The organism is Hymenobacter daeguensis, from assembly GCF_054780555.1.
This window is the reverse complement of sequence record NZ_BAAGWC010000004.1, coordinates 1-56,738: the sequence shown is the minus strand read 5'-3', so window position 1 is coordinate 56,738 and position 56,738 is coordinate 1. Positions and strand designations below refer to the sequence as shown.

General features: G+C 64.2%; 46 protein-coding genes and 1 tRNA gene (1 of these 47 running past the window's edge). 22 read left to right on the top strand and 25 right to left on the bottom strand.

Going from position 1 to position 56,738, the window contains the following annotated elements; all coding sequences use genetic code 11:
- The 5 genes in view from ACYVHT_RS07450 to ACYVHT_RS07430 are tightly spaced (at most 54 nt apart) and all read right to left on the bottom strand, a layout consistent with a single transcriptional unit that may run on beyond the window.
- Positions 1-447, bottom strand: the 5' end (the start) of a protein-coding gene (locus ACYVHT_RS07450) for a phosphoribosylformylglycinamidine synthase subunit PurQ (protein ID WP_460549584.1). The gene continues 489 nt to the left of window position 1, outside the view; 447 of the gene's 936 nt are visible here — the first part of the coding sequence; the start codon lies at positions 445-447; its stop codon lies off the left edge, out of view.
- A gap of 41 nt (positions 448-488) precedes the next feature.
- Entirely contained in the window at positions 489-3,590 is a 3,102-nt protein-coding gene (locus ACYVHT_RS07445) for a phosphoribosylformylglycinamidine synthase subunit PurL (protein ID WP_460549582.1), read from the bottom strand.
- A 54-nt stretch (positions 3,591-3,644) separates the two neighbouring features.
- Positions 3,645-4,271: a type I phosphoribosyltransferase gene (pyrE, locus tag ACYVHT_RS07440; RefSeq protein WP_460549579.1), complete on the bottom strand. Its 627-nt coding sequence runs from the start codon at positions 4,269-4,271 to the stop codon at positions 3,645-3,647.
- A gap of 52 nt (positions 4,272-4,323) precedes the next feature.
- Positions 4,324-5,103, bottom strand: coding sequence for a beta/alpha barrel domain-containing protein (gene pyrF, locus ACYVHT_RS07435; protein ID WP_460549577.1), 780 nt, complete (start codon positions 5,101-5,103; stop codon positions 4,324-4,326).
- Between the two features lie 41 nt (positions 5,104-5,144).
- Complete coding sequence (locus ACYVHT_RS07430; RefSeq protein ID WP_460549575.1) at positions 5,145-5,993, bottom strand: dihydroorotate dehydrogenase; 849 nt, start codon at positions 5,991-5,993, stop codon at positions 5,145-5,147.
- A gap of 331 nt (positions 5,994-6,324) precedes the next feature.
- Between ACYVHT_RS07430 and ACYVHT_RS07425 the strand changes: the two genes are divergently transcribed.
- Entirely contained in the window at positions 6,325-6,558 is a 234-nt protein-coding gene (locus tag ACYVHT_RS07425) for a hypothetical protein (protein ID WP_460549572.1), read from the top strand.
- Between the two features lie 180 nt (positions 6,559-6,738).
- Here the strand turns inward: ACYVHT_RS07425 and ACYVHT_RS07420 are convergent, their stop codons facing one another.
- Complete coding sequence (locus tag ACYVHT_RS07420; RefSeq protein WP_460549569.1) at positions 6,739-7,626, bottom strand: DNA/RNA non-specific endonuclease; 888 nt, start codon at positions 7,624-7,626, stop codon at positions 6,739-6,741.
- Between the two features lie 221 nt (positions 7,627-7,847).
- Positions 7,848-10,058 (bottom strand): T9SS type A sorting domain-containing protein, encoded by a 2,211-nt coding sequence (locus ACYVHT_RS07415; protein ID WP_460549567.1) that lies wholly within the window; start codon positions 10,056-10,058, stop codon positions 7,848-7,850.
- A 371-nt stretch (positions 10,059-10,429) separates the two neighbouring features.
- On the opposite strand from ACYVHT_RS07415, the gene ACYVHT_RS07410 reads away from it, so the two are divergent.
- The 3 genes from ACYVHT_RS07410 (at position 10,430) to ACYVHT_RS07400 (ending at position 15,869) form a co-directional block, all read left to right on the top strand.
- Positions 10,430-11,788, top strand: a complete 1,359-nt coding sequence (locus ACYVHT_RS07410) for a sigma-54-dependent transcriptional regulator (protein WP_460549565.1) — start codon at positions 10,430-10,432, stop codon at positions 11,786-11,788.
- A gap of 78 nt (positions 11,789-11,866) precedes the next feature.
- A complete protein-coding gene (locus tag ACYVHT_RS07405) occupies positions 11,867-14,764 on the top strand; it encodes a PAS domain-containing protein (protein ID WP_460549563.1) in 2,898 nt (965 codons plus the stop codon).
- A gap of 13 nt (positions 14,765-14,777) precedes the next feature.
- Positions 14,778-15,869 carry a flavin-containing monooxygenase gene (locus tag ACYVHT_RS07400; protein ID WP_460549561.1) on the top strand — a complete coding sequence of 364 codons (1,092 nt, stop codon included), beginning with the start codon at positions 14,778-14,780 and terminating at the stop codon, positions 15,867-15,869.
- Between the two features lie 301 nt (positions 15,870-16,170).
- Here ACYVHT_RS07400 and ACYVHT_RS07395 read toward each other — a convergent pair whose 3' ends face one another.
- On the bottom strand, positions 16,171-16,497 hold the full coding sequence (locus ACYVHT_RS07395) for a T9SS type A sorting domain-containing protein (RefSeq protein WP_460549558.1): 327 nt from the start codon (positions 16,495-16,497) through the stop codon (positions 16,171-16,173).
- A 237-nt stretch (positions 16,498-16,734) separates the two neighbouring features.
- Here ACYVHT_RS07395 and ACYVHT_RS07390 point away from each other — a divergent pair, with 237 nt between their 5' ends.
- From ACYVHT_RS07390 to ACYVHT_RS07380, 3 genes are all read left to right on the top strand, one after another.
- Positions 16,735-17,853 (top strand): NAD(P)/FAD-dependent oxidoreductase, encoded by a 1,119-nt coding sequence (locus ACYVHT_RS07390; RefSeq protein WP_460549556.1) that lies wholly within the window; start codon positions 16,735-16,737, stop codon positions 17,851-17,853.
- A 171-nt stretch (positions 17,854-18,024) separates the two neighbouring features.
- Positions 18,025-19,203: a type III polyketide synthase gene (locus tag ACYVHT_RS07385; RefSeq protein ID WP_460549553.1), complete on the top strand. Its 1,179-nt coding sequence runs from the start codon at positions 18,025-18,027 to the stop codon at positions 19,201-19,203.
- Positions 19,204-19,216: 13 nt separating this feature from the next.
- Entirely contained in the window at positions 19,217-19,912 is a 696-nt protein-coding gene (locus tag ACYVHT_RS07380) for a class I SAM-dependent methyltransferase (protein ID WP_460549551.1), read from the top strand.
- A 35-nt stretch (positions 19,913-19,947) separates the two neighbouring features.
- On the opposite strand, the gene ACYVHT_RS07375 is transcribed toward ACYVHT_RS07380, so the two are convergent.
- The 5 genes from ACYVHT_RS07375 to ACYVHT_RS07355 form a co-directional block, all read right to left on the bottom strand.
- Positions 19,948-20,850 carry a histone deacetylase family protein gene (locus tag ACYVHT_RS07375; protein WP_460549549.1) on the bottom strand — a complete coding sequence of 301 codons (903 nt, stop codon included), beginning with the start codon at positions 20,848-20,850 and terminating at the stop codon, positions 19,948-19,950.
- A 124-nt stretch (positions 20,851-20,974) separates the two neighbouring features.
- Positions 20,975-22,042 carry an SDR family oxidoreductase gene (locus ACYVHT_RS07370; RefSeq protein ID WP_460549547.1) on the bottom strand — a complete coding sequence of 356 codons (1,068 nt, stop codon included), beginning with the start codon at positions 22,040-22,042 and terminating at the stop codon, positions 20,975-20,977.
- 42 nt (positions 22,043-22,084) lie between these two features.
- Positions 22,085-22,768, bottom strand: a complete 684-nt coding sequence (locus tag ACYVHT_RS07365; protein WP_460549544.1) for a RibD family protein — start codon at positions 22,766-22,768, stop codon at positions 22,085-22,087.
- 206 nt (positions 22,769-22,974) lie between these two features.
- On the bottom strand, positions 22,975-23,724 hold the full coding sequence (locus ACYVHT_RS07360) for an SDR family NAD(P)-dependent oxidoreductase (RefSeq protein ID WP_460549542.1): 750 nt from the start codon (positions 23,722-23,724) through the stop codon (positions 22,975-22,977).
- Positions 23,725-24,019: 295 nt separating this feature from the next.
- Positions 24,020-24,094 (bottom strand) — tRNA-Val (locus tag ACYVHT_RS07355).
- A 183-nt stretch (positions 24,095-24,277) separates the two neighbouring features.
- Between ACYVHT_RS07355 and ACYVHT_RS07350 the strand changes: the two genes are divergently transcribed.
- The 3 genes from ACYVHT_RS07350 to ACYVHT_RS07340 all read left to right on the top strand — a co-directional run bounded on the left by ACYVHT_RS07350 (position 24,278) and on the right by ACYVHT_RS07340 (position 26,933).
- The gene (locus ACYVHT_RS07350) at positions 24,278-24,922 is read left to right on the top strand and encodes a porin family protein (protein ID WP_460549540.1); all 645 of its coding nucleotides are present in this window, start codon (positions 24,278-24,280) and stop codon (positions 24,920-24,922) included.
- Between the two features lie 90 nt (positions 24,923-25,012).
- Entirely contained in the window at positions 25,013-25,516 is a 504-nt protein-coding gene (locus tag ACYVHT_RS07345) for a DUF6992 family protein (protein WP_460549538.1), read from the top strand.
- A 244-nt stretch (positions 25,517-25,760) separates the two neighbouring features.
- On the top strand, positions 25,761-26,933 hold the full coding sequence (locus ACYVHT_RS07340; protein WP_460549536.1) for an alpha/beta hydrolase: 1,173 nt from the start codon (positions 25,761-25,763) through the stop codon (positions 26,931-26,933).
- Positions 26,934-27,007: 74 nt separating this feature from the next.
- Here ACYVHT_RS07340 and ACYVHT_RS07335 read toward each other — a convergent pair whose 3' ends face one another.
- Positions 27,008-27,586 (bottom strand): type 1 glutamine amidotransferase domain-containing protein, encoded by a 579-nt coding sequence (locus ACYVHT_RS07335; protein ID WP_460549534.1) that lies wholly within the window; start codon positions 27,584-27,586, stop codon positions 27,008-27,010.
- A 273-nt stretch (positions 27,587-27,859) separates the two neighbouring features.
- On the opposite strand from ACYVHT_RS07335, the gene ACYVHT_RS07330 reads away from it, so the two are divergent.
- The gene (locus ACYVHT_RS07330; RefSeq protein ID WP_460549532.1) at positions 27,860-29,191 is read left to right on the top strand and encodes a HupE/UreJ family protein; all 1,332 of its coding nucleotides are present in this window, start codon (positions 27,860-27,862) and stop codon (positions 29,189-29,191) included.
- Between the two features lie 123 nt (positions 29,192-29,314).
- Positions 29,315-30,718, top strand: a complete 1,404-nt coding sequence (locus tag ACYVHT_RS07325; protein WP_460549529.1) for a DUF3500 domain-containing protein — start codon at positions 29,315-29,317, stop codon at positions 30,716-30,718.
- 111 nt (positions 30,719-30,829) lie between these two features.
- On the opposite strand, the gene ACYVHT_RS07320 is transcribed toward ACYVHT_RS07325, so the two are convergent.
- Entirely contained in the window at positions 30,830-31,330 is a 501-nt protein-coding gene (locus ACYVHT_RS07320) for a DUF421 domain-containing protein (protein ID WP_460549527.1), read from the bottom strand.
- Between the two features lie 201 nt (positions 31,331-31,531).
- On the opposite strand from ACYVHT_RS07320, the gene ACYVHT_RS07315 reads away from it, so the two are divergent.
- Complete coding sequence (locus ACYVHT_RS07315) at positions 31,532-32,878, top strand: glycoside hydrolase family 88/105 protein (protein ID WP_460549525.1); 1,347 nt, start codon at positions 31,532-31,534, stop codon at positions 32,876-32,878.
- 29 nt (positions 32,879-32,907) lie between these two features.
- On the opposite strand, the gene ACYVHT_RS07310 is transcribed toward ACYVHT_RS07315, so the two are convergent.
- The gene (locus ACYVHT_RS07310; protein ID WP_460549523.1) at positions 32,908-33,324 is read right to left on the bottom strand and encodes a hypothetical protein; all 417 of its coding nucleotides are present in this window, start codon (positions 33,322-33,324) and stop codon (positions 32,908-32,910) included.
- Positions 33,325-33,386: 62 nt separating this feature from the next.
- Here ACYVHT_RS07310 and ACYVHT_RS07305 point away from each other — a divergent pair, with 62 nt between their 5' ends.
- Positions 33,387-34,070: an SGNH/GDSL hydrolase family protein gene (locus ACYVHT_RS07305; RefSeq protein WP_460549521.1), complete on the top strand. Its 684-nt coding sequence runs from the start codon at positions 33,387-33,389 to the stop codon at positions 34,068-34,070.
- A gap of 161 nt (positions 34,071-34,231) precedes the next feature.
- Here the strand turns inward: ACYVHT_RS07305 and ACYVHT_RS07300 are convergent, their stop codons facing one another.
- From ACYVHT_RS07300 to ACYVHT_RS07280, 5 genes are all read right to left on the bottom strand, one after another.
- Positions 34,232-35,317 carry a PKD domain-containing protein gene (locus ACYVHT_RS07300; protein ID WP_460549520.1) on the bottom strand — a complete coding sequence of 362 codons (1,086 nt, stop codon included), beginning with the start codon at positions 35,315-35,317 and terminating at the stop codon, positions 34,232-34,234.
- A 122-nt stretch (positions 35,318-35,439) separates the two neighbouring features.
- Positions 35,440-36,783 carry a TolB-like translocation protein gene (locus tag ACYVHT_RS07295; protein WP_460549518.1) on the bottom strand — a complete coding sequence of 448 codons (1,344 nt, stop codon included), beginning with the start codon at positions 36,781-36,783 and terminating at the stop codon, positions 35,440-35,442.
- A gap of 157 nt (positions 36,784-36,940) precedes the next feature.
- Complete coding sequence (locus ACYVHT_RS07290) at positions 36,941-38,431, bottom strand: glycoside hydrolase family 28 protein (protein ID WP_460549516.1); 1,491 nt, start codon at positions 38,429-38,431, stop codon at positions 36,941-36,943.
- Between the two features lie 83 nt (positions 38,432-38,514).
- Complete coding sequence (locus ACYVHT_RS07285) at positions 38,515-39,387, bottom strand: hypothetical protein (RefSeq protein ID WP_460549514.1); 873 nt, start codon at positions 39,385-39,387, stop codon at positions 38,515-38,517.
- Between the two features lie 136 nt (positions 39,388-39,523).
- Entirely contained in the window at positions 39,524-41,893 is a 2,370-nt protein-coding gene (locus ACYVHT_RS07280) for a mechanosensitive ion channel family protein (RefSeq protein ID WP_460549512.1), read from the bottom strand.
- A 358-nt stretch (positions 41,894-42,251) separates the two neighbouring features.
- Here ACYVHT_RS07280 and ACYVHT_RS07275 point away from each other — a divergent pair, with 358 nt between their 5' ends.
- Both ACYVHT_RS07275 and ACYVHT_RS07270 read left to right on the top strand, forming a co-directional pair.
- Positions 42,252-44,765: a PAS domain-containing protein gene (locus ACYVHT_RS07275; protein WP_460549510.1), complete on the top strand. Its 2,514-nt coding sequence runs from the start codon at positions 42,252-42,254 to the stop codon at positions 44,763-44,765.
- A 126-nt stretch (positions 44,766-44,891) separates the two neighbouring features.
- The gene (locus ACYVHT_RS07270; RefSeq protein WP_460549507.1) at positions 44,892-46,751 is read left to right on the top strand and encodes a M1 family metallopeptidase; all 1,860 of its coding nucleotides are present in this window, start codon (positions 44,892-44,894) and stop codon (positions 46,749-46,751) included.
- Between the two features lie 233 nt (positions 46,752-46,984).
- Here the strand turns inward: ACYVHT_RS07270 and ACYVHT_RS07265 are convergent, their stop codons facing one another.
- Entirely contained in the window at positions 46,985-47,497 is a 513-nt protein-coding gene (locus tag ACYVHT_RS07265; RefSeq protein WP_460549504.1) for an acyl-CoA thioesterase, read from the bottom strand.
- 216 nt (positions 47,498-47,713) lie between these two features.
- Between ACYVHT_RS07265 and ACYVHT_RS07260 the strand changes: the two genes are divergently transcribed.
- The 3 genes from ACYVHT_RS07260 to ACYVHT_RS07250 all read left to right on the top strand — a co-directional run bounded on the left by ACYVHT_RS07260 (position 47,714) and on the right by ACYVHT_RS07250 (position 50,635).
- Complete coding sequence (locus tag ACYVHT_RS07260) at positions 47,714-49,717, top strand: FAD-dependent oxidoreductase (RefSeq protein WP_460549502.1); 2,004 nt, start codon at positions 47,714-47,716, stop codon at positions 49,715-49,717.
- A 77-nt stretch (positions 49,718-49,794) separates the two neighbouring features.
- Positions 49,795-50,154, top strand: a complete 360-nt coding sequence (locus tag ACYVHT_RS07255; RefSeq protein ID WP_460549500.1) for a hypothetical protein — start codon at positions 49,795-49,797, stop codon at positions 50,152-50,154.
- Positions 50,155-50,215: 61 nt separating this feature from the next.
- A complete protein-coding gene (locus ACYVHT_RS07250) occupies positions 50,216-50,635 on the top strand; it encodes a hypothetical protein (protein ID WP_460549498.1) in 420 nt (139 codons plus the stop codon).
- A gap of 21 nt (positions 50,636-50,656) precedes the next feature.
- Here the strand turns inward: ACYVHT_RS07250 and ACYVHT_RS07245 are convergent, their stop codons facing one another.
- Both ACYVHT_RS07245 and ACYVHT_RS07240 read right to left on the bottom strand, forming a co-directional pair.
- Complete coding sequence (locus ACYVHT_RS07245) at positions 50,657-51,220, bottom strand: hypothetical protein (protein WP_460549497.1); 564 nt, start codon at positions 51,218-51,220, stop codon at positions 50,657-50,659.
- Positions 51,221-51,394: 174 nt separating this feature from the next.
- On the bottom strand, positions 51,395-52,861 hold the full coding sequence (locus ACYVHT_RS07240) for an aldehyde dehydrogenase family protein (RefSeq protein WP_460549495.1): 1,467 nt from the start codon (positions 52,859-52,861) through the stop codon (positions 51,395-51,397).
- 274 nt (positions 52,862-53,135) lie between these two features.
- Between ACYVHT_RS07240 and ACYVHT_RS07235 the strand changes: the two genes are divergently transcribed.
- The gene (locus ACYVHT_RS07235) at positions 53,136-54,326 is read left to right on the top strand and encodes a phosphatase PAP2 family protein (protein ID WP_460549493.1); all 1,191 of its coding nucleotides are present in this window, start codon (positions 53,136-53,138) and stop codon (positions 54,324-54,326) included.
- Positions 54,327-54,344: 18 nt separating this feature from the next.
- Positions 54,345-54,827 carry a DinB family protein gene (locus tag ACYVHT_RS07230; protein ID WP_460549491.1) on the top strand — a complete coding sequence of 161 codons (483 nt, stop codon included), beginning with the start codon at positions 54,345-54,347 and terminating at the stop codon, positions 54,825-54,827.
- 67 nt (positions 54,828-54,894) lie between these two features.
- Here ACYVHT_RS07230 and ACYVHT_RS07225 read toward each other — a convergent pair whose 3' ends face one another.
- Entirely contained in the window at positions 54,895-55,551 is a 657-nt protein-coding gene (locus tag ACYVHT_RS07225; RefSeq protein ID WP_460549489.1) for a hypothetical protein, read from the bottom strand.
- Positions 55,552-55,819: 268 nt separating this feature from the next.
- Between ACYVHT_RS07225 and rluF the strand changes: the two genes are divergently transcribed.
- The coding region (gene rluF / locus ACYVHT_RS07220) for a 23S rRNA pseudouridine(2604) synthase RluF (RefSeq protein WP_460549487.1) at positions 55,820-56,738 on the top strand (919 nt) is incomplete at its 3' end.

Sequence of the window (56,738 nt, the reverse complement as noted above, 5' to 3'; positions counted from 1 at the left end):
TTCGGGCGTCACGTCGCCGCCCAGGTTGGGCAGCAGGCCCAGCTTCACCAGCACCTGGAAGCCGTTGCAGATGCCGAGCACAAACTTGCCGTCGGCAATGAATTGCCGGATGTCGTCGAGCAGCGTGCGGCCGTCGGCGCTGGTCTGGCGGTAGCGCAGCTTGTTGGCCAGCACCACGCCCGAGCCCAAATCGTCGCCGAAGGAGAAGCCGCCGGGGAAGTTCAGGATATCGAAATCGTGGATGCTTACCGCGCCGTGCAGCACCTGGTTGAGGTGCACGATGGTGGCTTCCGCGCCGGCCAGGCGGTAGGCGGCCGCGAATTCTTCCTCGCAGTTAATACCAAAGCCGGTCAGGACCAGCGCCCGCACTGTGCCGGTGGCATTAGCCGCATCGGTTTGTGCCTCCGATTGAACTTTATGTGCTCCTTGAGCCGCGTCTTGTACCATTTCAAAAGTCTTTTGGGCCAACGGAAAAGGGTCTTGTGCTTTTAGAGCGAATTGGAATGGCTGAGGTTATCGTTCGACACCACGCCAAGCAGGTGATTGACAGGCCCGTTGGTCCAGGCGGTGCGCAAAGCAGTGGTATTCGCCGAGATAACCGTTTTGCCCGCGTGGCGCACCGTCAATTCGCCATCCGCCGTCACAATGCCAAGGCGCGTGGCGCGGCTGCCGAGCAGTTGCTCAAACGCCACCACGTCTTCCGGCGCCACCGTGGCCAGGAAGCGCGAGTGCGACTCCGAGAACAGCTGCGTGGCCAGCGGCAGGCCCGTTTCGGGCAGCTCCACCACCGCCCCACAGCCGTAACCAAACGTGGTTTCGGCCAGCGCCACGGCGAGGCCGCCGTCGCTCAGGTCGTGGCAGGATTGAATGAGGCTTTGGTCGTTGGCCTGGCCGATGAGTGTGTAGAGCGCCTTGGCTTTCGCGAAGTCAACTTTCGGCACATTGGCCCCCAGCTGGCCATGCAGGGCATAGAATTCGGAGCCGCCCAGCTCGTCGTGGGTTTCGCCGAGGAGGTACACCACGTCGTCGGCCTGCTTGAAATCGGAGGTGATGGCACGGCGCACGTCTTCCATCTTGGCCGTCATCGAGTAAAGCACAGTGGGCGGCACCGAAATCTTCACGCCGTCGGCCTTGAAGTCGTTTTTCATCGAGTCCTTGCCGCTGGTGAGCGGGATGCAGTAGGCGGCGGTGGCGTCGCGCAGGGCTTCGCACATGCGCACCAGCTTGGCCAGCTTCTGCTTGCCATCGGGGTTGCTGCTGGGGTCGTACACCGAATCGGGCACGCAGAAGTTGTCATTTACCGACCAGAAGATTCCGTCGCCGGGTGTCAGGTTGGGCAGCTTCCCGCCCACCGCAATAATCTGGCGCACCGCCTCATCAAACGAGCCGGCCGACATGTCGTAGGCGTCCAAATCGCCGTAGCGCGGCAGGATGCCGTTGCTCACGGCCACACCTTCCCAGCTCTCGAAGTTGAAGCGCACCACGGCCGCGTCCTGCGGCGCCTGCCCAGTCGCGCCCATCAGCGGCTTCACAATGGTGCGGCCCTTCACCTCGTGGTCGTACTGCCGAATGACCGATTCGCGCGAGCAGATGTTGAGCGAGCCCAGCAGTTGCGTCAGCGTCTCGGTGTAATCGAATGAAGAATGAGGATTGAGGAATGAGGAATTGACCGCCGCCAGGGCTAATTCCTCATTCTTTATTCTTAATTCCTCATTCATTCCGGTCCACTCGGCTTCCAGGATTTTGCGCGGCACGCCCTCATGCAGAAACTCCATGTTCAGCCGCGCCACCGGCGCGCCATCGAAGCGCACGTCCAGGAAACCGTCGGCGGTGAAGTAGCCAATATCGGTCAGCTCCACTTCCATTTCCTGGCCCAGCGCCGTGATTTCGGCCATCTTGCCGGGCTCCACCACCAGCGTAAACCGCTCCTGTGATTCGCTCACGAAAATCTCCCAGGGCCGCAGGCCGGGGTACTTCAGCGGCACGCGCTCCAGTTCCACCACCGCGCCGCCCGAGATGCCGGCCAGCTCGCCCACGGACGATGAGAGGCCGCCCGCGCCGTTGTCGGTGCTGCATTTCAGCAGGCCGCGGCGGGCCGCCAGCAGCAGAAAATCCATCGCCAGCTTTTGAGTGATGGGCGAGCCTATTTGCACGGCCGTGGCGGGCGCGGTTTCATCGAGCTCAATGCTCGAAAACGTCGCGCCGTGGATGCCGTCCTTGCCCACCCGGCCCCCGGCCATGATGATGCGGTCGCCGGCATCAATCTTCTTTTCCCAGGAGTCGAGTCCGGCAAATTGCATGGGCATCACCGCGCCGGTGCCGCAGTACACCAGCGGCTTGCCGGCGTACCGGTCGTCGAACACAATCGCGCCGTTCACCGTGGGCACGCCCGACTTATTACCGCCGTCCTCGATGCCCTTGCGCACGCCTTCCAGAATGCGGCGCGGGTGCAGCTGACCAGTCAGCAGTTGCCCGTCAAATTCCGGGTTGCCGAAGCACAGCACGTTGGTGTTGAACAGCAGCCGCGCGCCCCCGATGCCGGTGGCCAGCGGGTCGCGGTTGTTGCCCAGAATGCCCGTGATGGCCCCGCCGTAGGGGTCGATGGCCGAGGGCGAGTTGTGCGTTTCCACCTTCCACACGAACAGCGAGTCGGGATTGATGCGCACCGCGCCGGCGTTGTCCGAAAACACCTTAATCAGCCAGTCGTTGCCGTTGGCGCGCAGCTGGCGGTCTACTTCCGACGTGGCGTTTTTGATGTAGGTTTTGAACAGCGAGTCAATCTGCTTTTCCTCGCCCGTCTCGGTGTCTTTGTAATTGATAACGGCCGCAAATTCCTTGTGCTTGCAGTGCTCCGACCAGGTCTGGGCAATGATTTCCAGCTCGCAATCCGTCGGGTCGGCAGGCAGGCCAGCGGCTTTCCGCTCAGCCTGCGTCTCAGCGGCGGCGAAGTAGTCGCGCACGGCCCGCATTTCCTCCAGGTTCAGCGCGTAGATATTGTCTTTCGACAGTTGCAGCAGCGCGGCGTCACTCAAACCAGTCAGCGAAACGACTTCGGTAATGGCTTCGGCGCCGCCACCGGGGCGCGGCGTGTAGTCGCGGATGCCGTCGGCCACGCGGCCCACTTCCAGCCAGTTGATGAGCTTGTTGCCGAGCAACTCCTCCGCGATGCGGCGCAGGTCGTCGGCCGGCAGGTCGTTTTCGAGCAGGTAGAGCTTCTTGCTGAAAATGTGCTGGGTGTGCACGTCCAGCGGCTCGTTCAGGATATCGGCCAGCGCATTCTGGGCCGAGGTGCCTTCGTCGTCGGTCACGCCGGGGCGGCGGGCGACAAGGATATAAGTAGCGTAGCCTTCAGCGCCGGTCAGCTCGTTCAGGCGCACGTCGTGCAGCACCGGGTCGGCAAGGCAGCGGGTGGCGAAGTCGCTCAGCTGGGTTTCGCTCAGCGGGTAGCGCACTGTGTAAAGGGCGGCGCTGCGCACGCGGCCAGTGGTCAGGCCGAGGTGACGGGCGGCGGCCTCGGCCACGCGCTGGCCGTCGCCGTCGTGCTGGCCGGGTTTCAGCGTGAGCTGGATGGTGTGGGTGGTGTTTTCCAATTCTGCCAAAATCTAGGTTCCTCCTTTGTCCTCCGTAAATCTCTCCTCGTGCTCCTAAAACGCTTTTTCAGGCCGGCTGCCGGGCTTCACCACCGGCACGCCGGCGGCGCACAGGGGGCAGCTCTCGGGGGCAAAGGTCGCTGCTGCCACCGGAAGGAGCGCAAAATGCGGAAAATCTAATCCCCCTTTTCCGCCGGTCCGGTCAATCAGCGAGGCCACGGCCAGCACTTCGGCGCCCATCGCGCGCAGCACTTTCGCCACTTCCAATGAGCTTTTACCAGTCGTTACCACGTCTTCGGCGATGACAACTTTTTCGCCGGGCTCGATGGTGAAGCCGCGCCGCAGGGTCATCTGCCCGTCGGCGTCGCGTTCGGTGAAGATGCCCGGCACGCGCAGCTGGCGGGCCAGCTCGTAGCCAATCACCACGCCGCCCATGGCGGGGCCCACCACCACGTCCGGCTTCAGGCCCGCCGCTTCAATCTGCACGGCCAGGGCGGCCGCGGCGGGCGCGGCCAAATCGGGCCGGCGCAGGAAGCGGGCGCACTGCACATACGTATCGGAATGCAGGCCCGACGACAGGCGGAAATGGCCACTCAGCAGCGCCTCTTCCTGGCGCAGCAGGTGCTCCAGCGTGGCAGCATCGAAGGCGGCAACTTTAGAGATATCGAATTGATTGGTCATCTTTTGCAGAAAATCTAAGATGCAAAAAGCCGCGGTGAAGCGGCTTTTAAGTTCAGGTGTGGACCGGGCTCGTCACGGCCCGGAATTGGTTGATTTGCGCCATCAGCTCCCGCGCGGCGGCGCCTGCATCGTCGGCTTGCCAGATGCTGCGCGAGGCGTTTATCAGCACGCCACTGCCATCCGCTCGCAGGCCGGCGCGGAGCGTGGCCTCCAGGTCGCCGCCCTGCGCGCCGATGCCCGGCACCAGGAACCATTGCGCCGGGCACGCCGCCCGCACCTTGGCCATGCTGGCGGGCTCGGTAGCGCCCACCACCAGGCCGATGGTCGATTCGGTCAGCTCCTCATCGAGCTGCCGGGCAATCTGCGCGGCACGGTCGCTGAGGGCACCGCCGGTGGTCAGGGTTTCGTCCTGCAAGCCGTATTGCGGCTTGTTGGAGGTTTTCGCCAGCGAAAACACCAGCTTGCCGGGCCGGGCGAAGGGCCGGACGGCGTCGTCGCCCATGTAGGGGTTCACGGTCACCGAATCGGCCCCGATGACGTCGTAGGCGAAGCGGGCGTAGTGCTCGGCGGTGTTGGCGATGTCGCCGAATTTGCCATCCAGAATGACGGGGATGTCGGCCGGGATGCGTTGCACTGTTTGCCGGAGCAGGGCCACTCCGTTTTCACGGCTCAGAAAGAACGCTAGGTTGGGTTTGAAAGCAGCCGCGTAGGCGGCCGTTGCGGCAATTACTTCGTGCAGCCGCTGGGTGGCGGCGGCATCGTCGCCCGTGGGGTCCAGTCCCACGCAAAGCAGGGAGTTGGCCTTTTGAACGCGGGTGAGCAGCTTTTGCATTCGGTACGCTTGGGGGTGGTGAAGAGGGGAAACGACGCTACTTATCGAGATACCGAAGCATTGTGCGCCACTTCCGACGCCAGCCGCGCCGAGAGGCCCGGCGACAGCCATTCGCCGCTGGCCACCTGCACGGCTTGGGCACCTACTTTCAGGTAATCCTCCACATCGCGCAGCGTGAAAATGCCGCCGGTGCCGAAGATGGGCAGCGTCAATTTTTCGTCATTGGCCAGCTCCCACACGCAGCGCAGCGACAGAGGCCGCAGCGCTTCGCCCGAGAGCCCGCCTACTAATGGAGCGGCGTTGGGGTCGGCGGGCAGGTGCAATACTTTGAGGGTATTGGTGGCGGCCAGCGCCGTGGCGCCGCCTTCCTGCGCGCCCAGGGCCAGGCCCCGGATGTGGTCGGGCCACGGCGGCAGCTTCACCACTACGGCCAGGTCGTCGCGCAGCTCATTGCGCACGGCCTCAGTGCCTTCGCGCACGTAGCGGGCCGTCACATCGGAGCCGGAGCCGCCGTGCGGCACCGTGATGTAGACTTCTACCCCGGCAATCTGGTCGCCGGCTTCGCGCTGCAGGTAGCGCGCAATTTTGCGGAAGCCCGGCACGCCGGGCGCGGTGATGCTCACAAATACCGGCACGCCAAAGCGGCGCAGGCGCGGCAGGTGTTCCTGCACCAGCAGCTCCGCGCCTTCGGTGCGGAGGTCGGTGCGGTTGAGCAGGGTTTGGTCGGCCACCTGCAGGATGCCTTCGTCGCCGGGCAGGCCGGCGCGGGGCTCCATGGTCACGGTTTTGGTGAAAATCGCGCCGAGCTGCTCGTAACCTTTGTCGGCAAGGTCCCACGGAGCCGTGGCCAGGCAAACGGAATTCTGTAACGTAATGGCGCCGAGTTTCATAGCTTTTTAACGTGTTTTGGTACTCGGGATAGGGTCTTCAGTGAGTTCGTCAGAATGGGATGACGAGCCAACTGCTTCATGCTTAAACTGAATAAGCACCTCCATTGAGCGGGTGCGAAGTGAGGGTAGCGCAGGCGTTAATAGGCATTACCTGCTGAGGCAATGAGGATTGTTGGTAAAAAGTCAGCGGAAATGGGCCCGAACGGACCGCGCACAAAAAAACCGTTTCGAATTCCGAAACGGTAGCGGGCCAAAAACCAGGAAAACCAAACGAGAAATCGGCAAAACCGATGGGTGCCAAGGCCTTCCGGTCTCGCTGCGGCACGTTCTGATGAACCGTTCCGCACTTCATCAATTGGTTATTGGGCTGAAGCACGATGCAAAATTACGGAATGTTTATGCCAGGCAAATCACTGGTCACATTAAGTTTTTTCTGCGTGTTTTTTTAAGACGTTTTTTCACCGGCGCTTTTGGCCCTAACTCCCTAATCAGCGCACGTTTTGGGGCAGATATCTGGGCTCAAAAAAATCCGGCGTTTTCTAACGCATTGCTCTGCAAGCACTAGCCACCGTAACTTTAACCCTTTATTCCGGTGCTGAAAGCACTTCCCGTGTTTTCAAACCAACAAAAAGCCCCCGAAATACCAGCGTATTTCAGGGGCTTTTTTTAATGAACCCACAGCTTATCCGAAACCAGTATCAGCGGCTTCCCTCAAACGCTGTCAAATTCATAATCTCGGTCAACCTCAGCTTGTGGGGCCGGTATCTACTTTCGACTCGATGGCCGCCTGCACAGTAGTGGAAACGGCCGAGAGGATGTTGTAGCCTGTGGCTTGCTCAATGGCATCCACCGTGGTGCGGTAGCTGCCCCAGCTTGAGCTGATGGACGTGCTGTTGGGCGTGTCGATGGCGATGACACGGGTGCTGCTCGTGACGCGGCTGGCATCGGAGCTGCCCTCGGGCAGTACCACGACGACTTTCCAGCAGCGGGCCGGCACCGTGATTTTACCGCTGGCAATGGTGGTGGCGTAGCCGTTTACACCGGTGCCGCCCGTGCCGTAGCTCCCGCAGATGACGTACAGCTCGTAGCCCTGGCCTACGAGGGTACGCTCGTAGTTTTCCAGGTTGGCCCAGGTTTGCTGGTTGTTGTTGGCGGCCTGGGGCATCATGTTGGTCATGAGGAAGGTGGCCGAGTTGTCGGCCACTGAGCCGGTGCGGTCGGCGCTGGGGCAGTTGTGGCCGCGGTCGAAGCCCGAGCCGGTGTAGCTGCTGCTCGTGGCGTGGAACCACGACGACGGCAGCGTGGCGTCGGACGCGAAATTGTCCTGGCGGGCAGTGCTACCCAGCCAGGCGCTGCTCAGGTGCCAGCTCACCCAGTTCGGCTTGCCCTTGTCGCGGCTGTACGAGAGACTGTACTGGGTTTTGGTCATCAGGTAGTTGTTGGGCGAGTTCGTGGCATCGGTAATGGCCCCGCTGGGGTTGCCCATGGCGAGGTTGTTGTCGCGGGTGGCATCTTGGTTTACCACGGCGGCCGTGGGGTCAGCGGCAGGAGTCACTTGCTCGGTGCGCGAGCAGGAGGCGGCCAGGGCCAGCAGCAGCGCGGCGCTGCTAAGACGGGTAATCGTTCGCTTCATAAATAACGAGAGGGGTGAAAAGATGAATGCGGCCGCAAAATTCCAGAATCGGCATGATGCCAGCACTGCTGCAAGGTTACGCAATTGTTATCAATCCCTTACACTACAGCGCAATAACATTTTGGCTTTGGCTTTATCTCCTCTCGTTCTTATAGCCCTGATACGTAAGCGCCCCTTCTGGCACAGCCAGAAGGGGCGCTTACGTATCAGTTCAGCGCGGCTTATCTACCACTCACCACCAGGCGCTGCGTAGCCAGACGCTGCCCGGCGGCATCGCGCAGCACCACGTGGTAGAGGCCGGGGGCCAGCGTAGGCAGTTGCAGACGGGTAGCGGCAGTGGCCGGCACCGCACTCACCAGCTGGCCCAACTCTGAGTAGGTAAGCACTGTGCTGCCGGCGGCGGGCGGGCTCACATAATTCACCATCACCGTTTGCGCGTCGGCCGTTGGGTTGGGGTACAGCTCCAGCGACGAGGCCAACGTTAGCTTCCCAACCGCCACGGCAACCACCGGCGAAAAGGTTTGCGTGCCGTCCAGGTCCACCTGGCGCAGGCGGTAGTAAAGCGTAGCTGCCCCCTGGGTACCGGCTTCGGCATCGCGCAGCTGGTAGGTGCGGGTGCTGCTACTATTGCCGGCAGCCGTTACCTGGCCCACTGCTTTGTAGGCAGCATCGCCGCCCACCGAGCGTTCTACTACAAAGTGGCTGCTGTTTTTCTCCGAAGCAGTCGCCCAATTCAGTTCGGCTGCCCCGTTCACCCACTTACCGCTGAAGGCGCTGAGCTGCACCGGCAGCGGTGCGATGGTGGTGATGAGGCCGCCGGCCAGGTTGTCGGCGAAGGCCTGATAGACGTTGATATTCACGCCCAGACTCGCCGTGGAGGTGGCGCTGAGCTGCACCGAAGCAAAATTCTGGGTAGTGAGGAAGGCGATTTCCTGCTTGCCGTCCGGCAGCAGGTTCAGCGACAGCACCGATGAGCCGGCGGCGCTTTCGAGCACATTGCCGTCCAGGTCATAGGTAGTCAGGGTCAGGCGGTCGAGCACGCTGGCATCGAGCAGGCCGTTGTTGTTGCTGATAACCATGCCAGCACGGTAGCCAGCCGCACCCGTGCCGTTCAGGTCCACTTTCAGCTCAACGGTGGAAACCGCCCCGAGGGCTACGTTCATCACGGCTTTGGTATTGGGGTCGTTATCAGCGGCCCCCTGGGGAGTGGTCACGCCGCAGCCGCCACAAACCACCCCGCTGGTGTTGGTGGTCGTTTTGGCGGGTGCGGTGGCCGGCGCGAAATCAGAGAGAATGCGCGTAGTGCCCACGAAGGCGCTTGGCTCAACCCCGAAGCCATAATAGATGTTGAGGTTGCTGAGCACGGCCGCCGTATCGAGCTGCTCAATCTGCACCTCATCGAATGGCAGCGTGGTGGCAAAGCTGACCTGGTACTGGCCATTGGGCAGCAGCTTCAGGTCCAGCAAGTTGGCCCCGGTAGCCGACTCCTGCTTGGTCCGCACGCCGTTCACGGTTCGGTACGTCGTGAGCCGAAGCTTGGACAGCACACTCAAATCGAGCAGCCCGGAGCTGCCCAGCATGAAGCCTGCGTAGTAGCCGGCCGGGGCCGTGCGCAGCCCTTCCAGCTTCACGCTCAGCGCTGTGGGGCAATTGACCGAGAGGAAAGTGCCAAAACGGGCATAGTTGGTCAGGTCGGTATCGACGGCATTTTCCGGATTGGTGACATTGGAGTTGGCGCACACGCTGATGAGCGGGTCAATCGGCGTGATGGCCGTGCTGTAGTACGCCGCCAGGTTGCTGCCCGTGAACTTCGACACCAGCCCTCGCACCGGCTGCTGCTGCAGGGCCGATACGCTGTAGGCGTAGTACACATTGAGGGTGTAGCCCAGGGTAGCCGCGCCGGTTATCACCAGCTCCACGGCATTGAACTGCGTAGCGGCCACGAACTCCAGCTGCATGGGCCGGCTGTTGGGCGAGAGCAGCTTCAGGCTCTGCAGCACCGCCGCCGAAACCGGCACGCGCTGCTGCTCCACATTGTCTTTGTAAGTAACCAGCGTATAAGTCCCCAGCGCGCTGATGCCTAACAGGTTTGCTCCCGGGGCTACCACAATGCCGGCGCGGTCGCCAATCTGGCCCGTGGCCGCCAGGCCCAGCTTCAGGCTCAGCGTTGAGCCTAGGCTGAGGCCTTTATATAAGGTGGCGTAATCGGTGAGCGGGCTATTGGCGGCGCGGTCGGCGTTGAGCACACCCTGCCCCGCCGCCAGGCACAAAATAGGATTGCCGCAGGTTGAGCTCGCACCATAAGAATTCGAGGTCGAGTAAGACGTCGTCGGCACGGCGGCGTGGGCGGTGAAGGCCAGCAAAAGCAAAACGGCTGCCAGCCCAATGCGCTGCTTGGCGCTAAATGCAAGGTCGTGTATGGAGGCGTTCATGACAAAGAAGGAAGAATGAGTTAGCTTTTGGAAAGAGGATGTTGCATTTTCTGCAATTCCGTGGCCACTCCGGTTATTTGCCCTTCGTTTGCTAACAATCAGCTACATACACTTTTCCTGCTGTTCTAATTATTTCCCATTCCTGGATTTTATTCCTAAATTGAGAATTAGATGATTTTTCCTCTGCAATCCAACCCGCTTTTTATCTCGTATATCGCCTATTTTACCCTTTTCACTGTCATATAAACAGAATATGTCGTATTTTTGCAATATAATTTTTCCAATAGAAATCCAACAAGTAATTCCTTCCGTTATACTATATTGCCCGTCTTGGGAATTAGAGCTTTCTGCCAGGCTTAACTGTGAACATTATGACTGCTGCGTTACCTTTTAAAATTTTCGTCATTGAGGATAACGAGTGGTATGGGGAACTCCTCATGCACCGGCTAAGTCAGAATCCCAACCACAGTGTTTTTCGATTTACTACCGCCCGTGCCTGCCTGGAGCAGCTGAGCGAGCAGCCCGACTTTATCACCCTTGACTATTCGCTGCCCGATGCCAAGGGCGAAGAAGTACTGCGCCAGATTCGGGAACGGGTGCCGGGCACTGAGGTCATCGTTATTTCGGGGCAGGAAGACGTTCGCACAGCCGTGAATATGCTGCAACAGGGAGCCTACGACTACCTGGTGAAGGACGAAAACACCCTGGACCGCCTCTGGAACATCGTGGGCAAGGTGGAGCAGCAGGCCCGCCTGCGCCGCGAAAACTCGCAGCTGCGCCAGCAGATTGGGGCACGCTACAGTGCCAGCCAGGCCATTCTGGGCGAACACCCGCTCATTCAGGCCGTGCATACGCTCATCGCCAAAGCGGCCCGCACCACCATCACGGTAAGCGTGAGCGGCGAAACCGGCACCGGCAAAGAGCTGGTAGCCAAAGCCATTCATTTTCAATCGACGCGGGCTGCCCTGCCGTTTGTGGCCGTAAACATGGCGGCTATTCCGCGCGAGCTGGTTGAAAGCGAGCTGTTCGGGCACGAGAAGGGGGCCTTCACCGGGGCCGTGGCCCGGCGCGTGGGCCGCCTGGAAGAGGCCAACGGCGGCACCCTGTTTCTGGATGAGATTGCCGACCTCGACCTGAGCCTGCAGGCCAAGCTGCTGCGCGTGCTGCAGGAGCGCGAAGTAACCCGCGTGGGTGGCACCCAGGCCCTGCCGTTTGATGTGCGCCTGATAGTGGCCACGCACCGCGACCTGCTGGCCGAAGTACAGGCTGGCCGCTTCCGCGAAGACCTGTACTATCGCCTGCTGGGCCTGCCCGTGGCACTGCCCCCGCTGCGCCAGCGCGGCACCGATGTGCTGCTGCTGGCCGAAGCCTTCGTGCGCGATTTCTGCAACCTCAACAACATTCCGCTGCGCCAGCTCACCGAAGGGGCGCGGGAGCGACTGCGCGCTCACCCCTTCCCCGGCAATGTGCGCGAGCTCAAAGCCGTGGTCGAGCTGGCCACGGTGCTGGCCGATGGCGAGCAGATTATGGCCGAAGACCTGCCCCTGCGCTCGGCCAGGGCCACGGTGGGGCCGGGCAGCCAGCTGTCGTTGCGCGACCAGACGACGGCCATCGTGCAGAACTGCCTCGACGAAATGAATGGGGATGTGCTGGCCGTGGCGGCGCGGCTCCGCATCGGTAAGTCCACTATCTACCGGATGATACAACAACAGGAGTTGCATATAGGTTAAGTACAACAGGAGCCTGCCCGCGTAGCATCCGCTTTTCGTATCTTCCCTGTCTGTCTCACCGCCTACCTACCCGATTGCATGCGCCGCCCCCGTTTTCCCCGCCTTGCCCGTCGGGCGGCCGTGCCCGCTGTCCGGCGGGTACAGCACCGGGAGCCCCTTGCCGCGCCAGCGCCGGGAAATGGCTACGCTGCCACGACCAGTGGCTTTTCAGCCGTCCCGCAGTTTGGGGTAAACCTCGCCGATAAGGTACCGCTTATCCTGTTTAGCTACGATTTGCAACAGCAGCGGCTGCTGCATTGCAATCAGCATTGCCAAACCGTGCTGGGCTATAGCGGCGAAAGCCTGCTGGCCATGGGGGCGGCACTGGTTCCTACCATGCTGCATCCCGACTCGCTGCACCAGATGCGGCGGGCCGATATGCTGGCCAAACCGAAGAAAAACCAGAGCTGGGACTGTCAAATCCGGCACCGCGAGGGGGGGTGGCGCTGGCTGCGCATCCGCATTCGGCCCAGCGCTTTTGATGCTGACGGCCAGCCCCGTGAAATTATGGGCAGCGCCGAGGACGTGACGCGCTACCGCGCCGCCGTGACGGAGCTGCGCCAGAACCGGCACCTGCTGCGGCAGGTGGTGGACCTGGTGCCCAACCTGGTGGCCATCTTCGACCTGCGCCAGCAGCGCCTCGTGTACACCAACCGACGCATCGAAACGCTGCTCGGGTACAGCCCGGAGGAGATTGAGGCCTTGCCGGATGGCCAGGTGCTGAGCCGTTTTCTGCCCCCTGACTCGCTGGCGCGCTACATGGCCCACCTGGAGGCCGTGGCGCAACTGCCCGATGGGCAGGTATTGACCCTCGAATACGCGGCCCGTCATCGGGATGGCTCCATGCGCTGGCTGCACTGCACGCATACGCCGTTCAACCGGGACGAGCATGGGCAGACTATCAGCGTCATCGGCGTATCGGAAGACATCACGGAGCGGCGTGATGCCGATGAACGCAACCAGGCCGCCACGGCCCTGCTCACGGAGCAGCACCGCCTGTTCCGGCAGGTTATCGACACGCTGCCCCACCCCATTTACCTGAAGGATGGCAACGGCAACTACCTGCTGGCCAACCAGGCCGTGGCCGACCTCTTCGGCCTGACTCCCGATGAGCTGGTGCGCAACGGCGAGGCCAGTTCCCCGGTTATCAGCACCCTGGACACGGCGCGCTACCAGGCACAGGACCGGCAGGTGCTGGCGACGGGCCGCGACCTCACCATTCAGGAGTCGCACACCTCGCCCGAAGGCCAGGTGTCGTGGTTCAGCAGCACCAAGCGGCTGTTTGTGCGGGCCGATGGCACGGCGCAGGTGCTGGGCGTGGACAGCAACATCACCGAGCTCAAGGTGACCCAGCAAGCCCTGGAAGCGGCCGTGAACGAGGCCGAAGTGGACTCGCAGGCCAAGCAGGACTTTCTGGCCAACATGAGCCACGAAATCCGAACTCCGCTGCACGGCATTCTGGGGCTGGCCGGGGTGCTGTCGAAAACCATGCTGAGCCGCAGCCAGCACGACTACCTGCGCCTGCTCGATGAGTCGGCGCAGCACCTGCTCACCGTGCTCAACGACGTGCTGACCACCGCGCGCCTCGGAGCCGGCAAGCTGCGGGCCGAGCGCACGGCCTTCAACCCCGAGCTGCTGCTGCTCGACTGCGCCGCGCTGCTGCGGCCCCGGGCGCGCGAGAAAGGCCTGCGGCTGCGCGTGCAAAAGCCCGATGCGCTGCCCGCCGTGCTCGGCGACCCGCACCGCCTGCGCCAGGTGCTGCTCAACCTGGTGAGCAACGCCATCAAGTTCACGGAGCACGGCCATGTGCAGCTCCAGTGCCAGGCAGTGGCAGGGCCGCCCCATTCCAGCACGGCGCCGGGCACCGTCTGGCTGCAGTTCATGGTAAGCGACACGGGCATTGGCATCAGCCCCGAAACGCTGGACAAGGTATTTGAGCCCTTTTCACAGGCCACCGACAGCACCGACCGCGAGTATGGCGGCTCGGGGCTGGGCCTGAGCATTTCCGAAGGCCTCGTGAAGCTGATGGGCGGCACGCTCCGGGTGAGCAGCGCCGTGCAGCAGGGCAGCACGTTTGCGTTCACGCTGGCCTTCGAGCCGGTGCAGGAAGCCGAAGCGCCCGCGCCGCCGCCAACCGATGCCCATGCCACCGCCCCCAAAGACGGCCGCGTGCTGCTGGTGGAAGACAACCTCGTCAACAGCCTGCTGGCCGAAACCGTGCTGCGCAACTGGGGCTGGCAGGTGACCACGGCCGCCAGTGGCCCGGCCGCTATTCAGCTGTTTGAGCATCGGCTCTTCGACATTGTGCTGATGGATATTCAGATGCCGGGCATGGACGGTGAAACCGCCGCCCGGGCCCTGCGCCAGCACCCCGACCCCGTGCGGGCGGCCACGCCCATCATTGCCCTCACGGCCCGGGCGCAGGCCGGCGAAGCCGAGCGCCTCCAAAACTCCGGCTTCGACGGCTACCTCGCCAAGCCTTACCGCGAAGAACAGCTCCTCGACATCATGCGTACCGTACTAGCTCAGCACGTAGCCCCTACTCTCCCAAGCCCTCACCCTATTTCTGTAAACATGACTACCCCCGCTCCTCTCTACAACCTCCAGAATGTGCGCCAGCTGGTGCACGGCGATGAAGCCATTGTGCGCCGCCTGGCCTGGGCCTTTATCGAAACCACGCCGGCCATTCTCACTGCCCTCGACGAAGCCCTGACTACGCCCGACTGGGTGGCCGTGGGCGATGCCGCGCACCACCTCAAAAGCTCGCTCGATGGCCTGGGGGTGGAAAGCCTGCGCCACATCATCCGGGAAGTAGAGGCCTACGGCGACACCAAGCCCGCCGAGCCAGCGCTGGCCGCGCAGCAGATTGCCCAGGTACGCACCATCACCGAGCAGGTGATGGCGGCCCTGCGGCAGGAGTTTCCGGAGCAGCGCTAGCCTGGCCCGCGCCTTGACTCCACCAAACGCCCCCTCCGCCATCACAGTCGATGCGGTGGTCATTGGAGCGGGCCAGGCCGGCCTGGCCGCCGCGTACTACCTGCGGCAGCGTGGCGTGACCTTCCGGCTGCTGGAAGCCGCGCCTGCCGCCGGAGCCGCCTGGGAAACCCGGTATGATTCGCTGCGCCTGTTCTCGCCGGCCTGGGCCAGCGGGCTGCCCGGCCGGCCCTGGCCGGGGCCGGCGCTACGCTACCCCACCCGCGCCGAAACCGTTGCCTACCTGCGCGACTACGCCGCGCACTTTCAGTTTCCCATCGATGCCGGCCAGCGCGTGACGCGGCTCGTTGCGGCGCCCAGCGGCGCGGGCTATGCGGTGCACACGGCGGCGGGCCGCTGCTACCGGGCCCGGCGCGTCATTGTAGCCACGGGGCCTTACACCGTGCCGCGCTGCCCGGCCTGGGCAACGCAGCTGCCCGCCCACGTTGCCCAGCTCCACAGCGCTGCCTACCAGCGGCCGGCACAATTGCCCGGCACGGGCCCGGTGGCGGTGGTAGGCAGCGGCAATTCGGCGCTTCAGATTGGGGCCGACATTGCCGCCACCGGCCGACCGGTGTGGGCAGCTTTTGATGAACAAACGCCCGCCCGGCCCAATCATCAGCTCATGTGGGCGTTTCTCACCCTCACCGGCCTGCTCCGGATTCCGGGCCACACGGCGCTGGGCCGCTGGATGCGCGCCCAGCCCGAGCCTGTGGTGAGCGGCGACCTTGCCCGCCTACGGCGGTTTGCCAATGTCACGTTCATGGGCCGGGCCGTAGCAGCGCTGCCCGATGGCTGCCTGCAAGGCCAGCGCACCACCAGCCCACCGCTGGCGGCCGTGGTGTGGGCCACCGGCTACCAGCCCGACTACCGCTGGATTGACTTACCCATCATTGGTCCCGACGGCCACCCCCGGCATCAGCGCGGCCTGACGGCAGCACCCGGCGTGGCCTTTCTGGGCCTCGACTGGCTGAACAGCCGCAACTCGGCCTTACTAAACGGGGCCGGCTCCGATGCCCGGCGCGTGGTGCACGCCCTGCTGCGACAGCCCCTGCCAGCCAGCACCTGACATTAAGTTAAAATGCCCGAATGTTGTTGAAACCCGTGCGGTTGTTTCGGGGTTGAACAACTCAGATGCGGCTCTTGGAAAAGAGGCGCTGCTTATTCACTCGTATTCTGTATTGTATCATGTTTATCTCCCTGCTGGGCCTTGTGCTGGCCACTGCTCTCCTCGCGCTCAAAACGGTTTCGGCTCCCAAGGCTACCCTGGTACCCGTGCCCGTCCGGAAAAAATAGCTTTGGCCATAGGCCATAAAAAAAGCAGCCCGAAAGGCTGCTTTTTTTATGGGTTGTGTTATCAGATGTGCCGGTTATCGGATAACGAGCTTGCACATCTGGCTGGTGTTGTCTGACTCCAGCCGCACGTAGTACAGGCCGTTGGCAAATTTGCTGAGGTCGAGCATTTTGGTGTAGCGCTCGTTCATTTCGGTGAGCGTTTCGCGGTACATTACCGAGCCAATAACGTTCAGCACGCTCAGCTCCACTTTCTTGCCTTGCAGGTTATTGATGGTCAGGTGTACGATGCCGGTGCTGGGATTGGGGTACACCAGCAGCGTTTTGTTGTCTTCGCCGGGCTTGGCCTGTTGGCCGGGGCGGTGCAGCGATACGGCCGAAGCGGCGGGAACGGTTCGGAGCAATGGGCCAAAACCCAGGCTCAGGCACACAAATAAGACAAAAGGTATAAGTAGGCGTTGCATCATAGTATAATTTGGTGGGCGGGAATGGAGCGGGAAAGATGAGAGACTTAACGAAAGAGAATGATTTTAGTTGACAAAGATACGGCAGCCAGTATAAAAGGCCTACCCGTATATACAGAAACCTCGATGAATTACGTTGTTTTCGCTTCCATAGTTCTCATTTTGCCGACCAACTAAGTGGATATTCTGGTGATTGGCGGGGGGCTGGCAGGCCTGGCGGCGGCGCTGGACCTGGCCGGGCGCGGCTTTCGGGTGGCGGTGGTGGAGCGCAAGCAGTACCCGTTCCATAAAGTGTGCGGCGAGTACGTGAGCAACGAGGTACTGCCCTACCTGCGCCGCCTCGGGGCCGACCCGGCCGCGCTGGCCCCGGCGGCCATTTCGCAGTTCATGGTGTCGTCGCCGGGCGGGCGCAGCCTTTCCCTGCCGCTCGACCTGGGGGGCTTTGGCGTGAGCCGCTACGCGCTCGATGATTTTCTATATCAGAAAGCCCTGGCGCGGGGCGTTGTTTTTCATTTGAAAAGCACAGTGACCGACGTGGCCTTCGATGACGCTACCGACCAGCACCAGGTGATGCTGGCCGACGGCCGGGCCCTGACGGCCCGCGTGGTGCTGGGTGCCTACGGCAAGCGCGCCAACCTGGACCGGCAGCTGCACCGGCCGTTTTTTGCGCAGCGCTCGCCCTATCTCGGGGTGAAGTACCACCTGCGGCTGCCCGGCTTTCCGCGCGATTTGATTGCGCTGCACAACTTTGCCGACGGCTACGCGGGCATCTCGGCCATTGAGGAGGACAAGCTGTGCTTCTGCTACCTCACCACCCGCGCAAACCTGCGCCGGCACGGTACTATTCCGGCCATGGAGCAGGCCGTGCTGGCCAGGAACCCCTTTTTGCGCCAGATTCTGGACGCTGCCGAAAGGCTGTATCCGCAGCCGGAGGTCATCAATGAGATTTCCTTTGCGCCCAAGCAGCCGGTAGAGCAGCACCTGCTGATGTGCGGCGATGCGGCGGGCCTCATCACGCCGCTTTGTGGCAACGGCATGGCCATGGCGCTGCACGGCGCGGCGCTGGGCGCAGCGGCAGTGCACGATTTCCTGGCCGGGCGCAGCAGCCGCGCCGGCATGGAAGCGGCCTATGCCCAGGCCTGGCAGGCGCAGTTTGGCACCCGGCTGCGGGTGGGCCGGGCGGTGCAGCGCCTGTTTGGGGGGCCGGTGCTGAGCGAGCTGGTGGTGGGAAGCCTGCGCTACTGGCCCGCCGCCGTGCGGGCGCTGATGCGCCGCACGCATGGCCAAAGCTTCTGAGCAGCAAGTGCTTTGGGCGGGCAAAGGGGCTGCAAGGCCAAAATGTTGTTGGTCGGTTTCGGCCAACTGTGGCCCGAAACCGTTTGTTCTGCCGTAAATAGGCACTCCTGCCCTTGCTTGCCGGCCTGCGCTCCGAATGCGCGGCTTCCACCTTCGTAACCTCCCTTCGGCATGCCGAGCTATTTAGGTGCCATCGGCACTGCCAACCCTGTTCATCGAATTGCCCAGCCGCAAATTGCTGACTTCATGGCCCGGGCCCTGGAGTTTGGCGAAGACGATACGCGCAAGCTGCGGGCGCTGTATCGGGTGTCGGGCATCGAGCACCGCTATTCGGTGCTGCCCGACTACGGCCGGCCCAACGGGGAATACACGTTTTTTCCGAACACGCCCACCCTGGAACCCTTCCCGAGCGTGGGCCAGCGCATGGCCGTGTACCGCCGCGAGGCCCTGCCCCTGGCCATTGAGGCCGTGCGCGACTGCCTGCGCCAGCTGCCCGACGTGGCCCCGGGCAGCATCACGCACCTGGTGACGGTGAGCTGCACCGGCATGTACGCGCCGGGGCTGGACATTGAGCTGGTGCAGGCCCTGGGCCTGCGGGCCGACGTGCGCCGCACCTGCGTGAACTTCATGGGTTGCTACGCGGCGGTGAACGCCGTGAAGCTGGCCGACGCTTTCTGCCAGGCCGATGCCAGCGCCCGGGTGCTCATTGTGAGCGTGGAGCTGTGCACGCTGCATTTTCAGAAAAGCCGGGAAGAAGACCACCTCGTGAGCAATGCCTTGTTTGGCGATGGCGCAGCGGCCTGCCTGGTGCAGGCGCCCCCCCTGCCCAACGGGGCGCCCGGCCTGGCGCTGCAGGGCTTTCACTGCGGCCTGGAGCCCGACGGCCACGACGACATGGCTTGGCACATCAACGATTTCGGGTTTGAGATGACGCTGAGCAGCTACGTGCCCCGGCTCATTCAGCGCGGCATCCGCAAGCTCACGGATGGGCTGCTGGCCAGCCTGCCGGTGCAGTTGGACGACATTCGCCATTTCGCCATTCATCCCGGCGGGCGCAAGATTCTCGAAACCATCGAAACCGAGCTGGGCCTGACGCGCCACGACAACCGCCACGCCTACCGGGTGCTGCGCGACTACGGCAATATGTCGTCGGCCACGGTGCTGTTTGTGCTGCGCGAAGTGCTGGCCGCTGCCACGCCCGCCGACCACGGCGCGCCGGTGCTCAGCTTCGCCTTCGGGCCGGGCCTGACCATGGAGGCCATGCTGTTGCAGCTGGCAGTCGGCACCGAGCCGTTGGCGGCGGAATTCCATCAGCAGGAGGCGGCGCAGCTCCTCCCTGTTCACGGTTAGCAGCTTCCTGAGCATGTTTGACAAACGAGCTTCCGGTCCAGAGCTGATGGACGACCTGACGCTGGCCTCGGATGCGCTGCGGCGGAACCTGGACGAGCTGGAAACCATCAATACCTGGCTGGGCGGCTACCAGCCGGTGCTGAATGCCTTGCAGCGGCTGCGCCCCCGGTTTCCGGCCGGCCGCCCCCTGCGCGTGGCCGACCTGGGCAGCGGCGGCGGCGACACCCTGCGCCACGTGGCGCGCTGGGCCCGCCAGCACCGCGTCGCGGTGGAGCTGACCGGCATTGATGCCAACCCGTTTATGCTGGAGTATGCCGCAGCCAAAAGCACAGCGTATCCGGAAATCAGCTACCGGAAATCCGACATCTTCTCGCCGGCATTTGAAGCGCAATCCTATGATGTGCTTACGTGCAGCCTGTTTTGCCACCACTTCGCCGACGAGGAGCTGGTGGCGCTGCTGCGCCAGTGGCGGCGGCAGGCGCAGGTGGCCGTGGTCATCAACGACCTGCACCGGCACTGGCTGGCTTACCACAGCATCAAGTGGCTCACGCGGCTGCTGGGCGGCTCCTACCTGGTGCGGCACGATGCGCCGCTGTCGGTAGCCCGCGCTTTTCGGCGCGCCGACTGGGTGGCGCTGCTGGCCCGGGCCGGCATTGCGCGGTATGAGCTGCGCTGGCGCTGGGCGTTTCGCTGGCAGGTGGTTTTTTAGTGGTGCGTGGCAGGCCGGGCACTGGCCGCCGGACTCTAATAAAGGCCGGCGGCTACCCGGTACGTATTGGCGTGGGCTTCCACAATGTCGATGATGCGCTCGGAGTAGCCGCCGCCCATGCTCACCTGCACCGGCAGCTGGTGGCGGCGGCAGAGGCCCAGCACCAGCTCATCGCGCTGGCGGCAGCCGGCCCGGCTCAGGGCCAGGTGGCCCAGCTTGTCGGTGGCCAGCACGTCGACGCCAGCGAGGTAGAACACGAAATCGGGCTGCACCTCATCGAGCAGGCGGGGCAGGGTTTCGGCCAGCAGCTTCAGGTAGGCGGTATCGTCGGTGCCGTCGGGCAGGGCCAGGTCGAGGTCCGACTGCTCTTTGCGGGCGGGGTAGTTGCGGGCCCCGTGCATCGAGAAGGTGAACACCCGGGGCTCGTGCCGGAAAATTTCGGCCGTGCCGTTGCCCTGGTGCACATCCAGGTCCACGATGAGGACTTTGCGAATGGCCGGTACGCTGGCCAGCAGCCAGGCGGCGGCGGCAGCCTGGTCGTTGAGCAGGCAAAAACCTTCGCCCCGCGCCCGAAACGCATGGTGCGTGCCGCCGGCTATGTTGAACGCCACGCCGTGCGCCAGCGCCCGCCGGGCCCCCTCAAGCGTGCCGCCCAGAATGGTAACCTCCCGCTCAAACAGCGCTTCGGACCACGGAAAGCCGGTGGCCCGCTCCTCCTGCCGCGTGAGTTGGCCGTGGCGCAGCCGCTCGTAATACCCGGCATCGTGCACGCGCAGAATATCCGCGTCGGGCGGCGGCACGGGCACGAAGAAGTCGGCCGCCGTCGCGGTGCCTTCGTGGAGCAGCTGCTCGGGCAGCAGCTCGTATTTCAGCATGGGGAAGCGGTGGCCGGCCGGCAGCGCATGGGCGTAGCAGGGCGCAAAGGCAATGGGCAGCATGGGTCAGCAACAGCCAAAGCCCCGCCGGGTTGCGTGAGCATGGCCGCAGCCCGGGCCAGAATTCCCACAATCCCCTGCGCACGCAGCCGGCCGGGCATTGCGTGAAACGCTAAACCCACGAGCCTCAGGGAATCAGCCGGTCGGCGCGGAGCTGGGCGAAGAGGTCGAAAAACGACTCTTCGGTGGGCTGGTATTCCAGGAAACCCAGCTTCCGGCTTTTCGTCATGTCGGTCATCACCTCCAGCGGCCGGCCCAGGTCGAGGTCGGTGTGCCAGGGCGAGGCCAGGCGGCTCAGCTCGGGCTCGGCCAGGCGGTGCCGGGTGGCCATATCGCGCCACAGGGCGGCATCGCCGTCCAGGGCTGCTTCCAGCGGGCGCACCGTGCCATCGAAGCCGGCCGCTTCGATGCCGAACCAGCCGGCCAGCCGGGGCCACAGCCAGCTCCAGCGGAAATAGTCGCCATTGACGATGTTGAACGCCTGATTGGCGGCGGCTTCGGTGGTTGAAGCCCACACCAGCTGTTTGGCAATGATGCGGGCATCGGTCACGTCAGACAAGCCGTTCCACTGCGCCTCCGAGCCCGGCCACTGAAACGGCCGCCCGGTTTCGCGGCAGATGCTGGCGTACACGGCCAGCGTGGTGCCCATGTTCATGAGGTTGCCCACGGCCTGCCCGATGATGGTGTGCGGCCGGTGAATGCTCCAGGTGAAGCCCTGCTGCGCGGCGGCGGCGTACACTTCGTCTTCCTGGGCGTAGTAGAAGTTCTCGATGTTGAGGCGCGGCTGCTCCTCGCGAAAGGGCGTGGGCAGCGGCACGCCGCCTTTGGCATAGGCTTCGAACGGCCCGAGGTAGTGCTTGAGGCCCGTGACCAGCGCCACGTGCTGCACCGAGTGCCGGGGCGCGAGGGCCGCCAGCACATGGCGCACCAGGGCGCTGTTGACGCGAATGTTCTCGGCCTCCGTGTCGTTGCGCATCCAGCTGGTGATGAATACGTGGGTGGGCGCTACATCGGCCAGGGCCGTGGCCAGGCTGGCGGGGTCGAGCAGGTTGGCGGCCACCGGGCGCAGGCCGGGCAGGTCGTCTTTGGGGGTGCGCGAGAGGCCGTAGGCCGTCCAGCCGGTGGCGAGCAGCTCGCGGGCCAGGTTGCTGCCGATGATGCCACTGGCTCCCACAATAAGGGCTATTCTATTCATGCAAAGGTAAATCGAACGTTGATTTTTACAGGGCCGGCGGCCTCAGGGCTTCACCACGTCGTAGCGCAGCCACACCAGGTCGTCGGGCAGCCGTTCCACGTGTTTCAGCCGCAGCCCGGCGGGCGGGCCGGGCGACGCGCCCTGCTCAAATACCGCCGCCGAGCCGGCCGCGCCATCGATAACCGGGTACTGCAGCAGGCTCAGCTCATCAACCAGGCCAGCCTTGAGCAGCGAGCCGTTGACGTGGCCGCCTCCTTCAAGCAGCACGGTTTTGATGGGAAACAAACGGCCCAGCTTATCGAGCACCAGCCTGAAGTCCAGCTCACTATCGCCACCAAAAATATACGACACCCCTACGCGGCGCAGGTAGGCCAGGTACGCGTCATCGACCTGCCCGGTGAGCACGCTGATGATGTGGTCGTCGTCGATGCGAGCCGATTCCCAGCCCAGCCTGCCGTGCGCGTCGATGGCAATGGCGAAGGACGCGGCGGTTTTATCGGCCACAAAATCGTGGCGGTCGGGCACGGTAGCGCCGGGCTGAAGGTCGGGCTGCAGGCCGTCGGTGAAGTCTTTTTCGAACGTCACGCGGCCGCAGAGCCAAGCTTGCGCATCGAAGGTGGCGGCGGTGGTTTCGTAGGCGCGGGTGTTGGGCTGCCGGCCCCAGCGGCTGGTGATGATGCGCCCGTCGAGCGAGGCCATCATGTGGCAGATGACGTGTGGTTTCATGGATGCAGTAACAGGCAAAAGCGGAAAAAGGCTGTGAGGGAGGGCCTTTTTCCGCTTTTGCCGGCCACAGCAGCAGTGCCGCACGCCAATCGCAGCGCCGCCAGGCAGCAATACCCGGTGGTTTGCCGGCGCTGCATCACGCCGCAGCCCCTGAGCCTCAGCCGCCAAGCAGGGCCCCGAAAAGCGGCGGGCAGCGCCGCCGCTGGCTATTGTGCCAGGTAGCCCCCGTCGATGGGATAATACGAACCCGTGACGAACGAGGCTTTGTCGGAGCTGAGCCAGGCCACCAGCTCGGCAATTTCCTCCGCGCGGCCCAGGCGGCCGATGGGGTGCAGGCCCACCAGGTGCTGCCGCTGCTCGGCCGACAGGCTTTTGAGCACCAGCGGCGTTTCGATAAACCCCGGCCCCACCACGTTAATCCGGATGCCTTTCGGCGCGTATTCCAGGGCGGCCGTTTGCGTAAGGCCCACCACCCCGTGCTTGGCCGCCACGTAGGCCGAGGAATTGGCCGTGCCTACCTGGCCCAGAATCGAGGCCATGTTGATGATGCTGGCCCCGGGCTTCATAACGGCCAGCTCGTATTTCAGCGAGTAAAACACGCTGTTCAGGTTAATGTCAATCACCTTCTTCCAGCCTTCCAGCGAATAGTCGCCCACAGGGTGCAGCTCGCCGCCAATGCCGGCGTTGTTGCAGGCAATGTCGAGCTGGCCAAAGGCGGCCACGGTTTCCTGCACCAGCGCTTCGCACTGAGCCGGGTCGCCCACATCGGTGCGCTGAAACCGGGCCTGGCCGCCGGCCCGGGCAATTTCGGCCACCACCTGCTGTCCTTTTTCAGCATCCAAATCCGACACCATGACATTGGCGCCCAGCTGCGCATAGAGCAGGGCAATTGCTTTACCGATTCCGGAAGCTGCGCCGGTTACCAACGCCGTTTTACCGCTGAGATACTTATCCATAAGAGAAAGTAATGAGGTGAATCCGCCCCGCGAGGCGGGCAGAATAATGTACCTACATTTATTTCACCCGTTTTGTTTCGAAACCAACGCCATTAGCGGGCTTAAACCAGCCCGCGGGCGGGCGCGCCGGACGTTTTCCTGGGTTCCGGCGCAGGCAGGCAGGTGGCCGGCCAAACCTTCTCCTTGTAGCTGAGCACCAGCTGGCGAAGGCAGCGCGTCATCGCCCTATGCCGGCATTGCACCCGGGGGCTATCCAATAAAAAACCCTCACTGCGTGCTGCAATGAGGGTTTCCGTGAGGCGTATTGGGCTCGAACCAACGACCTCCACCGTGTCAGGGTGGCGCTCTGAACCAACTGAGCTAACACCCCGGTATGCCCTGCCAGGCAGCAGAGCGGCCCCAAAGGTAACGGTATCGGGCGCACGGCGCGCACTTTTTTTGCTGCGCATTTTTTGGAGCAGGCAACCTTCTGGGCGCGGAAAAGTATAGTGGCAAGCGGGAATAGTAATTCTCCCGCGCTTATCCGCTTTATTTTCCTCTTCCTCTTTCACCCATGAAAAAGACGCTTCTCATCCTCCTACTGGCCATTGCTTCGGCACCAGCCGTTTTCGCACAGGCAGCTCCCGGCGGCGCTACTTCTTCCAAAGACTATACCGGTGGGGCCACCACCGACTCGCGCAATACTGGCTTCGGCATTAAGGGCGGCTACAACCTGGCCAACTTTTTTGGGTCGGGCAAAGACCTGATTCCCAAGCGCGACAACCTGAACACGTTTCACGCCGGGGCGTACGGCCAGTTTGGCTTCAACAACTTCTCCTCGGTGCAGGTTGAGCTGCTGTATTCGCGCAAGGGTGTGCGCTACGACGATGGTTCCGGCCTCAAAGACCTGCGCCTGGACTACCTGGCCCTGCCCATTCTCTATGTGGGCAACATCACCGATAATTTCAGCTTCCACATCGGCCCCGAGCTGGCGCTGCTGACCAAGGTGAAAGAAGGCGACAACGATGTTGACATCAAGAGCGGCGGCTACAACAGCTTCGACGTGAGCGGGGTAGCCGGCCTGGAATACCGTCTGGGCCCGGCCCGCCTGGGTGCCCGCTACGACCTGGGCCTGGCCCGGCTGGTAAATACCGCCGGGGTCGACCGCATCACCAACCAGGTGCTGCAGCTGTACGTCGGCATCGGCCTCACGCAATAAGTGCCGGGCGTTTTGCCCACGCAGTTTTTCGCTAAAAAAGGAAGCCCGTCGGCTTCCTTTTTTTGTTGTCTCACGTAGCTGCTTCTGCTCATGCCACTCGCTTCCACGTCCGAAATCGCAACCTATTTTCAGGCCCGTGAGCTGCTCCTCGGCCGGGGCCTGGCTGTGCTCGCGGCCTGGGCGCTGCTCAACCTGATTGGCAGCGGCTACCTGCTGCGACGCGCCGACCGCCGCTACGCACCTTATTATTTCCATGGCATGAACGTGGGCTGGGGCGCTGTTAATGCCGCGCTGGCGTGCTGGGGCATTTTGCGTCTGCATTTTCGGGTGCCGGCCGGGCTGGCCGTCGCCGGGTTTTTCCAAACCCAGCTGTTCTACGAAAACCTGTTTTTGCTTAATGCCGGACTGGATGTGGCGTATGTGATGACGGGCTATTATTTGCGGGCGCAGGCCGCCGGCTCCGTGCGACAGCCGCAGCGCCTGCTCGGCTTTGGGCGGGCGCTTTGGGTGCAGGGAGGCTTTCTGCTTGTTTTCGATGTGATGATGTGGACGGCGCTGCACTGGCAGGGCCGGCTGCTTTTCCCGCTGCTCTAGCACAATAGATTGGTAGGCCAGCATAATAAAAAGACGGCCTTAAATCCCTATTTGGGAATCGAGGCCCATTTTGAGAATCAGGCGATTCTGTTCGCAGAGCAAATGCTCCTGTAAGCCGACAAAATAGCCGGGTTGGGCTTATTGCCGGCTGCAATACCGCGTGGGTGAAGGAATTTTGGGCATTCTTCTGAGTTACCGCTTCCGGGCGGCTAGCATCGTTACCTGTCAATTCGCCTTCATCGCCATGCGCTTCTTCCCCTTCATCGTTGCTTCACTGTTCGCCCTGTCTATTTTTGGGACACAAGCTAGGCCGCTTGACCGGGCCGAAGCCGTAGTGCTGACCTCACCGGCCGGCGGGGTGCGCCTGAATGGCCTGCTGCGCCTGCCCAACGGCCCCGGTCCGTTTCCGGCGGCGGTGCTGCTGCCCGAGCGCGGCACCGACGACCGCAACCCCAACTCGGCCGACAACCAGCTGCTGAGCAGCTTGGCCGACTACCTGGTGGGCCAGGGCGTGGTGGTGCTGCGCCTGCACGAGCGCGGCATTGGCGGCTCGGAGGGCTCGCTGGCCACCACCACCGTGGCCGAGCGCTCGGCCGATGCCATTGCGGCCCTCAACTACCTGCGCACCCGGCCCCAGGTCGATGTGACGCGCTTGGGCCTCATCGGGCACGGCGAGGGTGGCAACGTGGCCCTGCTGGCCGGAGCCCAGCCGCTGGCGCCCACGTTTGTGGTGGCGCTGGGCGCGGCCGGGCTGCCCGGACGCGAGCTGCTGGCCAACCAGCCCGTGATGTATGGCAAAGTGCTGGGCCAGGACTCGACCGATGCCCAGCGCCAGCGCAAATACCGCCTCGACCTGGTGGCCGCCGAGCTGGAAGCCGCCAAAATGCGCGCCCAGGGTGCCAACGCCGCTCAGGTGCAAACCTACCTCGACCAGCAGCGCCTGCGCCAGAAAGCCGCCATGCGCCGCGACGAGGAAGCCCTGGTGAAGCACCAGCGGGCCATGCTGGAAATCGTGCGCCAAACCCCCGATAATGCCCAGGCGCAGGCCATTCTCAGCAACATGCTGCGCCAGCGCTACCCCGCCATTGCCCCGGCCGATGTGCAGGCCAGCGTGCAAACCCTGACCACGCCCGCCTACCGCAGCTACCTGGCCTTCGACCCGCAGCCCGCTCTGCCCGAAGTGAAGTGCCCCGTGCTGCTGCTGCAAGGCGACGACGACACCGAAGTAAACGCCGCCGTGAACCTGAGCCTGCTCAAAAAAGGCCTGCGCGGCAATGCCCGCGTGACCGAGCTGCGCGTGCCCGGCCTCAACCACGCCCTGCAACTCACGGCGGCCGAAGCGGCCGGGATGTCGCCCGCCCCGGTTTCGCCCGATGCGCAGGCCAGCATCAAGGCCTGGATTCTGGGGCAGAAGTAGAACGCCCGAGCGGCACAAAAAAGCCCGTCACGCTATGCATGACGGGCTTTTTTGTGCCGCTCGGGTGGGCGAGGCTAGCTGTTGCCGCCGTGCTGGGGCTCCAGCATTTCTTCCACAATTTTCTTGTTGAAGGCCGGAATGTCCTCGGGCTTGCGGCTGGTGATGAGGCCGTGGTCGGTCACGACTTCGGAGTCTTCCCAGTGAGCGCCGGCGTTTTTGAGGTCGGTGTGGACGCTGGGCCAGCTCGTGACGCGCTTGCCGCGCACCACGTCGGCCTCTACCAGCAGCCAGGGGCCGTGGCAGATGGCGGCCAGCACCTTGCCCGAGCCGGCGAATTCCTTCACGAAGGCCACCACGTCTTTGTTGGTGCGCAGGATGTCGGGGTTCATCTGGCCGCCGGGCAGCACGAGGGCGTCGTAGTCGGCGGGCTTCACGTCGGTGATGACTTTATCGACGTCCACTTTGTCGCCCCAGTCCTTGTTGGGGCCGTCCCAGCCCTTGATGGAGCCGCTTTTGAGGGAGATGACGTGGGTTTCGGCGCCCTCGCCTTCGAGGTATTTCTTGGGTTCATCGAGTTCGGCCTGCTCGAAGCCGTCGGTGGCGATGATGGCAATTTTCTTGCCTTTGAGTTTGTCGCTGCTGAAGATGCTCATTGGGATGGTTTGTAGGAAGAGAGTTGGATACGAAAGGAATCCTTCCGGCTTTTTCTGTACGCCGGATGCAGCGTTGGGTTCATATAAAATCCGGGCCTGCATCGGCCAAACCCCGCTTTGCATCGGCCAACGCGCCAAGCTCGTCGGTGCCAAACGATGGTCGGGCCCAGCGGGCCAACGGTCGGCCCGGACGCACCAACCGGCGAGTGCGTTTGGGATGCATTCACTGGCGCTTCACCTTTGATAAACTACTGACAGCTACCCTCCTTTCCGATGACGTCACCTCGTCCTGTCCATCTGTTTGCGCCGCGCTTCTGGCTCGCGGTGCTGCTGGCGCTGCTGGCCGGCGCTTTTCGGGCGCAGGCCCATCCCATGCCCAGCTCGGTGGTGCTGCTCGACCTGCACCCCGGCGGCGTGGGGGCCGAAATTCAATTGCCGCTGCCGGAGCTGCAAGCGGCTTTTGGCCACGACGTGGCGCTGAACACGGAAACGCTGGTGGCCCGCCTCGGCCCCGGGCTGCGCGCCTACATTGCCCGGCACGTGCGCCCGGTGAGCCCCGACGGCCGGCGCTGGGCCGTGGCCGTGCGCGCCCTCAGCGTGCAGGCCGCCGAGCAAACCGCCACCGGCCCTTATCAGGAGCTTGTTGCTACCCTGTGGCTGACGCCGCCCGCCGGCGCCACGGCCCGCACCTTCACCTTCGACTACGACGTGATAGTGCACCAGGTGGTGACGCACGTCGTGCTGGTATCGGTGCGGCGCGACTGGGAGCAGGGCCGCGTGGGCGAGGAAACGCCGACCGAAGTGGGTGTCATTCGGCTCGATGTGCGCAACAACGTTATTCCGGCGCTTTTCATCAGCCAGGCCGGGGGTGGCTGGTGGGCGGGTTTCCGGGGGATGGTGGCGCTGGGCGTGCGCCACATTGCCGAGGGCACCGACCACCTGCTGTTTCTGCTGGTGCTGCTGCTGCCGGCGCCACTGTTGCTCACCAAGGGGCGGCGCTGGGGGCGCTTTGGCGGGGCGCGCTACAGCTTGATTCGATTGCTGAAAGTGGTGACGGCCTTCACCGTGGGGCACTCCATTACGCTGCTGGCGGGGGCGCTGGGGTGGCTGCGGCTGCCGGGCCAGCCGGTCGAAATTCTCATTGCCGTATCCATTCTGGTATCGGCGGCGCATGCGCTGCGGCCCGTATTTCCGGGGCGCGAGGCCGGGGTGGCGGCCGGTTTCGGGCTGGTGCACGGGCTGGCGTTTGCCAGCACCTTGGCCGAGCTGCAGCTGCCCGCCGGACCGATGGCACTCAGCATTCTGGGCTTCAACCTCGGCATTGAGCTGATGCAGCTCTTCGTTATCGCCCTCACAGTGCCGTGGCTGATTTTGCTCAGCTACACGCCCTACTACGCCGCCGTGCGCGTGGGCGGGGCCGCACTGGCCGCCGTGGCCGCGCTGGCCTGGATTGCAGAACGCCTTTCGGCGCAGGCCAACCCGCTTTCCGCCCTAGTGACACGAGCGACACCATTCGCGCCGTGGCTGCTGGCGGGGCTGGCCGCGGTGGCCATCGTCAGCTTCTGGCGGCAGCGCAAAAGTCAGGTGGCGTATCAGCAGGTGTAGCGCGGACTTTTAGTCCGCGAGCCTGACCAGTTATTTCGATGTAGCCGATTCCTGCCCTCGCGGACTAAAAGTCCGCGCTGCACCTGCCCTCATTTCATCGTCCATTTCTCACCCCATTTACTCATGAACAGATTCTTACTGGCAGCGCCCCTGCTCTTTCTGCCCCCGGCTTTCGACACGGTGGCCGACTTCTTCGCCCCCACCGAAGCCGCAGCCCGGCCCGCCGCCGTGCGGATGCCGGCCGTCGCCAAAGCCCTGAAAGCCGCCAAAGGCACCAAAACCACCGCCACCGTAACCGACGTGGTGAACGCCGCCAATGCCTTCATTGCTTCGCTGACCTCGGCGCAGCAAGCTACGCTGCTGCAAGCCTTCAACTCCACCACCGTTACGAAATGGTCGAACCTGCCCGTGAATTCCACCAACCGCATCGGCCTGCGCCTTGACGGGCTGACCGCTGCGCAGCAGGCGCTGGCGCTAGCCGTGGTGCAGGCCGCCACCGGCACCGTGGCCGGCGACGGCTACAACGAAGTGCAGCAGCTGCGCGCCGCCGACGACAACCTGGCGGCCAACGGCGGCGGCTCGGCCTACGGCAGCGGGGTGTATCTGATTGCCTTCCTGGGCACGCCCTCGCTCACGGGCACCTGGATGCTGCAATTCGGCGGGCACCACCTGGCCACCAACATTACCTACACCAACGGTGCGGTGGCCGGCGCTTCGCCCAAATTTGAAGGCTCCGAGCCGCTCAACTTCACCACGGCCAACGCCAACGTGTTTCCGACCGGCACGGCCTGCGCGCCGATGGCCAACGAGGCTTCGTCGATGCTGGCCATGCTCAACGGCCTCACCACGGCCCAGAAAACCACGGCCCGCCTCAGCCAGTCATTCAGCGACGTGGTGCTGGGGCCGAATGGCAACGGGCAGTTTCCGGCCACCAAAGTGGGCCTGCCGGTGAGCACGCTCACGGCGGCCCAGCAGCAACTGGTGATAAATGCCATGCTGCCCTGGGTGCAGGATTCGGACGATGCCACGGCCGCCAGCCTGATGAGCACCTACACCAACGAGCTGTCCACCACCTACATTGCCTACGCCGGCACCGGCAACCTCACCACCAGCGGCGACTACGTGCGCATCGACGGCCGCACCGTTTGGATTGAGTTCATCTGCCAGAACGGCATCGTGTACCAGAGCCAGATTCACTACCACACCGTGTGGCGCGACCACGCCCGCGACTACGGCGGAAACTTCTACACAACGGTGACGGGCACGAAAGCCGCCACGGCGGCGCAGCTATTCTCGGTATTCCCGAACCCCACCACGCCCGGCCTGCCCATGCAGGTGCAACAGGTGAGCCCGGCCGTGAATGCCACCTACACCCTGCGCAACGCCCTGGGCCAGGCCGTGCTCACGGGCTCGTTCCGCGGCAGCACCACGGAAGTGCCCATTGCCAACATGACCGCCGGCATGTACCTGCTCAGCGTGCAGGCCGATGGAGGCGCTGCCGCTACGCAGCGCGTGACGGTGGAGTAGCAAGTCCGGTTTTTTGCCGCTAAAATGGCCCGTCTGGTAATTCCGGGCGGGCCGTTTTTGGTATGTGTTGAAAGGAAATCAGGCCGAATGCAGGCGCAGGGTGGTGCGTACTCAGGCCTTCTTCACCACGCTGATGGTGCCGTCGTGCTCCAGGCGCACGGTTTCGGCCTGGGCCAGGTCGTCGAGGTTGGCGCCCACGCGCAGGCCCGACTGCAGGGCTTCTTCGCTGATGCTGGCGCGCCGCAGCTCGTGGTGGTGAATGGTGGCGCCTTCGGCCAGGATGCTGGCTTCGCCCTTTACCAGCCGGCCCAGGGCGGGGAAGAAATACGTGAGGTAGGCCAGGGCCCGGTGCACCAGCACCAGCGTACCCGCCGCCGCCAGGATGGTGAAAAACGGCGCATCGGCCGCAATGGCGCGGCTCAGCGTGGCGCCGAGCATGAACTTGACAATCATTTCGAGGGCGCTGTTGCTGGCGAAGGTGCGGCGGCCCGATAGCCGCAGCAGCACCAGTGCTATCAGAAACACCACCACTGTGCGGGCCGAAATCTGGCCGGCGCTGATGGTTTGCGCCGTTTCGTGCAGGCCGATGAGGTGGGCGAAGAATTCTTTCATAGCGGAATGGATAGCGGGAATGGCCGTGGGACGCTGTACGCAGGATGTAGGCTGGGCGCCGGTTTTGCCGCCAGTCTAAATAGAACGTCATGCTGAGCGCAGCCGAAGCATGACGTTCTTCCAAGCCCGAAGCAGGACAGCGCAGGAGAATCTGCCTACGCCCGGCCCCTACCTTGGCCGGCCTAACGCCATTCCCGCCCCATGCGCTTCCTCGCCAAAACGCTGCTCCTGCTGCTGGCCGCCACGCCCGCCTTCGCCCAAACCGCGCCGCCCAAAGCCAACGACACTACCACCCCGCTGCACCTGCTCAAGCCCGACTACCCCGTCCCCTACGGCCAGACCAAAGCCGAAGACGTGAAGCAGGTACTCGACCGCGTGTTTGCCTACCTCGACGCCGCCACGCCCGCCGAGCTGGTCGATAAAAAGACCAACGCGCCCATTACCGACCGCCGGAAATTCAATCCCGACGCCATCATCAAGCCCGGCGACTTCCGCCTCACCAGCTACGAGTGGGGCGTGACCTACGCCGGCATGCTGCGCGCCTCCGAAACCACCGGCGACCCCAAATTCGCCGCCTACACCCGCAGTCGCCTCACCTTTCTGGGGGAGCTGGTGCCCTACTTCCGCGCCTACCAAACGGCCCACCCCGAGGCGGCCACGCCCGTGCGCTCCATCGTGCAGCCCCACGCCCTCGATGATGTGGGCGCCATCTGCGCGGCCATGATAAAGACCCAGCGCGCCGACCCTACCGCCAACCTGCGGCCCATGATTGACCCGTTCGTGAGCTACATCATGACCAAGGAATTCCGCCTCGCGGATGGTACGCTGGCCCGCAACCGCCCCCAGCCCAACACCCTCTGGCTCGACGACCTGTTTATGAGCATCCCGGCCCTGGCCCAGATGGGCAAGCTCACCGGCGAGGCCCGCTACTACGACGAGGCCGTGAAGCAGCTCACCCAGTTTGCCCCGCGCCTGTTCGACCAGCAAAAGGGCCTCTACATGCACGGCTGGGTGCAGGGCATGGCCGAGCACCCCGAGTTTCACTGGGCCCGCGCCAACGGCTGGGCCATCCTCACCACCGTGGAGCTGCTCGACGTGCTGCCCGCCGACCACCACGGCCGCTCGGCGGTGCTGGAGCTGCTCCGCGCCCACGCCCGCGGCCTGGCCGCCCAGCAAAGCGGAACCGGTTTCTGGCACCAGCTCCTCGACCGCCCCGACAGCTACCTCGAAACCTCGGCCACGGCCATCTACGCCTACGCCATCGCCCACGCCGTGAACCAGGGCTTGCTCGATGCCCCGGCCTACGGCCCCATGGCCCTGCTGGCCTGGAACGCCGTGAGCACCAAAGTCAACGCCCAGGGCCAGGTCGAAGGCACCTGCGTGGGCACCGGCATGGGCTTCGACCCGGCCTTCTACTACTACCGCCCCGTGAACGTGTACGCCGCCCACGGCTACGGCCCCGTGCTGCTGGCCGGCGCCGAAATCACCCAGCTGCTCAAGCAGCACCCGTATGGCATCAACGACAGCTCCGTGCAGATTGTGAAGTAGGCTGAGACAACAGCTTTCGGATTTTGACTTTAAAAATTAACAGTCGGAATTCCATGTGCTTTTAGAAAGTCAGAAAATCTACGAAGGTCTTTCTTGGTAAAAGCTACCAAAGCAATATTTATTGTCCCTCTTCTGGTTCCTAAAAAGTTAAAGGCAGGACCTCCTTTTCCGGCCATCTCAACACGATTTATTTCGCTTAATTCCAGTTGTATTGTTCTCGATATAACTCGAAAAGGCCTAATAATGACTATTGCCTCATCACTAAGTATGAAGGTGGAATACCCAGCAGAAAACAACCACACAATAAGTAGAAATACAACAAATAAACCAGTTGTCGACTCAGGCGAATACCCAATCTTGTAAAATGCCCATAGCACAGCAGCAAGTGTAACTGCAATAAGAATTACCAAATCCAATTTCGAGCTTTTAAGAATAGTTTTATTCATAACAAATTCAAAACATGCTATTTACTGAGTGCAAATATATTAATTGACTACCACCCATTCCCATGAAAAAGCTTCTCCTGTTTCTGTTGCTCCTGCCGGCCCTACTGCCCGCGCAAACCCCGGTGGCGTCGGACAAGCCCCTTAACATCTTTACCCTGGGCGACAGCAACGGTACGTTTCCCCAGAGCTGGCCCAAGCAGCTGGAGCTGGCCCTGCCCCGGGCGCAAGTTTTCAACCTCAGCAAATCGGGCCGCACCATCGGGTTCGTCAACAACGGCGACAGCACCTTGAATTCGCTGCTGGTCATCGACGAAAACCTGCGCAAAGCCGCCGAGTTCACCAAGGACCGGCCGTTCGACTTCGTGGTGCTGGAGCTGGGCACCAACGACGCCAAAGCCGTTTTTGCCGACCGCCAAAAAGAAGTCCCGGCGAACCTGGAAACCCTCCTCCACAAAATCAAGACCTGCCCCTACCCCGCCATCCGCCAGGCCCGCATTATCATCATCTCCCCGCCGCCCTACGGCACCAAAGCCGAAGCCCAACCCAAATACCAGGGCGGCAACGAGCGGGTCCGCAACATGAGCACCGCCTTCCAAAAAGTGGCAAAACGCACCCACTCCCTCTTCGTGAACGGCTACGAAACGCCGGGCCTGGACATCAACACCATGACCGCCGACGGCCTGCACCTGGATGCCGCTGGCTCCCGGCTGCTGGTGGCGCCCGTGCTGACCATCATGGCGCGGTAGCAGGGTTTCGACACCCGCTAGCGCGCGTCTCTGACGCGTGCCGACTGGGTTCGAGCCTCAGGCTCACGCATTGAATAACGTCCCCAAACGTCAGCACGACCCGAGCCAAAGGCTCGAACCCAGTCGGCACGCGTCAGAGACGCGCGCCAGCTTACGCCACCTCACTTCACGGCCACGTCCCACAGCTTGGCCATGCGGGCCTTGCCGGCGAGGCCTTCCACGTCGAGCACTACGAGGTACTTGCCGGCATCTTTGTAGCGGTGCACCGGGCTGGGCTCGGTGGAGGTGGTGCCGTCGCCAAAGTCCCAGTGCCAGCGCTTGATGGGGCCCCGGCTTTCATCGCGGAACGTGACCTGGCGGTGGGCCATGTCCGTGACCTGGAACGACCATTGGGCCGCCAGTTTCGGCAGGTACTGCGCGGCCAGCGGCAGCAGCGTGAAGACGGTGCCCAGGCTGGAATTGCCGTACATCTTGTGGTTCTTGGAGAGGTTCCAGAAGCCTTTTTTGCTTTCGTCGGCCATGTCGTCGTAGTCAATCACGGCCCAGGTGAGGCCGATTTTCTTGCCCTCCGTCAGCACCGATTCCACGGCGCGGGCCGGTCCTTCGGCCCCGGCATAGTCGAAGGGCGTAATCCAGAACTCGGCCGTGAGCTTGCCGGGCTGGCCGGGCCGGAAATCGTAGCTGTAGGCGATGTTGGAGTACGGCAGCTGCTTAATCCAGGGCTGGGCGCCCCAGGCCAGGGCCCAGTCCTTGCCCTCGGCGGGCATGAAAATGTGGTAGTTCTGCGCGTGCACGCCGTGGAAGGCGAAGTAGCGGTCCATCAGCGGCAACTCTTGATTCGGGTGCTGCTCGGCGATGAGCGGGCCGCCGGAGAGGTCGCCGTCCACCACGATTTCGAAGGTGTCGTTGTGCAGGCCGGGCAGGCTGAAATCCCAGTAGTTGTCGTACGCTTCGTAGAGGAAATAGAGCCGGTTGAGGCCCGCCACCCAGGCCACGCGCACCTGCACAGCGAGGTTGGTGGAATCGGCCTTAGGGTAATGGCCGGAGTCGTCGCGCAACTGGTCGGTGCCCACGATGTACTCCTTCGGGAACGTGGCCCAGTCGTCGGCCTTGCCGTCGATGCGCGGAATCATATTGGCCGGAAACTGGTAGACTTTGAACCCCCGGTCTTCCTGCGCGTGGGCGGCGGGGCTGAGGGCACAGAGGACGAAGGCCAGGAAGGTACTGCGCTTAGGGAAACAGGTCATAATCGATGGATGGGAGGCTGAGAGGAAATGTAGCGCGGACTTTGTAGTCTGCGTCCCCGCGCCGTTCAGGCATCATTCGGGTTTTCGCCGGGGACGCGGACTACAAAGTCCGCGCTACTGCGCTAATACTTCCGCTTCAGCCACGCCTCCGGCACCGGGATGATGCAGATGTTCATGCTCTTCCCATCGGCCGAGAGCATGGCCGACTGGATTTCGATGCGCGTGCCGTCGGGGCTCATGGTGGGGTGTGGGTGGTCGGCGGCGGTGGCTTTGTGGCCGGCGGAGAGTAGCAGCATTTCGTGGGTGTGCCGGTCTATCAAATAAATGTTGCGGCCGAAGTCGTCGCCCACGGCCCAGCGGCCGTCCGGCGAGCCGCTGACGTGCCAGAGGCCGCTGCCGCTGAGCGTCTGGCCCACGATGGTCATTTCGCGGGTGCGGTGGTTGACGATGGCCAGGCCCGTGGGCTTCTCGCGGGTGCCGGAGGGGCCCCAGGCGGCCTCCTGGCCGGGGTTGGCGCCGCTCACGGGCGTGCCGGGGGCCACGTCTTTGGCCACGGCCGGAATGGGGCGGTGGCCCATAATGGCGAAGGCGGTTTCGTCCTTCGTAATCACGGCCTCGTGGGTCACCCATTCGTACTCCGCTTCGGGGTAGAGCGGGCGCAGGCCGCTGCCGTCGGCCTGCACCGTCCAGGTGCGCTGGGGCGACTTGCCGCCCGTTTCCCAGCAAAACACGATTTCGCCCGGCACCCAGGGATTAGTCTGGATGTGCCCAATCTGGAACGGCACCGATACCACATATTTGATGGCGCCGGTGTGCACGTTCATGGCCGCGATGCCGGCCGGGCCGGCCCCCATGTGGCGCGGGCCAAACTCGGGTTCCAGCTTGGTGCCGGGGGTCAGGTGGCGGGCGGCTTCGTCCTTGCCCACCCGGAAGTAGGCCCAGTTTTCATCGCCATCCAGCGCCATGTCGCCGCCGGCTTGCAGCTTGGGGTCGGTGGTGCCGCAGATGCGCTGGTAAGTGCTGGCGGGCTGCATGCGGCCGGCCTTGCTGTCGGCGAATACTTTGGCGAGGTCCACTTCCACGACTTGCACGCCGGCCGGCTGCTCTTTGGTGCTGCCCGGCAGGTCGCGCATGAAGTAGAGCTTCATGGCGTGGCGGGCCACGTTGAGCATGCCGGTGTAGCCGCCCTCGCTCACCTGCACGATGTCGCCGGTTTTCTCATTCACGGCCATGGCCTCGTTCTTCGCCCGATTGGAGCGGAAAATGAGCCACTGCAGGTCGGACGTCCACTGGTTATGCGTCTGGTAAATCTTGGAATCCCCGGCCGGCGTGCTGGTGAGAAAGGTGAGCATCGTGCCGGTGACGGGGTCTTTCACCACCTTTTTCTCGGCGGGAAAGCGGCGGCCGATTTGGGCGTGGGCGGTGGTGGCGAGGAGGATGAAAGAAAGGGCGAGGGCGTGTTTCATGGGTGGGATTGTAGGGGCGGGGCCTGCCCCCGCCCGTCGTTGAACAGAATCGTTGTGATGGGGCGGGGTATTCCGTTGTGACGGCGTAGGAAATCGTGGTAACGGCGTGGGTATTCGTTGTATCGGCGCGAACGACGGGCGGGGGCAGGCCCCGCCCCTACTTCACTTCACTATCAAGCACCGATAGCCCGCGCACGCCCTTCAACACCAGCCCGGCTTTGTCGGCCGCCACGTTGCGCAGGCGGGCCCCGTCCACGTCCGTCAGCATGAGCGCGGGGCGGGTTTCGGTGCCGAGCAGATGAATGCTCACGTCGTTCAGCTCGATGTTTCGGGCGTGGCGGATGTAAAAGCCGTAGGCCGGGCCCACGCCCAGCTTCTGGGGCTCGGGGTAGCCTTTCTCGTCTTCGGGCAGGTCTTTTTGGATGGCGGCAGCCGAAGCCACATCCAGCGGCCGGTACCAGATGCGGATGTTGCTCAGCCGCACGTCTTCGATGGGGTGGCCGGGCACGCCGCTGAGGAGCGTGGCGAAGCGGGCGTCGGCGTTATACACCGTGACGTTACTGATGCTGATGCGGCGCAGCGCCCCCACGGCCGTGCCGGCCGGCGCCCGCATTCGCGCGCCCAGCCGCAGGAAAATGGGCGAGTTCGTGACGTCGCGCATCGTGATGTTGTCGATGGTCACGTCTTCAAGCAGGCCGCCGTCCACGGTTTCCAGGGCCAGGCCGCGGCAGTAGGTGAACACGCAGTTGCTGATGGCGATGTTGCGGAAGCCGCCGTTCGACTCGGTGCCGAACTTGATGCGGCCGGTGGGGCCTTCGTGGTCGGGCACGAGGGCGGCTTCCTGGCGCCGGTAGGTGCCATCCAGCAGGCTGCCCCGGTCGAACCCGCTCACCTGGCAGTTGGTAATGGTCACGTTTTCGGTGAGGCGGGCGTAGCCGAGGGCAAAGGAGCTTTTCAGGCAGATGGCGTCGTCCCAGGGCGAGTTGACGGTGCAGTTGCTCACCCGCACGTTCTGGCAGCCGTCGATGTCGAGCCCGTCGCGGTTGGTATCGAGCTTCAGGTTGTCGATGGTCAGGTTGTCCACGCCCGTGGCCAGCAGCGCAAAATGCCCGCCCTGCCGCACCGTAAAATCCTTGAGCGTCACGTTGCGGCACAGCTTCAGGGCAATGGCCTTGTTGCCGACGGGGGCCTGGTGCGGCCCCTCCCGCGTGAGGCCCTGCCCGTAGATGGTGCCCGGCCCGAGGATGGAAATATCCACCAGTTTCTCGCCCCAAATCAGGCTGTTGTGCCAGTGGCTGTGCCCGAAATCCTGAAACTGGTCGTTGTCGGCCGGCTCCGGTGCATCGTAGCCCACCGCGCCCACGGGCGCAGCCGCCAGCAGCACGGCGCCCTGGTCGAGGTAGAGCGAAATGTGGCTTTGCAGCCGAATAGAATAGCTCCGGTAGGTGCCGGCCGGGAAGTACACCGTGCCGCCGCCCGCCCGGGCCGCCGCCGCAATGGTGCGGTTGATGGCCTCGCCGTCGAGCGTGGCGCTGTCGCCTTTGGCCCCGTAGTCGCGGACGTTGAAACCGCCTGCAGGCGGGGCGGCCTGGGCGTTTTCAAAGAAGCTCAGCAGCAGCAGAAGCAGGCAAACGGCGCGTGGTAGCATGGACGCAAGCACCGGCTTTTTCGTCCCCCAACCCTCCTGTACTGTGCTGAGCGGAACCGGCCACGCCGCCCCGGCTGCGGCCGCTACTTTGCCGCCAGATGCTGCCGCGTCAGCACCTTCTCGACCCGGCCGGCGATGCGCGCGCCCTTGCCCCGGCTGGCCAGGGCAAACTGCCGCACGGCTTCCATGTCGGTGCCGGGCGGCAGGGGCTTCAGCTCGCCCAGCACCACCAGCGCATTATACAAGCCGTTGAGGTTGTTGGGCTCGGCCTGCGCCCGGGCCAGCAGCGCCGGCACCAGGGCCGGGTCGGTGGCGTAGTAGGTCATCAGCGCCTGGTAAGCTGCCCCGCGCCGGCCGGCGGTGGGCGCAAACAGCTCGGCTACCTGCGTGGCCAGCGGGGCCACCCCCGCCGTGGGGGCCCGCAGCACCGTGGGCTTAGCCGTCTGCAGGCCCACGTTGGCATCGCCCGCGGTGGCGTCGATGACTGCGAAATTCCGCTGCAGCTTGCTCACCTCGGTGCTTACCGCGCGCAGGCCGGCGCCGCTGGTGCTGCCGGCCGCTACTGTTTGCTGCAGGGCGTCGAGCTGCTTCATGGCCGCGCCCGTCGATTCCGTCACCTGCCGCACCTGCTGCGCCGCGCTGGCAATGGCGTCTTTGTAGTCGGCGTTTTTCTTTTCCAGCGCACGCTGCTCGTGCTTAAGCCTGGTCAGCGCCGCCTGGTTCGTGACGATTTCCTGCTTCAGCTTTTCGTTTTTCAAATCGGTCAGGTTGTAGCCGATGCCCAGCGTAATAATGCCGCCCACCACCACCACCGCCGATTTCAGCATGTCGGTGGCCCGCGCCACCCAGCCGTTGGCCCGGCGCAGCGCCGCGGTTTCGAGGGCCAGCTTCTCGTGTTCCAGGACTTCGCGCGCCGGCTGCAGGCGTGCGTTTTCGGCTTCGGCAATCTCGCTCATGGTAGCTGAGGGCTCGCAATGAGAACCCGCCAGCCCGGCCAGGCAGCGGCGAATCCACTCATCACTTCCCAATGAGCACCACCAAATTAGCGAATTATATATATCTTAATACAATTATATATTAGCCCGAAAGCCGCTAGCTCAGCGTCAGCCCTTCGGCCGTGAAGCGCCGGTAGATGCCGGCCAGAATCTCGCTTTTGGTGAGCTGCTCCTGGCGAATGTTGGTAATCCAGAACAGCACTTTCAGCTCGTACACCTGCCCGTTGATGCTGCTGAGCAGGATTTCGGGCGGCAGGTTGTGCATGGTGTAGGGGCTGGTTTTGATTTCCTCCTGAATCAGCTCGCGGGCCTTCTGCAGGTCGGTTTGCAGGTCGGTGCCGGGGGCAAGCTTCAGGGAAAGGTCGGTGCGGATGTGGTCGTTGGTGCGCGTCCAGTTGATGACGTGGTTGGAGAGCAGGTCGCCGTTGGGCACGATGATTTCGGAGCCCGTGACGGACGTGAGCTTGCTCGACCGGATGCCGATGTCCTGCACCCGGCCCGATTTGCCGGCCACTTCAATGAAGTCGCCGACGTGAAACGGCCGCTCAAAAATCAGGATAATGCCCGACACCAGGTTGTTGACAATGCTCTGCAGGCCCAGGCCGATGCCCACGCTGAGCGCCCCGAACACGATGGCGATTTTGCTCAGCGGCAGCCCCGTGGCCGCCGTGGCCAGCGCGAAGCCCACCAGCACCAGCAGCAGCCGCAGCGCCACCAGCCACGAGCCGCGCTTGCGCGCGTCGGAGCTGTCGTCGCCCACTTCCCCGAAGAAGTAGCCGATGTAGCGCTGCAGCAGGGCCGAAATGTAGAGAATGAGAAAGAACAGCAGGATGTTGCCGAAGGTGAATTCGGTGCTGCCGATGAGGTGCGGGGCAGTCAGAAAATGGGCGACCAGGCCGTAGAGGAAGCCGTACAGGTTCAGGTTGGAGGTGAAGACCATCAGCCACAGGGCCCCGGCCAGCACCGTGAGCAGCCGCATGAGCTGGGGCTCGATGGTGGAGTAGTCGAAAGCCGCCGTGCCGCCCTCGCGGCCGCGGCTGCACAGCATCTGGAGGTGAAACGCCTCCGTGAACGACTCAATAAACACCGCCAGCCCGATGCCCTGCGTGAGCCCGAAAATGGCCGCCGTGCTGAACATCTTGGCCAGGCTCAGCCGCCCCACCACGTTGCAGACGATGGCCAGCCCGTTGAGCCCGATGAACAGCCACGTCACCGGTATCAGAAACCGCATCTGGGCCAGCGTGTCGCGCAGCCGCCACAATAAAAAAGCCCCCACTCCTACCGCCAGCGCATTCAGCCCCAGCAGGCCCCAGCGCGCGCCCAGGCCGGTGGTGGCGTTGGCATTGGTCACCGAGAGCCACACGAAAAACGCCACCAGCCCCAGCCAATACAGGAACAGCCGCCGGGGCCAGCTCCGGGCAAATACCGCCGTGAGCGCCACCAGCAGCAACAGCTGCAGCAGCGCCAGGTAGATGGGCGGCGGGTGCAGCTCCAGCGCCGGCGCCAGGCTGAACATGACCACCAGCGTGGCGGCCACCGGCCCCGGCCGCAGGTAGCGGAAGGGCTCGGCAATGGCCAGCGCCTGCTTCTTCGCCCGCCGATAATTAACAGAAACCCAGCCGTAGAACACCAGCCCGATGAGGGCCATGTAGGCCCAGTTGTCCCAGTTGTGGGCGAAGTAGAAGTTGATGATTTCGCGGCGGTACTGGCCGGCTTTGCGGGCCTTGGGGTCGGCGGGCAGCCGGGGCGGGGTGGCCTGCGCCTCCCACAGCGGCGGGTAGTTGAGCTTGGCGCTGGTGCGGCTGTAGCGGCGCATCTGGTCGCCCACCTCGTCCTGCAGCTCCATGCCCTGGATGTAGCTGGCGGCCACCTGCGTCTGCAGCTGCTTCACCTTGAGAAACCGCTTGGCCAGCAGCCCGCCGATGCGCTGCTGCCGCGCCAGCAGGGCCGAGTCGGAGCGCTGCAGGGCCAGGGTGGTGGCATCGGGATGGGCGCTGCGCGGGGGCGGCGGGGCAATGGTTTTGAGCCGCGCCTGCATGGCAGCCAGCTGGGTGTGGGCTTCGGCCAGGCTGGTGCGCCAGTCGGCCAGCTCGTCCTGCAGCGTCACCAGCATGAGCTGGCACATCTGCAGCTGCTTGATGTCGACGACTTCGCCCTTCTGCTTGAGGGTGTACTGAATGGCCTTCAGGTTCTCCACCACATCGGGCAGGTCCTCGGCCAGCGGGCGCGTGTCGAACACCTTGCGCACCTGCCCCGAGATGCTGCTGAGCGTGGTGTAGCCCACTTCGAGGCGGTAGGAGTCGTCGCGGGCCACGGTGGTGTCCACGGCCATTGTGTCTTCCCTGGCCACGGTGGCCTGGGCCTGGGCGGGGGCGGGCGCCAGCAGCCACAGCAGCAGCGGCAGCAGGCCAAGCCAGGTTGTTTTCAACGGCCCTGGAGGAGCCGGCAAGGGAGTGGGAACGGGCATACGGGCGCTTTAGGCTGGAAAAGTACGCGCTGCAGACCGGGAAAAGCAGGCCTCGATTTCGGCAAAAGATGCAGCCGGCCGTTCTGCCGCCGAACGGGGACATTGCATCGACGGGGAAAACTGCCGGCCGGTTCCGCCGGGCCTGCTGCGCCCGGCCGCCGGCAATGGCCGCTACGCAGCCACTCCGCTGCGCCGGTCCGATGCATTCAACGGGCCATACTTACTGCCCATCATCTGAATTCATACTTTTATCCGACATTTACCTGAAACCACACGCTGCCCTGCCGACTACCGCCTTTTTGCACAAACGCCGCTGGCCACAGTGCAATGCCCGTGTCCTCTCCACTCAGCTTGCCTGATGCAGCCTTCTCCCAATTCTGCTCCAGCGTCCCAAACCCCACCCGTTGATGCCCCGTCGGGCGAAGCGCAGCTGCGGGCCGCCCTGGCCGCTGCCGAAGCACGGGCCAACGCCCTGGTCGGGCAGCTGGCCGCCGCCAACGCCCGGGCCGAGGCGCTCGAACAGCAGCTGGCGGACCGCGCCCGGGCCGAACAACAGCTGGCCGGGCAGTGCGCCTTCTATGAAATGGCGCTGGAGAACCTGCCGGTATCAGTGGCGGTGATTGACGCCGAATTCCGGTACGTGTTTGCCAACCAGCTGGGCGTGTCCGACCCCGTGGCCCGGCAGCAGTACCGGGGCCAGACGGTGCAGGCCCTGAGCGAGCTGCTGCAGCGCCCGGCCGACATCGTGGCGCGGCGCCAGTGCTACCTGGAGCAGGCCCGGGCCGAGCGGCGCCCCCTGCAATGGGAAGAAACCGTGGCGCAGGGCGGCACCGAGTACAGCATGCTGATTAACATCGCGCCGATACCGGGGGCTGATAACCAGCTGCCGTACTTTGTGATGACGGGCTTCGACATCACGGCCCGCAAGCAGGCCGAGGAGCAGGTGGCCCGCCAGCGCGAGTTCTACGAGGCCATTCTCAACCACCTGCCGGTGCAGCTCGTGGTGTTCGATGCCGGGCAGCGCTTCCTGTTCGTGAACCCGGCGGCCGTGGCCAGCCCCACCTTCCGCCAGCAGATGCTGGGCATGACGCACGCCGAGTTTCTGGCCCGCACCGGCCGGCCGCCGGCGCAGCTCGAAGAGCGCATGGCGCACTTTCGGGAGGCCGTGCAAACCGGTGAAGCCATTAGCTGGGAAGAAGATGCCGCCACCGACCAGGGCCCGCGGCGCATGCTGCGGAGCCTGAAAGCCGTGTACGATGCCGACGGCGCGGTGCTGCTGGTGGTGGGCTCCAGCATCGACATCACCGAGCGCTACGCCGCCGCCGAGCAGCACCGCCGGAGCGAGGCCCAGCTGCGCGCGCAGCAGCATTTCATCCGGCTGGTTGTGGACGCGCTGCCCAACGTGGTGTACGTCATCACGGCCGCGGGCGAGGTCAGGTTTCGCAACGCGGCCTTCACGGCAATGGCCGCCCAGAGCCAGCACATGCTGCCCCCAGCCGAGCAGGACGAGCCGGTGCGGGCACAGATGGCCCGCATTGCCGGCTGGCGCCAGTGGGTGCTCGACACCGGCCAGCCCCTCGACGCGGAGCTGGCCCTGCTGCTGAACTCCGGCGGCATTTGCCACCTGCGGGTGCACATGTCGCCCTTTCCGCAGCCCGAAGGCGACCTCGATGTGCTGGTGGTGAGCACCGACATTACCGCCCTCAAAGAGGCCACCCAGGCGGCCGAGGCCAATGCGCAGGCCAAGGAAGCCTTTCTGGCCCGCATGAGCCACGAAATCCGCACGCCGCTCAACGGCATGCTGGGCATGGTGCAGCTGCTGCGCAAAACGCCGCTCACGGCGGTGCAGCAGGAGTACCTGAGCATTATGCAGCGCTCAGGACGCCATTTGCTGGCGCTGATAAACGACGTGCTCGACCTGGCCAAAATCACCGCCCATCACCTGGCCCTCGATGCCGCGCCCTTCGACCTGGGGGCGCTCCTGCAGGGCGCCAGCGAAATCGTGGCGGCGCTGGCCGAGCAGAAAGGGCTGTCGCTGACGCTGGAACCCACGCCGGCCCCCGGCCAGCCCCTGCTGGGCGATGCCTACCGCCTGCAGCAGATTCTGCTCAACCTGCTCTCGAACGCCATCAAGTTTACCGAGCGGGGCTGCGTGCGCCTGGGGGTGGCGCTGCTGGCCAGCCTGCCCGATGCCATGCGCCTGCGCTTCTGGGTGCAGGACACTGGCGCCGGCATTGCCCCCGAGCAGCAGGAGCGCATTTTCGAGTCGTTTGCCCAGGCCTGTACTGATACCAACGCGCAGCTCGACGGCACGGGCCTGGGGCTGGCCATCACCGAGCAGCTGGTGCAGCAGATGGGGGGAGTCCTGCTGCTGTGCAGCCAGCCCGGCGTGGGCTCCACCTTCTCCTTCGTGCTCAGCCTGCCGCACGCGCCCGTCGCCGCGCCCGCCATGCCCGCCGCCCCGCCCACCTACGAGGCCTTGCGCGGCCTGCGCGTGCTGCTGGCCGAAGACAATGCGGTGAACCAGCTGATTGCGCGGGCCCTGCTCGAATACTGGGGCGTGGAGGTGCACACCGCCAACACCGGCACCGAGGCCCTGGCGCAGCTCACCACCCAGGATTTCGACGCGGCCCTGCTCGACATCCACATGCCCGGCCTGAGCGGCGTGCAAGTGGCCATGGCCCTGCGCCGGCACGCCCACTTCGGGCGGGCCGCCACCCCACTCATTGCCCTCACCGCCAACGCCTTCGATGCCGACCGCGCCGCTTACCTCAACGCCGGCATGAACGGCTGCGTCACCAAGCCCTTCGAGGAAGCCGAGCTATGCGACTGGCTGCTGCGCCTGACCCGGCGCGGGCCGGCTACGGCGTAAGCGCCTGCGGCTGGCCTGGGTGGCGGGGCCATTCTGACTGGTTTTTGGATACTTCGCTCCTGCGCGGAGGCGCTGCGTCGGCGCTACATTGCAACGCCCGCTGCATTATCCCCGTCTGTTTCCGCTATGCTTAAACCCCTTCTGACGTTTCTCCTGCTCGCCGGCCTCGGCGAAACTGCGGCCGCCCAGACGACGCCGCTCTACATGCCGCGCGACATCCGGCAGGCATTCAACAAAGGCACCCGCAGCCCCGACGGCCGCCCCGGCCCGCGCTACTGGCAAAACCGCGCCCGCTACAGCATCACCGTGGAAGCCGCGCCGCCCGCCCGCGACATCCGGGGCCGCGAAACCATCACCTACACCAACAACAGCCCCGACACGCTGCGCCAGGTGGTGCTGCGCATCATCCAGAACATTCACAAGCCCGGCGCCAGCCGCGACGGCGACGCCTCGCCCGACTACCTCACCAGCGGCGTGGTGATTGACACGTTCCTGGTGGCGGGCCAGCTCAAGGACCTGCCCCAGAACCTGGGCACCGCGCCGGGCATCCGGCTGCCCAGGGCGCTGGCCCCGCACGACTCGGTGAAATTTGCCGTGGCCTGGCACTTCCCCATCTCGGTGGAGAGCGGCCGCGAGGGCATGATTGACCCCACCACCTACTTCCTGGCCTACTTCTACCCGCGCATTGCGGTGTATGACGACTACAACGGCTGGGACCGGCTGCCCTTCGTGGACAGCAAGGAGTTCTACAACGACTTCAACGACTACACGCTGCGGGTGAAAGCGCCCGCCAACTACATTGTGTGGGCCACCGGCACGCTGCAAAACCCCGACCAGGTGCTGCAGAAGGCCGCTGCCAAGCGCCTCAGGCAGTCGATGACCAGCGACGCGGTGATGCACGTGGCCACCGCCGCCGATTTGGCCAGAAAGAGCATCACCGCCCAGCAGCCGATGAACACCTGGGTGTGGGCCGCCAAGGACATTTCCGACGTCACCTTCGGCCTGAGCGACCATTACGTGTGGGATGCCGCCAGCGTGGTGGTGGATGCCAAGGCCAGACGCCGCACCAGCGTGCAGGCCGCCTATGCCGACTCGACGGTGGACTTCCGGCAGTCGGTGAAGAACGCGCAGTTTGCGCTGGGCTGGTTTTCGGACCCGAAGAACTGGCCCGGCGTGGCCTACCCCTTTCCCAAGATGACGGCCTTCCAGGGTTTTGCCGACATGGAATACCCCATGATGGTGAACGACAGCCCGCAGCGCGACCCCACGTTTGCGCAGCTGGTGCAGGACCACGAAATCGCCCACACCTGGTTCCCGTTCTACATGGGCATCAACGAAAGCCGCTATGCGTTCATGGACGAGGGCTGGGCCACCACGTTCGAGCTGCTCATCGGCCGCCAGGAAAACGGCGTGGCCAAGGCCGACGAGTTCTACAAGAAATTTCGGGTGAACCGCTGGATTCACGACGCCGCCACGGCCGAGGACCTGCCCGTCATCACGCCCAGCAGCGAGCTGCGCGCCGGCTACGGCAACAATTCTTACGGCAAGCCCTCGCTCAGCTACCTGGCCCTGAAAGACATGCTCGGCGACGCGCTGTTCAAGAAAAGCCTGCACGAGTACATGGACCGCTGGCACGGCAAGCACCCCATTCCGTGGGACTACTTCAACTCGATGAGCAACGCCAGCGGCCAGGATTTGAGCTGGTTTTTCAACAACTGGTTCTTCACCAACGGCTACATCGACCTGGCCGTGACGGCCAGCGGCCCCACCGTGACGGTGCAAAACATCGGCGGTTTCGCCGTGCCCTTCGACATGAGCGTGGAGTACACCGACGGCACCAGGGAAACCCTGCACCAGACCGCCGCCGTGTGGCGCGCCAACCAGCAGCAAGCCGTGATTACGGTGCCCAAAGCCGTGAAATCGGTGAAGCTCGACGGCGGCATTTTCATGGATGCCAACGAGCGGGACAACTCGTTTGGGGGGTAAGGCTGCGCCGCCTGCGCAGCCGTGTCATTGCGAGTGGAGCGCAGCGCAACGTGGCAATCTGTCCTCTCAATGTGATAAACCCTGAGATGTAAAAAAGCCCCGATACTGTGCAGTATCGGGGCTTTTTGCGTTCACGAAAAAAGGCTTTGTCACTTCTCAAAGCCAGTCGCGTTGGGAGGACGGATTGCCACGGCCTGTGGCCTCGCAATGACAGGTGCCCTTGGCTGCGCCACTCAGCCTTCCCGCCGCAGCTTCTTCAGCTGCTGGCGCACCTCTTTCACGCGCTCATCAAACCCGTCGGGGTCGTAGCTCACGCCGTCCACGTCGAGGTCGTCGAGCAGGTCCATCATCGCGTTGGAGTGGTCGGTGCGGGTGCCGGCGGGCATGCTCACGAAGGTCATTTCGGACCACAGCAACGCCAGCAGGCGCTGGCCGTCCTCGCTGCGCATCTGCATTTCGAGCACCAGGCTGGAGTTGTCGAAGTGAATGAGCTGGCTCAGGATGCGTACCTGCACGCCCTGGCGCGCCGGCTTGAGGTAGCTGATGTGGTGCTTGGTGATGACCCAGCCGGCCTGTTGCTCGCGGGCGATTTCGCCCATGTTCAGCTGGTAATGCTCGGTGGTGTGGTCTTCGCGGGCGTTGAGGAAGTAGTCGAGGTAGCGGGCGTTGTTGAGGTGGCCCAGCATGTCGCAGTCCTGGAAGTGGACGCGGTAAGTCGTTTCGGGCGTTTTGATGAGCTTGGGCATGAGTATTCGGGGCAGGAGGGTATGGGGGTAGGTGGGTGTGAAGGTCGTGGGGCAAAGGTCGGGAATCGTCCGTCATGCCTCGGCTGCGCTCGGCATGACGCTCTTCTTTACAGCTCCTACCCTTTTACCCCCACACCCTACTACCCCAGATATACTCGGCACGCCTAACACTTTGCGGAAATTTCCCTACCTTTTACCACCCAAAATTCCCGCCGCATGTTCTCGCTTACCCCCGACCGCTCCGCCCTCCTTCAGGCCCTCGCCGACACCTTTATTCCCGCCCTGCCCGACGGCAGCCCATCGGGCGCGGCCGGCGTGAGCCTGGAGAAGCTGGAAGCGGCCATCCGGGAGCAGCCCGCCGGCGCACAGGCCGAGTTCGGCCAGCTGCTCGACTTGCTGGAAAAGCCGCTGCTGGGCCTCACCTGGTTCGGGCCGCTGAAGCCCTTCCGCAAGCTCGACGCGGCCCACCGCGAGCAGCTGCTGCAAAGCTGGGCCGCCAGCAACGTGCCGCAGCTGCGCAAGGGCTTTCAGGCGCTGCGCAAGCTGTGCACGCTGCTGTACTACGGCGGCAGCATGGCCGAGGTGCCGGCCGCCTGGGGCTTCCTCGGCTACCCCGGCCCCGACGAGCGGCCGGTGGATTCGCCGAAACCCATCCACACCCTGAAACCGACCGCCGACACTACCTACGACTGCGAGGTGCTGGTGATTGGCAGCGGCGCGGGCGGCGGCGTGGTGGCCGGCGAGCTGGCCGAAGCGGGCTTCGATGTGCTGGTGCTGGAAAAAGGCCCCTACTGCCACGGCTGCGACTTCACCCAGCGCGAAGTGGACATGCTGGGCCGGCTCTACGACGCCAAGGGCACGCTCTGCACCCAGGACGGGAGCATCGGCATCCTGGCCGGGGCCTGCCTGGGCGGGGGCACCACCGTGAACTGGGCCGGCGCCTTCCGCACGCCCGATTACGTGCTGCAGGAATGGGCCCGCGAGCACACCGCGCCCCATTTCACCACGCTGGAGTTCAAGGAAAGCCTCAACGCCGTGGCCCGCACCATTGGCGTGAACACCCGCTACACCCGCCACAACGGCCAGAACCAGGCCCTGTGGGACGGCTCCACGAAACTAGACCAGGAGGTGAAGCTGATTCCGCGCAACGAAAGGGGCCTGACCGATTCGGACGCCCACTTTCGCAGCCTGGGCTACACCACGCTGGGCGACGCGCACGGCATCAAGCAGGGCACGCTGAACACGTACCTGCTCACCGCCTTCGAGCACGGCGCCCGCATTCTGGCCGATACCAAAGTGGAGAGAGTGACCATCAGCCAAGGCCGCGCAACCGGAGCCGAAGCCGTGCACACCACCGAAGACGGCCGCCAAATCCATATCCGCGTGCAGGCCCGGCGCGTGGTGGTGGCCGGCGGGGCCATCCAGACGCCCGCGCTGCTGCTGCGCTCCGGCCTGAAGCACCCGCACCTGGGCCGCCACCTGCACCTGCACCCCACGGTGGTGGTGGGCGCCCGCTACCCGCACGCCATGAACTCCTGGCACGGCCCCAGCATGAGCGTGGTAAACGATACTTACACCCAGCTGCACGGCACCAACTTCGGCGCCAAGCTCGAAACGCCGCCCACCCACCCCGGCCTGCTGAGCATGGTGCTGCCCTGGCGCTCGGGCCGGCAGCACCACGAGCTGCTGCGCGACGCCAGCCACCTGGGCTCGTTCATCGTGCTCACCCGCGACCGCGACGGCGGCCGGGTGAGCATCGACAAAAACGGCGCGCCGCTGATTGACTACGCGCTGTCGGATTTCGACCGGGCCAACATGCTGGAAGGCGTGCGCGCCGCCGCCCACATCCACGTAGCGGCCGGGGCCGAGAAGGTGTATTTGCCCCACGGCACGCTGCCCACGCTGGAGGCCAAAGACGGCGTGCTGCTCAACCCCGCCCTGCTCGACCAATTGCCGCACCTGAGCTGGAAGCCCAACCAGTTCGGCCTCTACAGCGCCCACCAGATGAGCACCTGCCGCATGGGCGGCGACGCCGCCACCCACCCGCTCCGGCTCAACGGCGAAACCGTGGAGGTGCAGGGCCTCTTCGTGGCCGACGGCTCGGCCTTCCCCGCGTGCAGCGGCGTGAACCCCATGCTCACCATCATGGCGCTGGCGCACTTCACGGCGCAGGGCATCAAAGCGGGGCGGGCGGTGGAAACGCAGGCAGTAGTAATGTAACGTGGGCGCGGCGGGCCTGCACCTTGGCTGAAGCTCATCCAGGCGCGGACTCACGGCGGCCACGCTACATTTACCCCATGAAGCGCCCGCCACTTGCTTATCTGCTGCTGCTGCCGCTGCTAGCGGTGCTGCTGTTTGGCAACTGCGGCGGGGGCGTGAATCGGTTTCTGTATAATCTGGAAAACAGGGGCCGCCTGGCGCAGTTCGACAGCCTGGTGCGCCAACGCCAGCAGCTGCGCGGGCAAGCACGGCAGCAGCTGCGCGGCCAGGCGCGGCGCGACGCGCTTTACTCGATTGAGGAGCGCACCAACGCGCAACTGCAGCCCTTGCTCCAGGGCGAGTGGCAACGCCGGAAATTTGAGAACCGGCGCAATAAGATTGAGCGCCGCCTGCGCAAAAAGCCTGTGCCGGAGAAGACGCTGTACTTACGGCGCTAACTGTTTGGCACCGGCGCCCCGTATAAGGCCCTGACCGGCCGAACCCGGCGCCGCTTTCTTTATGCTCTTTCGCTCCTCTCGTTTACTGCCGGCTTTGTCCGTGAGCCTGTTGCTCGGCAGCTGCTCCCTTTTCCACCGCGACAAGCCGGCCCCCGTGGTCGAAACCGTGCGTACCGCCGACTCGCCCGCGCCGCCCACCGCCGCCCGCGACCTCGCCGATGTGATGGGCACCGAGCTCAGGCTCACGCCCGAGCAGACGGACCGCGTCCGCACCATCCTCAACGGCACCCTCACGGAGTCCAACGCGGCCAAGGAAAAGTTTGCCCCGAAGTCGCCGCAGCTCATGGCCGAGCTCAAGCGCATCAACAGCAACTCGCAGAAACAGCTGAGCGCCGTGGTCGGCCCCGCCAAGTTCAAGCAGCTGCAAACCCGCGCCGTGCAGCAAAAAATAGCCCTGGAGATGCAGCAGCGGCAAAAGTAGCGGGGCGCTTTGCTCAGCCCTTCATCGGCGGCGCACGTACTCGCCCCGCGTTTCCCACAGCCCGGTATAGCGGCCCAGGCGGCGCGTTTGCGCGCCCGGAGCGGGCGTGAGCAGTATGGCCGTTAGCGCACCGTGCTCGCGGTGGTAGCGGATGGTGGCCGCGTCCAGCGCCAACAAGCGCAACGTATCGGTGCCGAATTTTTGCCAGCTCAGGCGCTGACCGTCGATTTCCAGGCGTTGCACCCGCCAGTTGTCGGCATCGGCGGCGGGCTGGTTGAGGTAATAGCGGCCCTGCAAGCGCCGCAGCTTCCCGGCCTCGGCCCCGCGCAGACTGAAAATGGTATCGACGGCCAGCCAGCTGTCGCGCACCGAATCGCCCTTCAGCAGCTTCAGGTAATGTAGTTGCCCCGCTTCGGCATACGTGGTATCGGCCCGCAGGCGGCGGTGGACCGGGTCAAGCTCGCCGCGCCTAAAGGTCATGTCGCGCAATTCCTGCCGCCACACCGCCGTGCGGCCAATGCAGAGCGAAGTCGTGGAATCGTCGGCCGTGTATACGGCCTGGTGCCGCGCCGGAAATGCCGCCATATCGACCGCCTGCGCGGGAAAGGGCGCCGCAAAACGTACCTGCAATCCTTCGTCACAAGCCGTGACCGCCAATCCACCAACCAGCAGGCCAACTCCGCGCAACATCCGGGCAGTTTTCATACCCGTTCATCCCAACTGCGGCCGAAGGTAACCTGCCCGCTAAATCACCCGTCGCTACAAATACTTCACCAGCAGGCCAATCAGCTTCTGCACCTTGCCCGTGTAGGGCGGGTACATGGCCTTGATGCCCGTGAAGCCCACCCGCTGCCGCAGCACGCCCTTTTCGTTGCTGAAGGCCAGGAAGCCGCTGTGCCCGTGCGCCTTGCCAAGGCCGGAGTTGCCCACGCCGCCCGTCGGCAGCTCGGGGTGGGCAAAATGCAGCACCGTTTCGTTCACGCCCGCGCCGCCGGCCGAGGTATTTTCCAGCAGGTAGCGGCGGTTGCAGGCATCGGTGGTGAAGATGTACTGGGCCAGCGGCTTGAGGCGGGCATTGATATATTCCGTGGTTTCGGGCAGGGTTTTGAAGGTGAGCACGGGCAGCAGCGGGCCGAATATCTCCTCTTCCAGCACGCGGGCCGTGGCCGGCACATCGGTCAGCAGGGTGGGCTCGATGTAGTGCTGTGCCTCGTCCACGGTGCCGCCGGCGGCCACGGTGGCGCCTTTGGTCTGGGCATCTTCGAGCAGGCCGGCCAGGCGGGCGAAATGGTGCCGGTTCACTACCCGCGCCAGGGATTCGGAGCGCTCGATGCCCGCGCCGCTGGGGTTGTAGGCCCGCTGAATGGCCGCCGTAAGCTCCGTGAGCAGGGCCGGCTGCACGCTTTCGTGCACCAGCAGGTAGTCGGGCGCCACGCAGGTCTGGCCGTTGTTGAGGAATTTGCCCCACACGATTTTCTCGGCGGCGTCGCGCAGGTTGGCGGTTTCGTCCACCACGGCGGGGTTTTTGCCGCCCAGCTCCAGCGTGAGGCCGCAGAGGTGCTCGGCGGCGGCGCGCATCACAATCTTGCCCACCTCGGGACTGCCGGTGAAGAAAATGTGGTCCCAGGGCAGCTTCAGCAGCTCGGTGGCCACGGTTTTGTCGCCCTGCAGCAGCAATACCTCATCGGGCCGAAACAGCTCCTCGCACAGCTGCTGCAGCAGGGCCGAAGTAGCCGGTGTTTGCTCGGCCGGCTTAATCACCACGGCATTGCCGGCCGCAATGGCCGAAATCAGCGGCCCCACGGCCAGGTAAAACGGGTAGTTCCAAGGCGCGATAATCAGGACCACGCCCTTGGGCTCGACCTGCACCCAGGAGCGGGTGCCCAGCAGCGTCAGCGGCGCGCTGACGTTGCGCGGGGCCATCCACTTTTTCAGGTTGGAGGCCGTGTGCTTCAGCTCGACCAGCGAAGTCCAGATTTCGGTCAAATCCGTCTCGGCCGCCGGCTTGCGGAAGTCGGCAAACAGCGCCTGCTGAATCTCCGGGCGGTGCGCGTGCAGCCAGTGCTCCAGCTTTTTCAGGCGGGCGCGGCGGGCGGCCACGTCCTCCCGGCGCAGGGCGGCGGTGCGCTGGCGCAGGGCCAGAAACGCGGCCCCGAACGGGTTGGCCGCAATGGCTCCGGCGGGAGAAACAAGCCCTTCCAGGGGCGCAGCAGCGGTTTCGGACATAGCTCGGGTGGGATGAAAACAAGCGGCGGGCAAACGGACTTATACGACGCGTCGCTCAGCCTTGCTGAAAGATACGCGGCTTGCCTAAAATATCCGGCGCGCCCGTACGTCAGCGCGGAAAGTCGTTGCGGGCATCCGCCCAATGTGACGGCAGTGTTACCTTTGTGGCCCATTATCCGAGCCGCTGCTCATCTGTTCTTTTTCATCTGGCCCCCTCGCCCCCCCCCCCCTGCCGCGAGGCCGCGCCGTCGTTATTTTAGCTATTTCCCTCTTCGTGAAACCTCTTTACCCCCGCCGTGCTGCACGGCTGCTCGTTGCGCTGTCCGTTAGTCTGAGTTTTGCCCCCGTTCGCTTCGCCCACGCCGCTTCCCCAGTCACCAGCCCTACCGATTCCACCCTCCTCACGGCCGCTTATTCCGATACCCTCGCCGCCCCCGGCGACACCCTTAAGACCGCTGCGCTGAACGACTCGCTGCCCCACGTTCATCCGCGCGATGCCGCCGGCCGCCTCAGCACCTACACCGTGGCCCCCGGCGTGACCTGGCACTACGACAAGCCCAAGCCCTTCGGCTGGGCCTTCAACATTCCGAAAGACATTATTCAGGCGCCCGGCCTGGCGTTCCGCCGGGAAAATACCGGCACGCTGGTGGGCCTGGTGGTGAGCTCGGCCGCGCTGTGGGTGGCCGACCAGGCCATCATCGACTGGAGCCAGGACGTGGGCAAGCAGCTGGGCCTCACGCCCAAAAGCACGCAGCGCACGCTGTTTCACATTCCCTTCCACATCGGCTCGGCCAACCTGCCGTTCGAGTTCAACGTGCCCGACAACCTCAACAGCACGTTCTATTACATCGGCGACGGCTGGACCCACCTCACCATTGCCAGCAGCTTCTGGATTTACGGCGGCATCAAGAAGGACAACCGCGCCCTGCGCACGTCGAGCGAGCTGGGCGAGGCCATTTTCAGCACCGGCCTCATCGTGCAGGCCATGAAGCGCCTCACCGGCCGGCAGAGCCCCTACGTGGCCACCAAGGACCGGGGCGAGTGGCACCTGTTTCCGTCGTACAACCGCTACCAGAACTTCGTGCCGAACTACGACGCCTTTCCCACCGGCCACCTGGCCACGGCCATGGCCACGCTCACCGTCATTGCCGAAAACTACCCCGAATACCACTTCATCCGGCCCGTGGGCTACGGCCTGATGGGCCTGCTCGGCTACGCCATGCTCAACAACGGCGTGCACTGGGCTTCCGATTATCCGATTGGCATTGCCATCGGCTACGGCTTCGCCAAAATTGCGGTGCGCAACGGCCGCACCCGCGTGGTGGACGGCGCGCCCACCGACCCGGCAGCCAAGGGCACGGGCTTTCAGGTTTTGCCCCGGCCCAAGCCCTGGTACCGGCGCGGGCAGCTCTCGCCCTACGTGTACGGGCCCTTCACGGGCGCCAGCTGGTCGCTGCGGATGTAGGCCTTACCTTTGGTGTTCATGAGCATCTTCTCGTCGGCCTTTTCTACCCCGGATTTTGCCACCATCCAGGCCGGGTTGAATGCGCAGCTGGCGCTGCTGGCCCGCCACTGGGCCGATTTTTCGGATGCCGAGCTGGGCCAGCGGCCCGCGCCCGGCCGCTGGAGCCGCAAGGAAATTCTGGGCCACCTCATCGATTCGGCCTTCAACAACTACCAGCGCTTTGTGTTGGCGCAGCTGACGCCCGCGCCGCTGCAGCTCACCCCCTACGACCAGGATGCCTGGGTGCGCCTCGGGGACTACCAGAACCGGCCCGCCGATGCATTGCTGGCCCTCTGGACCAGCCTGAACCAGCAAATTCTGCACCTGCTGGCCGCCCTCCCCGAAGCCGCCCTGAGCCTCGAGTGCCGCAGCCTCAACGGCAACCCCGTGACGCTGCATTGGCTCATCGGCGACTATGTGCTGCACCTGGAGCACCACGTCCACCAGATTATGCACGAGTAAGGTGCCCCAAAGAAAAACCCCGCTCCTGATGCAGGAGCGGGGTTTTTCTTTGGCGGGAAAGCCGGGCTTATTTGAACAGGCCCTTTTTCACGGTACGGTTGCCGTTTTCGTCAATTTTAATCTTCGTGCCGTCGGCGCGCTTGATTTTCACCGAGCCGTCGTCGTCGCGCTTCACTTTGGCGCCGTTCTCGTACTTCACTTTGTGGTCGCCGTCGTTTTCGTGCTCCATCTTCTTCACGCCCGAGCCCTGGCCCACGCCGGCGGAGCCGGTGCGGCCGGCCGGAACCGTGGTGGTGGTAATGACCGTGTAGGGCTGGCCGGCGTAGTACGTACCCAGGTTGCTGGAATAGGTGTTGTACTCGGCCGGATTGGTCAGGATGGTTTTGATTTCGCGGTTGGCTTCGTCGTTGGCAGCCAGCGTGGCGGCGTAGCGGCCGGTGGTATCAGTGGTGTAGCTGTTCAGCTTGCGGCCCCGGGTGTAGTACACCGTGCGGATGCGGCGCACCACGGTGGTGTCCTGCAGCTTCAGGTCCTGGGCTACGCGGGCGGCCAGGGCGTCGGCATCGGTGCGGTAGGCGGTGGTGTCAACCGTGGTGGTCGTGGTGGTGGTGGTGGTGGTGGCGTCGGGAGTTACAACGGTGGTTTCTTCCGTTTTTTTCTCCTGCGAGCAGGCGGCGGTGGCCAGGGTGGCGGCGGCCAGCAGGCCAAGCAATTTGGTGTTCATGAGCGAGAATTGAATAAATAAAAATGACCATCTGGCCATTTTGTGCACCTGATACGGCCGGGCTTAGGCTTAAGTTATTGTGACTGGCTCCGAAGCAGGGCGATGGCTTTCACAGGGCTGCTTCGGGTGATGGAAGCCGGCCGTAGTCTGCCCCGGCGTGGCCGCACCGGATTTGCGCTCCGCAGCAACCGTACCTTTGCTGCTTCTGCTGCCACTCCCGTGTCTGGCGTTGGCCGCAGCTTTTCCCAGCCCCGTGCCCATGCCGCCGATGTCCCTCACCCGTCTCAACAAATTCATCAGCGAAAGCGGAATGTGCTCGCGCCGCGAGGCCGACCGCTACATCGAGCAGGGCCTGGTGCTCATCAACGGCAAGCCGGCCAGGGTGGGCGACCAGGTGGCCCCGCGCGACCGGGTGACCGTGAACGGCCACAAGCTGGAGCCCAAGCAGGCCGAAGACGCCGTGTACCTGGCCTTCAACAAGCCGGTGGGCATCACCAGCACCACCGAGCCGGGCGTGCGCGGCAACATCGTGGACTACGTGAACCACGCCGCCCGCGTGTTTCCCATCGGCCGCTTGGACAAGGACTCGTCGGGCCTGATTTTCCTGACCAGCGACGGCGACATCGTGAACAAGATTCTGCGGGCCGGCAACCAGCACGAAAAGGAATACGTGGTGACGGTGGACCGCATTCTCACCGACCGGATGCTGGAGGAAATGGCCGCCGGCATCCCCATGCTGGGCACCGTGACGAAGAAATGCCTCATTGAGAAGGAAACGCCCTACATCTTCCGCATCACGCTGGTGCAGGGCCTCAACCGCCAGATTCGGCGCATGGTGGAGCACTTCGGCTACGAAGTGACCAAGCTGGAGCGCGTCCGCATCATGAACGTGACGCTGAAGGGCCTGCCCGTGGGCGACTGGCGCGAGCTAACGCCCCAGGAGCTGGCCGGCATCATGAAAATGGTGGAGAAATCGAGCGGCACCGAAGAGGCCTCCAGCGGCCGCCGCAGCCCCGCCAAAGCCACCAAAGCCCGCCCCACCGCCACCGCGCAGCCCGGCAAGCCCCGGCCCCGCAAGCCCGGCCCGCCGTCGATGTTCAACCCCTCGGGCACCGGCTGGTGGGGCCCGCGCCCCGAGAAGGCCGCGCCCGGCAGCCCCAAGCCCGGTTCCGGCGGCAAGCGCCCGG

What these genes read in the sequence shown, in the direction of transcription:
- ACYVHT_RS07330 (WP_460549532.1), top strand. Translation starts at nt 27,860, where the DNA reads ATGACGTCACCTCGTCCTGTCCATCTGTTTGCGCCGCGCTTCTGGCTC.
- ACYVHT_RS07340 (WP_460549536.1), top strand. Translation starts at nt 25,761, where the DNA reads ATGCGCTTCTTCCCCTTCATCGTTGCTTCACTGTTCGCCCTGTCTATT.
- ACYVHT_RS07290 (WP_460549516.1), bottom strand. Translation starts at nt 38,431, where the DNA reads ATGCTACCACGCGCCGTTTGCCTGCTTCTGCTGCTGCTGAGCTTCTTT.
- pyrE (WP_460549579.1), bottom strand. Translation starts at nt 4,271, where the DNA reads ATGACCAATCAATTCGATATCTCTAAAGTTGCCGCCTTCGATGCTGCC.
- ACYVHT_RS07325 (WP_460549529.1), top strand. Translation starts at nt 29,315, where the DNA reads ATGAACAGATTCTTACTGGCAGCGCCCCTGCTCTTTCTGCCCCCGGCT.
- ACYVHT_RS07350 (WP_460549540.1), top strand. Translation starts at nt 24,278, where the DNA reads ATGAAAAAGACGCTTCTCATCCTCCTACTGGCCATTGCTTCGGCACCA.
- ACYVHT_RS07280 (WP_460549512.1), bottom strand. Translation starts at nt 41,893, where the DNA reads ATGCCCGTTCCCACTCCCTTGCCGGCTCCTCCAGGGCCGTTGAAAACA.
- ACYVHT_RS07335 (WP_460549534.1), bottom strand. Translation starts at nt 27,586, where the DNA reads ATGAGCATCTTCAGCAGCGACAAACTCAAAGGCAAGAAAATTGCCATC.
- ACYVHT_RS07295 (WP_460549518.1), bottom strand. Translation starts at nt 36,783, where the DNA reads ATGAAACACGCCCTCGCCCTTTCTTTCATCCTCCTCGCCACCACCGCC.
- ACYVHT_RS07430 (WP_460549575.1), bottom strand. Translation starts at nt 5,993, where the DNA reads ATGAAACTCGGCGCCATTACGTTACAGAATTCCGTTTGCCTGGCCACG.
- ACYVHT_RS07270 (WP_460549507.1), top strand. Translation starts at nt 44,892, where the DNA reads ATGCTTAAACCCCTTCTGACGTTTCTCCTGCTCGCCGGCCTCGGCGAA.
- ACYVHT_RS07230 (WP_460549491.1), top strand. Translation starts at nt 54,345, where the DNA reads ATGAGCATCTTCTCGTCGGCCTTTTCTACCCCGGATTTTGCCACCATC.
- ACYVHT_RS07420 (WP_460549569.1), bottom strand. Translation starts at nt 7,626, where the DNA reads ATGAAGCGAACGATTACCCGTCTTAGCAGCGCCGCGCTGCTGCTGGCC.
- ACYVHT_RS07255 (WP_460549500.1), top strand. Translation starts at nt 49,795, where the DNA reads ATGAAGCGCCCGCCACTTGCTTATCTGCTGCTGCTGCCGCTGCTAGCG.
- ACYVHT_RS07315 (WP_460549525.1), top strand. Translation starts at nt 31,532, where the DNA reads ATGCGCTTCCTCGCCAAAACGCTGCTCCTGCTGCTGGCCGCCACGCCC.
- ACYVHT_RS07425 (WP_460549572.1), top strand. Translation starts at nt 6,325, where the DNA reads ATGAACCGTTCCGCACTTCATCAATTGGTTATTGGGCTGAAGCACGAT.
- ACYVHT_RS07260 (WP_460549502.1), top strand. Translation starts at nt 47,714, where the DNA reads ATGTTCTCGCTTACCCCCGACCGCTCCGCCCTCCTTCAGGCCCTCGCC.
- ACYVHT_RS07345 (WP_460549538.1), top strand. Translation starts at nt 25,013, where the DNA reads ATGCCACTCGCTTCCACGTCCGAAATCGCAACCTATTTTCAGGCCCGT.
- ACYVHT_RS07225 (WP_460549489.1), bottom strand. Translation starts at nt 55,551, where the DNA reads ATGAACACCAAATTGCTTGGCCTGCTGGCCGCCGCCACCCTGGCCACC.
- ACYVHT_RS07245 (WP_460549497.1), bottom strand. Translation starts at nt 51,220, where the DNA reads ATGGCGGCATTTCCGGCGCGGCACCAGGCCGTATACACGGCCGACGAT.
- ACYVHT_RS07310 (WP_460549523.1), bottom strand. Translation starts at nt 33,324, where the DNA reads ATGAATAAAACTATTCTTAAAAGCTCGAAATTGGATTTGGTAATTCTT.
- ACYVHT_RS07285 (WP_460549514.1), bottom strand. Translation starts at nt 39,387, where the DNA reads ATGAGCGAGATTGCCGAAGCCGAAAACGCACGCCTGCAGCCGGCGCGC.
- ACYVHT_RS07415 (WP_460549567.1), bottom strand. Translation starts at nt 10,058, where the DNA reads ATGAACGCCTCCATACACGACCTTGCATTTAGCGCCAAGCAGCGCATT.
- ACYVHT_RS07275 (WP_460549510.1), top strand. Translation starts at nt 42,252, where the DNA reads ATGCAGCCTTCTCCCAATTCTGCTCCAGCGTCCCAAACCCCACCCGTT.
- pyrF (WP_460549577.1), bottom strand. Translation starts at nt 5,103, where the DNA reads ATGCAAAAGCTGCTCACCCGCGTTCAAAAGGCCAACTCCCTGCTTTGC.
- ACYVHT_RS07370 (WP_460549547.1), bottom strand. Translation starts at nt 22,042, where the DNA reads ATGAATAGAATAGCCCTTATTGTGGGAGCCAGTGGCATCATCGGCAGC.
- ACYVHT_RS07375 (WP_460549549.1), bottom strand. Translation starts at nt 20,850, where the DNA reads ATGCTGCCCATTGCCTTTGCGCCCTGCTACGCCCATGCGCTGCCGGCC.
- ACYVHT_RS07360 (WP_460549542.1), bottom strand. Translation starts at nt 23,724, where the DNA reads ATGGATAAGTATCTCAGCGGTAAAACGGCGTTGGTAACCGGCGCAGCT.
- ACYVHT_RS07300 (WP_460549520.1), bottom strand. Translation starts at nt 35,317, where the DNA reads ATGACCTGTTTCCCTAAGCGCAGTACCTTCCTGGCCTTCGTCCTCTGT.
- ACYVHT_RS07385 (WP_460549553.1), top strand. Translation starts at nt 18,025, where the DNA reads ATGCCGAGCTATTTAGGTGCCATCGGCACTGCCAACCCTGTTCATCGA.
- ACYVHT_RS07240 (WP_460549495.1), bottom strand. Translation starts at nt 52,861, where the DNA reads ATGTCCGAAACCGCTGCTGCGCCCCTGGAAGGGCTTGTTTCTCCCGCC.
- ACYVHT_RS07305 (WP_460549521.1), top strand. Translation starts at nt 33,387, where the DNA reads ATGAAAAAGCTTCTCCTGTTTCTGTTGCTCCTGCCGGCCCTACTGCCC.
- ACYVHT_RS07365 (WP_460549544.1), bottom strand. Translation starts at nt 22,768, where the DNA reads ATGAAACCACACGTCATCTGCCACATGATGGCCTCGCTCGACGGGCGC.
- ACYVHT_RS07410 (WP_460549565.1), top strand. Translation starts at nt 10,430, where the DNA reads ATGACTGCTGCGTTACCTTTTAAAATTTTCGTCATTGAGGATAACGAG.
- ACYVHT_RS07405 (WP_460549563.1), top strand. Translation starts at nt 11,867, where the DNA reads ATGCGCCGCCCCCGTTTTCCCCGCCTTGCCCGTCGGGCGGCCGTGCCC.
- ACYVHT_RS07380 (WP_460549551.1), top strand. Translation starts at nt 19,217, where the DNA reads ATGTTTGACAAACGAGCTTCCGGTCCAGAGCTGATGGACGACCTGACG.
- ACYVHT_RS07265 (WP_460549504.1), bottom strand. Translation starts at nt 47,497, where the DNA reads ATGCCCAAGCTCATCAAAACGCCCGAAACGACTTACCGCGTCCACTTC.
- ACYVHT_RS07250 (WP_460549498.1), top strand. Translation starts at nt 50,216, where the DNA reads ATGCTCTTTCGCTCCTCTCGTTTACTGCCGGCTTTGTCCGTGAGCCTG.
- ACYVHT_RS07320 (WP_460549527.1), bottom strand. Translation starts at nt 31,330, where the DNA reads ATGAAAGAATTCTTCGCCCACCTCATCGGCCTGCACGAAACGGCGCAA.